Source organism: Pseudomonas sp. P1_C12 (genome assembly GCF_056406435.1).
The window spans coordinates 1-40979 of sequence record NZ_JBFUAE010000029.1 but is presented as its reverse complement, the minus strand read 5'-3'; the positions used below and the strand labels follow the sequence as shown (position 1 = coordinate 40979).

Here is a 40979-nt window from a genome sequence, read left to right as displayed (position 1 = left end):
GCATTCTACAGCAGCCTCATTTGCTGTCAAGTGGTATTTTTCAGAAGTTTTCCAAGTTTCCTTTTCAACTTCAACCACTTGCGCTTCAGATCTCTCGTCAGCGGGAGGCGAATTCTACAGCGTTACACGCTGCTGTCAACACCCCTTTTTCAACTTCCTTTTGGCTTCGATGACCTGAAGCAACCCGCTGCCGAAAACTGCATAACTCATTGTTTACCAAGGAGTTTTCCGTTTCGACTGCGCCGGAAGTGGGGCGAATTATAGGCCTCCAGAATCTGCCGTCAAGCACTGATTCTGGCTTTCTACCGATATGTACAAAAACACTGCATATATATAGACGCGCCTGCGGGGAATGCGCAGTATATTGCCCAACACAAAAAGAAATACCCTTGATTCCTATATTTCGGACGATGCCACGTAATGAATGATCAGCCTCGCAGCCTGGCCTCTACCCTGTTCTCGGTTGGGCTGCTGCTCATAGCCATGGCATCGATCCAGTCCGGAGCCTCCCTGGCCAAAAGCATGTTCTCCGTTGTTGGCCCTCAGGGGACGACAACATTACGACTGATTTTTGCCAGCGTGATCATGATGCTGATACTGCGTCCATGGCGGGCAAAACTCACCGCAAGATCCCTGCGCACCGTCATCGTCTACGGGATGGCGCTGGGCGGCATGAACTTCCTCTTCTATATGTCATTGCAAACCGTCCCGCTGGGCATCGCGGTGGCTCTTGAATTCACCGGCCCACTGGCCGTTGCGATCTACGCCTCGCGTCGCGCTATCGACTTTTTGTGGATCGCCCTGGCTGCCGTCGGCTTGCTGTTACTGATACCAACAGGAGAAGCGACAGCAGGAATCGATCTGGTAGGCGCCGGTTATGCCTTGGGTGCAGGGATCTGCTGGGCACTGTACATTCTGTTTGGCCAAAAGGCCGGGGCCGATAATGGCGTGCAAACCGCCGCACTGGGGGTAATGATCGCCGCGCTTTTTGTAGCCCCTATCGGTATTGTCCATGCCGGCTCCGCATTGCTGACCCCGTCACTGATCCCCGTGGCCCTTGGCGTCGCCGTCTTGTCCACTGCCCTCCCCTACACCCTGGAGATGGTCGCTCTGACCCGCATGCCGGCCAGAACCTTCGGCACATTGATGAGCATTGAGCCTGCCTTCGGTGCGTTATCGGGCTTGCTGTTCCTGCATGAATACCTCTCACTGTCGCAGTGGATGGCAATCCTGTGCATCATCCTGGCCTCCGTCGGCGCAACCATGACCATGAGCACTGCCGCCAGGCCAGCAGTAGCGGCAGATTGAGAGCGGAGATGACACGGGTCTGGTATTTACCGCTCAACTAGGCCATGTTTAGCCCCGCAACCCAAGGTCATGCCATGGACAAATCCAGATAGGGATATCGGTACGCGTCAAGCGAAAGCGAATGCAGCCAGACCCGGGCACAAGATCCGGGGACGCTAAAAGGACAGTAATGAAACGAATTTTGATACTGGTCGCCGTACTTGCAATTGCAGGCTGCGCAGCGACCTCGGAAACACAGATCAAGCACGGCAAGAAAGGGCTACACATCAACTGCTCCGGATTGTCTTCATCCTGGGACAAGTGCTACGCCAGCGCCGCCAACTCCTGCGCACCCAAGGGATACAAGGTCATTGCCAAGTCGGGAGATGCCGTGGAAGAGCCCGGCGACTATCCTTTTGGCCTCAATCCTGCGGGTTATACCAGCCGCAGCATGATCGTCATCTGCAAATAGGCAAGGTCGTCGCGTCAGATTCTCGGACTTGCGATCTGACGGCCGATTTCCTCGTAGCTGGACTTCAGCACTGTGCGCTGGATATCCGGGCTAGCGAGCATACGCGCCACGACCAGCGCGCCAATACATTGCGACAGAATCGCCCACGCCAGGCTGTCGCTTTGCAAAACACCTGCCCAACTTTCCTGAAGCCGACAAATCCAGTGCTCTGCCTGTTGGCGGACTGTCAGGTCGGAACGGGCAATTTCCGCCCCCAATGCCGGTAATGCACAACCGGTTTCCGGATTCTCGACGTGAGACATGCTCAGGTACTGTTTCAAGCAGCGCTCAAGCTTGTCACGTTCCTGCCCTTCCCCCAGTCGCGCCAGACTTTGACCCAACTCACGTTCAACAATGGTTGCGAACAACTCGTCTTTCGACGAGAAGTGGCTGTAGAAAGCACCGCCACTCAAGCCAATCGCCTTCATCAGGCCGTCCACGCCCACCGTTGAAAATCCCGACTTCTTGGCCGATACCGCGCTGCTTTCCAGCAGCCTTTGCCTGGTTTCCAGCTTGTGACTGGCCGAATAACGCATTGTCCTTCTCCCGAGGTTGATCACCTTGACGCTTGTCGAATCGTAGCATAACGTTCGTTTAGCTAACGATCGTTTACCAAAAGGGATCTACCCATGAATAACAAGAAGGTCGTACTGGTTGTCGGTGCAGGTGATGCCACGGGCGGCGCCATTGCCAAGCGTTTTGCCCAAGAGGGTCTTGTCGCCTGCGTCACCCGCCGCAGTGCGGACAAGCTCCAGCCACTGGTGGATGCCATCAAGGCCGATGGTGGCGAGGCCCACGGTTTTGCCTGCGATGCACGCAAGGAGGAAGACGTGATCGCGCTGGTCGAGCGGATCGAAAGCGAGATCGGCCCAATCGAGGCATTTGTCTTCAACATCGGCGCCAACGTGCCGTGCAGCATTCTCGAAGAAACCGCCCGCAAGTATTTCAAGATTTGGGAAATGGCCTGTTTTTCCGGCTTCCTCAACGCGCGTGAAGTGGCCAAGCGCATGGCCAGGCGCCAGCGGGGTACGATCCTGTTCACCGGCGCCACCGCAGGCATGCGTGGCGCTGCCGGGTTCGCCGCATTTGCGGGTGCCAAGCACGGCATTCGTGCACTGGCGCAAAGCATGGCCCGAGAGCTCGGCCCCATGAATATTCACGTTGCCCATGTCGTCGTCGACGGCGCCATCGATACCGACTTCATCCGTGAAAGCTTCCCGGAAAAATATGCCACCAAGGATCAGGATGGCATCCTGAATCCCGAGCATATCGCCGAAAATTACTGGTACCTGCACAGCCAGCCCCGCGATGCCTGGACCTTCGAGCTGGACCTTCGCCCCTGGAGCGAACGCTGGTAATTCCCCAAAAAAAACAACAAGACGAGCGCCTTGACCATGAGCAAAACCGTGGAGTTCTACTTCGACCTCGGCAGCCCCGCCACCTATCTGGCCTATACCCAGCTACCGAAAATTTGCGCACAGACTGATACCCGGTTGATCTACATTCCGTTCTTGCTGGGCGGAGTGTTCAAAGCCACCGGCAACGCCTCTCCGGCGACTGTCCCGGCCAAGGGCCGCTACATGTTTCAGGATCTGGACCGCTACGCCAAACGCTACGGCGTGCCCCTGAAATTCAATCCGCACTTCCCGATCAACACCTTGATGCTCATGCGCGCCGTGACAGGCATGCAGTTGCGCCACCCTGAACGCTTTGCCGCCTTCATCGACTGCCTGTTCAACGCCATTTGGGTCGACGGTCGCAGCCTGGATGAACCGGCAACCGTCGCGGCAGTATTGAGCGAAAACGGATTCGATCCACAAGAGGTGCTGGCCCTGACCGCCGATGAGGAAGTCAAAGCCCTGCTCAAGGACAACACCGAAAAAGCCGTGCAGCGAGGAGTGTTTGGTGCGCCGAGCATGTTTGTCGATAACCAGCTGTACTTCGGCCAGGATCGACTGGACTTCGTACTCGAGGCCCTGGGTTAAATCTCGACCACCAACCGCCCCTTTGCCGCTCCTGACAAGAGCAGTACATGGGCGTCTTCTGCGGATTCCAGCGTGAACGAGTGCGGGTCAAGCAATGGCGCGAGCTTGCCCGCCTCAATCAACTGCGCCGCCTCGTGCAGAATCTCGCCGTGATGCTCACGCCCCTTGCCGGTCAGGAGCGGCAGCAAAGTGAAGACACCGGAGTAAGTCGCCCCGCGAAAGGAAAGCGGTGCCAGGCTGTGCTGCCCCCACCCCAGGCAACTGAGCACATGACCGTGATACATCCGTGCCGCCTTGAATGACGCATCCAGCGTTTCCCCCCCCACTGTGTCATAGACAATGTCGAAGCCCTCACCGGCCGTATGCTCCGCCACATAGTCTTCAACCGAAGACTTGCGGTAATCGATAAACGTCGCGCCGAACCCTTCGATAATCGACTGCTGCCCGGCAGAGCCCGTAGCAAAAACTTCTGCGCCAAAAGCGCGGGCGATTTGCACCGCGACATGGCCAACACCACCGGCGCCACCATGGATCAATACCTTCTGCCCGAGCCGAACGCGAGCCCGGTCGACCAGACCTTCCCAAGCGGTGATCAGCACCAGCGGCAATCCGGCAGCCTCACGCATGCTCAAGTTGCGCGGTTTACGTGCCAACAGCCGTGCATCGACCGCCGCGTATTCGGCCAATGAACCTTGAATACCACCAATACCGGTGGCCATGGCGTACACCTCATCCCCCGGCAGCCAGCCACTGACGCCCTCCCCCAACGCCGCTACGGTCCCGGCCAGATCCATTCCCACTATTGCCGGCAATGGTTGCCCCGCATGGGTCGCCTGCCCGGAGCGGATTTTTCCATCCAGCGGATTCACACCGCTGGCCCGGATCCTGACCAATACCTGCCCCGCCTGCGGCACCGGCCGTGCAACGCAAACCAAACGTAATGGCGCATTGGCCGAGTCGACCATCAGAGCGCGCATATTCAGTGAGTCAGTCATTTCGCCATGTCCCATCAGAAGTGAATACAGGATCAATCTTGCCTCGCCCTATTCATGCCGATAAGACGCCATATCGCTATAGTGATCATGCCTATACAGCATCAATGAGGAATCCCGTGGACAAACTCAATGCAATGGCGATTTTCGTGCGGGTGGTCGAACGGGGCAGTTTTTCCGCCGTTGCCCGGGAGTTGCAGACCAGCCAGCCGACCATCAGCAAAGTATTGCAAGCACTGGAAACCCGATTGGGCGGAAAGCTGATTGCCCGCAGCACCCGCAAGCTATCCCTGACGGACGAAGGTCAGCGCTATTACAACGAATGCCGGACCATCCTCGCCGCCGTGGATGCGGCAGAACATAGCTTCCAGTCCGGTCGGGAAAGGGTCGCCGGACCTCTGAAAATCGGCTCGTCGGTGAGTTTCGGGCGCCTGCAGATCGCACCCCGGTTGCCGGACTTTCTCAAACACTACCCTGACGTACAGATAGACCTGCAACTGAGCGATCAAAACCTGGATCTGGTCGGCGAAGGGCTGGACGTCACATTCCGGATCGGTGCCCTGAACGACAGTGGCCTGATCGCTCGCCATGTCGGCAGTACCCAACGTGTGACCGTCGCATCACCTGACTACCTCAGGCAAAACGGCCAACCGCAAACACCGCAGGAACTGGGCAGGCACAACTGCCTGATGTTCAACCTGCTGAGCAGTCAAAACCTGTGGGTGTACACAAAAGACGCCCAACGCCACGAAGTGCGGATCAAGGGCAATGCGCAGAGCAACAATTCCGAGGCGATCCGCGAAATGGTGCTGGGGGGATTGGGGATTGCGCTGTCACCGGTGTGGCTATTCAGCGAAGACCTGAGCGCCGGCCGGGTGAGCGCGATTTTGCAGGACTACAGTACGTTGTCGCTGCCAATTTATGCCGTATCCCTGGCGAATCGTCGCCAATCCGCCAGGGTCAAAGCCTTTGTCGACTATATGGCTCAGGCGCTGGAAAAAGCGCCTGAGCTGCACATAAACAAATAGCTACACAGGAACCAGTAGCTGTACCCGATCAGATAGCCGTAGTGCGAGTGTTCAGCCACTCAAGTGCAACACCCTCGACCAACGGACTCAGACGCTCACGCACTTCGGCGTGGTAGGCGTTGAACCACTGTTTTTCCTCGTCCGACAGCAACGATGTTTCCAGGCAACGTGTGTCGATCGGGCACAGGGTCAGCGTTTCGAACTTCAGGAAATCGCCGAATTCGCTCTTGCCCGCCTCACGGTTCATCGCCAGGTTTTCGATCCGCACCCCCCAACGACCCGGACGATAGGTGCCCGGTTCAATGGACGTGATCATGCCGGGTTGCATCGCAGTTTGCGGTGCAGGCGCGGCCTGATAAGCGATGACTTGCGGACCTTCGTGGACGTTCAGGAAGTAACCGACGCCATGACCGGTGCCGTGACCGTAGTCGACACTTTCCGCCCAGATGGGCGCACGGGCGATGGCATCGAGCAGCGGCGACAGGATGCCTTTCGGGAACTGCGCGCGGGACAAGGCAATCACGCCCTTGAGCACGCGGGTGCAATCGCGCTTTTGCTCATCGGTCGGTGTGCCCACCGCAACCATCCGCGTGATGTCAGTGGTGCCGCCCAGGTACTGGCCGCCAGAGTCGATCAGCAGCAGGCCGTCCCCTTCGATCACCGCGTGTTCCTCTTCGGTGGCGTGGTAGTGCGGCATCGCGCCATTGGCGTTGAACGCGGCGATGGTGTTGAAACTCAGCGACACATAATCCGGACGGCGCTCACGGGCGGCGGTGAGTTTTTCGTCGATGGTCAGTTCGGTGATGCGCTCGCGCCCCAGCGCCAAGTCCAGCCAGGCAAAGAATTCGCACAGCGCTGCGCCGTCCTGTTCCATGGCCTGACGGATGTGTTCGGCATCGGCCAGGCTCTTTTGCGATTTGGCCAGGGTCGTCGGGTTCAGGCCTTCGATCAGCCTCACTCCGCTGTCGAGGTTGTCCAGCAACCCCGCCGTGACCCGCGCCGGGTCGACTTGCAGGCTCGCACCGCTCGGTACGGCACGCAGTGCGGCAGAGACTTCGCTGTAATCGCGCAAGGTCACGCCGTCCTGTTCGAGGATGGCGCGCAACTCGGCGCTGACTTTGCTCAAGGCAACGAACAGCGTGGCCTGTTGCTGATTGATCAAGGCGAATGAAACAAACACCGGGTTGAACGACACGTCGCCGCCACGCAGGTTGAACAGCCAGGCGATGTCATCCAGGGTGGCGATGAAATGCCAGTCGGCACCCCGCGCCTGAAGGGTTTCACGCAGTTTGGCGAGTTTTTCGCCACGGCTGACGGTCGCCTGTGGTGGCAAGTGCTGATAGATCGGTTCGTTCGGCAGGACTGGGCGGTCGTTCCAGACTCCGCTCAGCAGATCGATGTCGGTGCGCAGACGGGCGCCACGCTCTTCAAGCTTGCTGCCCAGGGTCCGTGCCGAAGCCACGGCCATGACCGCGCCATCGACCGCGACAACGCCCCCCTCGGGGGTTTGCTCGGTCAGCCATTCCAGTGGCCCGGGCTGACCCGGTTGCAGCTTGACCAGATCAATGCCGCTGCCCTTGAGCTCCTTGGTCGCCTGCTCCCAATAACGGCTGTCGGCCCAGACGCCGGCAAAATCCGGGGTCACGATCAGGGTGCCGACCGAACCATGGAAACCCGACAACCACTGACGCCCCTGCCAGTAGCCCGGCAGGTATTCGGACAAGTGCGGGTCGGCCGACGGCACCAGCAAGGCGTGAATGCCCTCCCGGCTCATCAATTCGCGGGTTTGCGCCAGGCGCTGAGGCACCGATCCATTGATCGAAAGCTGCGTATTCATCGTGTCTCCTGCTAACCACTTCATCATTATTGTTGGGTGCCGATCAGCGCCGGCGCTTCGTCGCCTTATTGCCAGAATGCCGGAGCACTGGCGCAGGCCGCCTTGATCAGTTGAACCGCCTGGTCGATGTCCTGCTCGGTGGTGAAACGCCCGAGGCTCAAACGAATGGTGCGACTGGCCGAACGGGCATCATGCCCCAGGGCCAGCAGTACATGGGATGGGGTATTGCTCGCGGAATTGCAGGCCGAGGTCGCGGAAAACGCGATCGAGGCCAGCAACGCCGCCGGGTTGAACTCGCCTTCGCTGAAGGTCAGGCTCAGGGTATGGGGAATGCGCCGGGTCGGGCTGCCGTTGAGCCGCACGCCGGGAACACTTTGCAATTGCTCGAGCAAGCGTTCACGCAAACGCACGATGGTGGCTTTCTCTTCATCGAACGCAGCCGCCGCCAGTGCAAAGGCCGCGCCCATGGCCACGATCTGATGGGTCGCCAGCGTGCCGGAACGCAAACCGCCCTCATGCCCGCCGCCATGGATCTGCGCCTGCAAACGCTGTTGTGCACGCGGACCGACGTACAACGCACCAATGCCTTTGGGGCCATAGAGCTTGTGCGCGGAAAACGACATCAGGTCCACCGGCCACTGCCCGAGATCGATCGCCACTTTGCCCACGCCCTGTGCGGCGTCGACATGGAACAACGCCCCGCGATCACGCACGACCTGACCGATGGCGGGAATGTCGTTGAGGGTGCCCAGTTCGTTGTTGACCAGCATCAGCGACACCAGGAAGGTGTCCTCGCGCATGGCTTCGCTGACCGCTTGCGCGGTGATCAGGCCCTCGGCGTCCGGCACCAGATAAGTCACCGCGACACCGGCCTCCTGCAGTTGCTTCGCAGTATCGAGAATGGCCTTGTGTTCGATCTGGCTGGTGATGATATGGCCGCCGCCAATGCCGCGGGCCTGAGCCACGCCTTTGAGCGCGAGGTTGTTGGATTCGGTGGCGCCGGAGGTCCAGACGATCTGCCCCGGCGTCGCGCCGACCAGTTCGGCGACCTGGCATCGCGCCTGTTCGACCGATTGCCGGGCCTGCTGGCCGAAGACGTGGGAGCTGGAGGCCGGGTTGCCGAAATTGCCGGTAAAGCCCAGACACTCGACCATCACCTTGATGACCCGCTCATCCACCGGCGTGGTGGCGGCGTAATCGAAATACAACGGACGTTTATTCATAAAAGACTCGCAGAGCGTGTTCCGGGATCAGGAAGCTCGTGACTGCAAACGGCAAAGCGCAGCCTTGTGAGCTGCGCGCTGTTTTCAGAACGCTACCAATACCTGATCGGATGCCGTTAAAGAAGAACTACTTCATTTAAAAGTGCGTAGGAACGCTCCTGAAAAGTCAGCTTAACAGGCATCGGGCAAGCGGTTGAAGCAATGCGTCAGCTAAAGCTTTCGAGCAACAGCGGATACAGCGAACCCACGAGCAGCGCGGCCATGCCCCAATTGAACAGGCGCAGCCAGCGGCGATCCTTCAGAACGTTGCGCAACAGCGTGCCGCAAGCGGCCCAGACACCGACACTCGGCAGGTTGATGATCGCAAAGACAGCCGCGATCACGATCACATTCGTGAAGTAACCCTGCATCGGCGTGTAGGTGCTGATGGCGCCAATGGCCATGATCCAGGCCTTGGGATTGACCCACTGGAACGCGGCGGCACCCAGATAGCTGATCGGTTTCGCCTCGCCCTGCTGACTCTCCGACATGGGCCCGGAATGGGCGATTTTCCACGCCAGATACAGCAAATACGCCGCCCCCGCATAACGCAGCACGGTGTAGAGCAAAGGGTAAGTCTGGAACACCGCGCCAAGGCCAAAACCGACCGCCACCACGAGTACAAAGAAGCCACAGGTGATGCCGAGCATGTGCGGAATCGTGCGGTTGAAGCCGAAGTTCACCCCGGATGCCAGCAACATGGTGTTGTTCGGGCCGGGTGTGATCGAGGTGACGAGGGCAAACAGGGCGAAGCCCAGCAGCAGGTCGAGAGAGAGCGTCATGGGTGGCAGTCCGTCAGGGGCGTTCAGGTGTTGACCCTATCGCACACCCTGGACAAAACCCATGGACAGTTACGCGAAACTTGGAGCAGTACAGTTTCGCCTCAGCTTGGACGACCGTGGAGCTGTACAGATCGCCCGGCGTTCATTTCACCCTGGTTGTCGAAGTTGAACGACTTTTGCGGCTGGCCGAGCAGTTCGGCTTTTTTCGCGTGGTATTCGTCAAAGGACAAACCGCGGCGGTTCAGCGCCTCCAGTGCCAGTTCCTTGCTTTCTTCAGCCGTGTAAGGGCGAAGCTCGGGGGAGACATGGCTGGCACATCCGGCGAGTACGGAGACGGCGAGCATCAGCATCGTAGCGATCATCGGTTTCATTTCTGGCGTCCTGGCGACTGGGTTCGAGGCAATGAACACAGGCTACCCGCGCCTCCCGGGCAGCAGAAATCAACGCTTTCAATAGTGGCTATCAAGAAATGGCGATCATTGTCGATGCGCTGGGAGAACGCGGGCCGGGGGCGCATTGGCTGGACCCGACTTGATGGCACTTGTATGGCGCTGCTGCTCGTCGGGCAATCGGTGAGGCGAAAGAGGCTGGCCTATATTTATTCGGTCGTACAACGGCACAGCCACTTTCCATTCACACTACAAGAACAGGGAGATCCATCATGAGCGTCAAACCCATTCCAGAGGGGTATCACAGCATCACCCCCTACCTGGGCATCGACAAAGCCGCCGAAGCCATCGCTTTCTACAAAAAAGCCTTCGGCGCCATTGAAGTCATGCGCCTGAACATGCCCGATGGCGGTGTCGGCCACGCCGAACTGCGCATCGGCGATTGCCCGATCATGCTGGGCACACCGTGCGATCAAGGGCCGCTGAGCAACCCGGACAATTCGCCGTCGGTGGGTCTGCATTTGTACGTGACGGATGTCGACAAGTCCTACAAACAGGCGATCGATGCCGGCGCAACCGTTGTATCCGAGGTCAAGGATCAGTTTTACGGCGACCGTTCAGGGACCTTGAAAGATCCCTACGGGCACCTGTGGTTCCTGGCCACGCACAAGGAAGACCTGACCCAGGAGCAGATCGAGCAACGGGCGAAGGAGATGTTTGCCCAGGGTTGAAATCCCTGGTGCTGGAGCGGGCCTCTTCGCGAGCAGGCTCGCTCCCACAGGGGCCCCGCCTTCAACAGCACCGCCGACTTGCTGATCACTTGCGCAAGCATGCCCGCCCCTGACCTGTCGGCAATGCGAAACATTTTCTTTCATTTCCCCTTTCGGGATTTCCCCTGCTCATCCGTCCTACCTAGATGCAGTCCTGTCGCGTAGGCAAAAACCACGACCGGACTTTCAGGGCGCTCATCCCTGCGAAGCCCGCAGCCGAGTAGCCTCTCATCCAGGCAAGACCTCCAACATGTCAAAGAAGTCCCGTTCAAAAATCTGGTTCCTGGTCCATAGCTGGCTGGCGCTGCCGATCTGGTTTTTCGTGCTGATCGTCTGTGTGACCGGAACCCTGGCCGTCATCAGCCAGGAAATCGTCTGGCTGGCCAACCCGCCAATGCGCGCCAGCCAGCCCTCGGACGATGCTCCGCTGCTCAGCTATCAGCAGGTCATCGAGGCCATCAACAGGGCCGAACCGCAGACCGTGGTGCAGAGCATCAGCCGCCCCGACGAATCGCACTTCGCCCTGGATGTCGAAGTCAGCTACCCCGACGGGCGCTCGGTGGTGATTTATGTCAATCCGTACAGCGGCGTGATCCAGGGTGTCGCGCCGCAATTCAACTTCCGCGCCTTCACCCGCGCCCTGCACGCTTGGTGGCTGGTGCCCTTTACCAATGGCTATAGCTGGGGCTGGTACCTGGTGTCGTCGCTCGGCTTGCCATTGCTGGCGTCGCTGATCACCGGGCTGGTGGTCTACAAACGCTTCTGGAAAAGCTTCTTCCGCCCGACCCTGCGCTTTCGCCACGGTGCGCGAATTTTCTGGGGCGACTTTCACCGCTTGAGCGGTATCTGGTCGATCTGGTTCATCGCGGTGATTTCCGTCACCGGCACCTGGTTCCTGATCCAGGCATTGCTGTCCGATAACCAGATTTCCATTTCCACGGAAAAAATCATCCCGGCGATGTCCCGCGAAGCGGTGCCGCTGTCAGCCGATGGCTCGCCCCCGTCGCGTATCGACCTTGATCGCGCGATTGAAATCGCCACCCAGGAAATCTCCGGGCTGGAGGCCAGTTTCGTCAGCCTGCCGGGCAATGCCTACAGCCACTTGGATGTCGGCGGACGTGGTTGGTATCCGTTGATGTTCCAGACCGTCACGATCAACCCGTACAACGGCGAAATCGCCGCCTCACGCCCGATCTCGGACCGTTCGGCCCTGGAGTTCGTCACCGAGTCCATGCGCCCGCTGCACACCGGCGATTTCGGCGGACTGTGGATCAAGCTGATCTGGGCATTCTTCGGCCTGCTGCTGAGCATGATGGTGCTCAGCGGCCTGCTGATCTGGACCAAGCGCACGGCGCTGGCCACGGCCAATGCCTTCAAACGCAGCAACAAGAAACAGCGCGACACCGCGGCGCAACCGACCACGAACAACGAAGTGTCGGAGGCCAACCTGTGAGCAAAGACATTGCAGCCCCGCAACCCTCGCGCCTGAGTGTGTTCTGGCACAAATGGCGCTTTCACCTGAACGTCCTGTTGCTGCTGATTCCACTCGGTTTCATGCCCAAGTACTTCGCCGACGAGGCATTGATGCGCGGCGACAGTGGCCTTGGCGAACGGGAAGTCGGCGAAGTCCGGGTCGGTCCCTGGAGCCTGCGCCTGGCGGAATTGCGCAATTCAGCCCCGATGCTCGAAGGCCCCGCCGGCTACATGAAGGGTTTCAACGTCGCGCTGTGCGAGGTCTGTATCGGCCAGGTCAAGGCCACTTACCTGCGCATCGGCAAGCCCCGCAGCCTGCGCGCCGCCGGGGTGATTTTCTTCGGCGCCCCGTACCGCATGGGCGCCTCACTGCCCGTCCCGGAAAAGACCACGGCCGACGCCGAACTGTGGATCACCATGGAAGGCTGGGACGGCGCCATGCATCAGGCATCCATTCCTTTGAGCCAGGCCTCCCCCGCCACCATCGCCTGGTTGAACAAACAAGGAGGCAAACCATGATCAACCCTCTTCGCTCGCTCAACGCCCTGTTGCTGTTGCTCTGCGCCGGTTTCAGCGCCAGCGCCCTGGCCCACAACCCGATGTGCGAATGCAAGGCCATCGACGCGGAGCAGATCAAGTGCACCGGCGGTTTTTCCGACGGCAGCGGCGCTCCGGGCGTGACTCTCGATGTGATCGGCTATGACGAAACCATTCTGGTGCCGGGCAAGCTCGGGCCTGATTCGACCCTGACCTTCAAGAAGCCCGGCGCCGAGTTCTATGTGCTGTTTGACGCCGGCCCCGGTCACGTCGTGGAAATCGACCAAGCGGACATCGAGGCACCATGAGCACTCCAACGACCCAAGTCGTGCGCCCGGCCGGGGCCGGTCACGAAACCCTCTACGTTCTGCTGCTGTGCCTGATGATTTTGGCGGTGGCCGGCTCGGTGGTGCTCTGGCGTGGTGAACCCCATGAGGTGAGCAACGTCGGCAGCCATCAACTGAATGCGCGCCGTGACCTCAGTGCATCCGAACAAGGTATCTACGCCGATTTGCGGGTGACGCTGGACGAGATCCACCTGCTGCGCCAGGAACAGCAAACGTCGCCGACTCCCGAGGCTCTCGCCGAGGAAGGTTTTGCGCCATTTGCCCAGATTCGTTGAATTGATAAAGCATCTCGGCGGGCGTCGCCGACTGCTCTTCGATAAGGCTGGTAGCGACTGACATCTCTCGACCCCTCAATACGCTGTGGATAGTGACCAGAACTGCACACCGGGCAGGTGCGCGTTCCGGTCACGGGGCGCACTTGCAGGTTTTCCTGTTCTGGAAACGTATCGGCGTCGAGAGGATTTAGACTTTCAATCCGCTTTCTTGGCGGTCACCGCAATACCCTGTAGGAGCGAAGGCGGTGTAACAGTCAACAATGATGTTGAATGTGACGGCCTCATCGCGGGCGAGCCCGCTCCTACAGTGGTTTGTGGTGTTTTTCAGATAGATTGCAGCGGCATCGTCAGCTCAACCCGCAAGCCGTCCGGCCGGCTATCGAAATGCAACGTGCAACCGCAACGCTGGACGATGGCCTGGACAATCGCCAGCCCCAGACCACAACCGGTGCTCTGGCCGTTGCGCCAGAAACGCTGGGTCAGGTGTTGCAGGTCTTCTTCGGCAATCCCCGGCCCATGGTCGCGCACCAAGAACTGCACACGATTGCCGGTGGTTTCCAGGCTCAACTCCACCGCTTTGTCGGCGGGGGTATGGCGCAGTGCGTTGTCGAGCAGGTTGCGCAGCGCGGCAATCGACAGCACGGCGGGCATTTGTACCGGCGCGGCGGAAACCTTGCCCGGCGCCTGAAACCTGATGCGCTGGCGATCGCCACTCGCTGCGTCCTGGATCGCCAGTTTCGCCACTTGCTCGGCGTTGCATTGCACACCGTCGTCAAACGACAGACTGCCCTCGACGCGCGCCAGCAACAGCAATTGTTCGAGGGTCCGGTGCATGCGGTCGGCACCCTCTTCGGCCCGGGCCAGGGACTGATCCCGGGCGCTGCCGTCAGTCATCCGCGCCACTTGCAGGTGAGTCTTGATCGCGGTCAGCGGGCTGCGCAGTTCATGGGCCGCGTCTCCGGTCAGGCGACGTTCGCGCTCGATGGTCTTGCCGATGCGCTGGAGCAACTGGTTCTGGGTTTCCAGCAAGGGTTGCAGCTCGCTGGGCAGCGGCTGGATCTGCAAGGGTTCGAGGGAGTCGGCACTGCGGCGCATCAAGGCGTCGCGCATGCGGTTGAGCGGCGCCAGCCCCTGGCCGATGCCCAGCCAGAGCAAACACAGGCAACCGAGTAGCGCCACGCCCACCGGCACCGAAGCGGCCAGCAGGATCGACATGTTCAACGCCTCGCGCTCGATCTGCCGGTCGGCGGTGGTGATGCGCAGATCGCCCCGGGCCAAGGTGAAGCTGCGCCATGGCGCGCCGTCGATCATCTGATCGTGAAAACCGAGTTTCTCGGCCTCCAGGGCCTGCTGCGGATCGGTGTGACTACGGGCGAGGATTTCACCGCGCAATGAGCTGACCTGGCACGCCATGCCACCCGGAATGTTCAGTTGTTCGGCGCTGAAATGGGTGCCCTCACCCTTGCTCGGCACAGGCGGCAGTTGCTCCATCAGGCCGGCGACCATGCGTGCCGACGCCACCAGGCGCTGGTCGAGGGAAAACATCATTTGATTGCGCAGATCACTGAGCATCCAGGCCGCGGCCAGGGCCCAGATCAAGGCAAATGCGGCGCCGAGCGTCAGGCTCAGGCGCAAACGCAGACTCATCACTTTGATTCTTCTCCGCCATCAGCCGGCCCCAGGCGATAGCCCAGGCCGCGCACGGTCTCGACAATGCCGTTGCCGAGTTTACGCCGCAGGTGATGGATATGGACGTTGAGGGCGTTGCTTTCCAGTTCGTCGTTGAAGCCATAGACGCTGTCCTTGAGTTGCTCGGTGGACAGCACCCGCCCACGGTTGTGCAACAAGGCTTGCAGCAGCGACTGTTCGCGGCGCGACAGGTCCACCGGCTGTCCCGCGAGCGTGGTTTCGCGGCTGCTCGGGTCGTAGGTCAGGGCTCCGTGTTCGATCAGGTTGACGCTGCGCCCCGCCACCCGCCGCAACAGCGTGTGCAAGCGTGCAGCGAGTTCACGCAAGTCGAACGGCTTGAGCAGATAGTCGTCCGCGCCGGCTTGCAGGCCATCGACGCGGTCGGTGACCGAGTCCCGGGCGGTGAGGATCAAAACCGGCAACTCCAGGCCTTGATGGCGCAACTGCTGCAGAAGCTTGAGGCCATCTTCGTCCGGCAACCCGAGATCGAGCACCATGACATCGAACTCCGCCACCTTGAGCATCGCCCGGGCGGCGGACGCCGTGGCGACGTGCTCCACGGTCAGACCCTGGGCGGTCAGACCGGCGACGATACCGCTGGCGATCAGTTCATCGTCTTCGCAAACCAGTACGTGCATGGGGAGCCTCGTAGAAATAAAGCCTATTAAGCCGTTGACCGATTAAGTCGACATTATGCCGCAAGCGCCACCGCCACAAGGCCGGGGCGGTTAATCATCGGTTAATCGCCACCCGCCACTGTGCACCTCATTAGCACAGGGCAAAGGCTTATCCATGCATCGTCTGTTTTTACTTTTTACCCTCTTGATCGCGGGCCTGGCCCAGGCGGGAACCAATCCGTTCGACACCAAACCTGAATTTCTCCCGGTTGATAAAGCATTCACGTTTACCTCCGAACGTCTGGAATCCGGTGAAACCCAGCTCTATTGGCAGATCACCGACGGCTATTACCTGTACCAGAAACGCTTGAAGTTCGACGGATTGCCTGTCGGGCAGCATCCCGCGTTGCCGGAAGGTGAAGCCCACAGCGACGAGTTTTTCGGTGAACAGCAAGTCTACCGTCAGGGCCTGGAACTGAAGATTCCGGCTGGCTCGAGCGGTCAGGTCAAGGTCATTTACCAGGGCTGCGCCGATGCCGGTTTATGTTATCCGCCGCAAACCAGAGTCGTGGACCTGGGCAATGCCAATGCGCAGAGTGCGGCCAATGAGGCACCGGACCAGGCGCTGGCCAGCAGCCTGCAACAACGGGCGCTGGGCTGGAGCCTTTTGCTGTTCTTCGGCCTGGGTCTGTTGCTGGCCTTCACGCCTTGTTCATTGCCGATGCTGCCGATTCTGGCCGGGTTGATCGTCGGCAGCGGCGCCACGCCCAAACGCGGATTCGCCCTGGCCAGCAGTTACGTGGTCAGCATGGCCCTGGTGTATGCGGCGATGGGTGTCCTGGCCGCCTCCCTCGGGGCGAACCTGCAAGCCTGGTTGCAGAACCCCTGGCTGCTGGGCAGTTTCGCGGCGATTTTCGTACTGCTGGCGCTGCCGATGTTCGGCTACTTCGAACTGCAACTGCCGGTGGCCGTACGCGATCGCCTGGAAAACGTTTCGCGCAATCAACGTGGCGGCAATCTGATCGGCGCCGGGGTGCTGGGGGCGCTGTCCGGCCTGCTGGTCGGCCCGTGCATGACCGCACCGCTGGCCGGTGCCCTGCTCTACATCGCGCAAAGCGGTAACGCGTTGCATGGCGGATTGATTCTGTTCGCCATGGGCATCGGTATCGGCGTGCCGCTGCTGTTGCTGGTGACCGTCGGTAATCGCTTCATGCCCAAACCCGGCGCCTGGATGAACCTGGTCAAAGGCATTTTCGGCTTTCTGTTCCTCGCCACCGCGTTGCTGATGCTGCGCCCGGTGCTGGACGAGTCCCTGTGGGTCGGCTTGTGCGGTGCGCTGCTGTTGATCGCGGCCTACAGCGCCTGGAAACAGTCGGAAGGTTTCGGTCGCATCGCGCACCTGTTTGGTGCCAGTTCGTTGTTGCTCGGTTTGTGGGGTGGCATGCTGGTGATCGGTGCGGCCGGTGGCAGTGACGATCCGTTCAAGCCGTTGCAAGTCTTCCGCTCCTCGAACCAGGCGGTGGCCGCGGTGCCGGTTGGCCACGATGCCTTCACCACCATCAAGGATCCGCAGGCACTGCAACGGGAACTCGACGCCGCGCAGGCTCAGGGCCAGTGGGTGCTGCTGGACTACTATGCCGACTGGTGCGTGTCGTGCAAGGTCATGGAAAAACAGGTGTTCGGCAAAGCCAATGTCATGGAAGCCCTGAGCGACGTGCGCTTGCTCCGACTGGACGTCACCGCCGACAATGCCGCCAGCCGCGAACTGCTCGGCCGTTACAAAGTGCCAGGGCCACCCAGCCTGCTGTGGATTGGCGCTGACGGTGAAGAGCGTCGCAGCCAGCGCATCACTGGCGAGGTCGATGCCGATACTTTCCTGCAACGCTGGACCAACACCCGAGACGCCCGTTAATGCTGACCTTCACCCTCGGCACCTTTGCCATTGCGCTTAATCATCTGCTGCTGATCAGTGCGCTGGCGCTGGCCACGTTTGTCGGCTGGCGGGTGGCCAAGCGTGGCGGTGACAACCCCGAGTCGGTACTGTTCAGCCTGTTTCTACTGGGCATGCTGGCGGCCCGGGTCAGCTTCGTGGCAGTCTATTGGGCCCACTATCGCAACGATCCGTGGCAGATCATCGACCTGCGCGATGGCGGTTTCCTCGCCTGGCCGGGAGTGACTGTGGTTTTGCTTGCCACGCTGTATCGCGGCTGGCGTCGCCCGGGTTTGCGCCGCCCATTGGGCTTTGGCGTGACCAGCGGCCTGGCGTTCTGGCTGTTGGCGACATTCTCCCTGTCGATTTATGAACAAGGCACACGCCTGCCGGAAATCGCCCTGCGCAACGCCGCCGGCGAAACCGTGCAACTGGCCGACTACAAGGGCGGCCCGTTGGTGATCAATCTCTGGGCCACCTGGTGCCCGCCGTGCCGCCGGGAAATGCCGGTACTGGAAAACGCCCAGCAACACCGGCCAGACCTGACCTTCCTGTTCGTCAATCAGGCGGAAAGCATGCAAAGCGTCGCGACCTTTCTGGAAACCCAGGGCCTGAGCCTGTCCAACGTGCTGTTCGACGGTGGCGGGCGCCTGAGCCAGGCCGTCGGCTCCATGGCATTGCCGACTACGCTGTTCTACGGCTCCGAAGGTCGCCTGCTGGGCAGCCATCTGGGCGAGTTGTCGGAAGCCAGCCTGGCCCGCGCGCTGGAAAACTTCGACACCGTACCCGCCACCTCTTCAAGGAAATTGCCATGCCCCGCCTCCGCCACCTGCTGACCCTGAGCCTCGGTGCTGCCCTGTTGCACCTGCCATCGGTGCAGGCCGAAGAGTTGCCCGATGCCATCAAGAAAATCGAGGCCAAGGGCGCGAAAATCGTCGGCCAGTTCGACGCCCCCGACGGCTTGCGCGGTTATGCCGCGCAATACCAGAGCCGCGGCATGGCGCTGTACCTGACCCCGGACGGCAAACACGTGTTGCTGGGCAACCTGTATGACGCCGAGGGCAATGACCTGAGCAGCGCACCCTTGCAGAAACTGGTGTATGCCCCGATGGCCAAGGAAGTCTGGGCCAAGTTCGAAACCAGCAACTGGATCGGCGACGGCAAGAAGGATGCGCCGCGCGTGGTGTACCTGTTCAGTGACCCGAACTGCCCGTACTGCAACATGTTCTGGGAACAGGCCCGGCCGTGGGTCAAGGCTGGCAAGGTGCAGTTGCGCCACATCATGGTGGGCATCATCCGCGAGGACAGCCCGGGGAAATCCGCCGCACTGCTCGCGGCCAAAGACCCGGAAAAAGCCCTGCAGGATCACGAAGCCGCTGGCAAGGGCAGCTCGCTCAAGGCCTTGAAGGAAGTGCCGCCGGCGATCCAGGCAAAATTCGCGGCCAACATGCAATTGATGGAAGAGCTGGAGTTGCAGGCGACGCCGGCGATTTTCTACATGGACGACAAGGGTAATCTGCAACAGCAGCAAGGCGCGCCGTCGCCGGACAAACTGGCAAAGATTCTCGGGCCGAAGTAAGCAAGATCAAAAGATCGCCCGAGCGCGGACCGAGCCTTCGGACGATCTTTTTCGCAAACCCTACGCCGGATTGCGCTCAGCTAAAAATTCCAGCAGCGCTTGGGTGACAAACTCAGGGTTCTCCAGCAACTCAGGGTCACGAATCAGCCGCAGGGTGAGCATCGGCTGCCCCTCCAGCCTGAGGCTCAGACGGCTTTGCGTTTCATCAGCGGCAAGACGACTGCCTGTCGGCAGACACAGGGCAGTCAGGTCATTCAGGTTGGACATGGGTCGGGCTCACGATAGTCGTCGACAGTTCAATAAAGTGACGTGAGCCATGGCAGGAAATTTAGGAAAAGACCGTCAATTGGCGACTTGTGGCGCCGGTTCGTTGTGCGGGATCGGCACCAACGCAATCTTGTACGGATCGAAAATCCTCAGCATCTGGCCGTTGTCCCGCAAGCCTTGCAACAACTTGCCGAAGGCCTCACCAGTGATGGGCGCGGTCGGACGGAGAATGGCGTAGTGATGATAGATCTGGTCAACGCGCTGGGACACCAGCAACTCGTCAGCGACTTTTTTATTGCGTAACAAGTAGTCGAACAGATAAGAGCGCGTGACCAGGGCAATGTCGGCCCGGTCGCGTAACACCATCAGCAGATTGCTGTCGTGGGAATAGGTCAGCGTGGCGTTGTAGTTTTGCGCGAGGTACTGAGGTTCGGCATTGAAGTTGGCGAACTCGTAGTGATAGCCGCTGAACAGAGCCAGGCGCTTGCCGTTCAGGTCGGCAAAATAGCTTTGCTGTCGATCGGGCAGGCGTTGCGCGACAAAAATCTCGGCGTCTTCCAGCCCCATGTCGACGGCAGTATGGGGAATGTCTTGCCACCCCCAGGCCGGATTTTCGAAGATAGCCATGTCGACCCGACCCTGTTTGAAGTCACCGAAGCGCCGGGCAATGGACGTGGGCACCAGGACAAACTGGTAGTCACTTTGCGACGCATTCAGAGCCTCGACCAGTTGCGGCAGCAACCCGGTATCGGCCCCGGATTCCGGGCGCACGGTATAGGGCGGAAAGTGCGCGGCACCAATGCGCACCAGCTGCGCAGCCTGGGACGGCATCACCGTTGACGCTGCAAGCATCGCCAGCAAAAGCTGCGAGGCTGTCCGAATCGGCGAATCCATCAAAACAACCCCACTCCCCAATAAAACAGCATCAATGCATTCAAGCTAGGCGGTTTTGTCCAGTTAGCCAGTTTAATGCTGGCCATTACAACTTTATTGCCGGTCTTCCAGCACCAGAATCAACGCTTCATCAGCCAACTGATCGAGGCTCATGTTGCCGTCGGCGCGAAACCAGGTGGTGGTCCAGGACAATGCGCCGGTCAGGAACCGTCGGGTGATAAACACATCGCCGCGGATAAAACCGGCGGTCTTGGCTTCGCCCAGTACTTGCATCCAGATGTCTTCGTAGATATCCCGCAGCGCCAGGACCTTGGCCTGGCCGTCTTCGGACAGCGAGCGCCATTCGTAGACCAGCACGGCCATGGCCTCGCCGCTGCCGCCCATGATCGACTGCAATTCACACCGGATCAAGGCCAGCACCCGCTCGCGCACATTGCCGGCCTCGGCGATGGCCGCACGCATCAACGCGGTGTTGTAGCGTATGGTTTCCTCCATCACGGCGCGCAGGATTTCGTCCTTGCTTTTGAAGTGATGGAAAATACTCCCGGACTGAATACCCACGGCGCCAGCCAGATCGCGCACGGTCGTGCGTTCATAGCCTTTATTGCGGAACAGGTGGGCCGCCACTTGCAGCAGCTTGCCACGGGCGCTGTCCGGGTCGGTCAATTGGCCGTCGTCGACCAACTCACGCATGACCCTCAGGGCTTTTTGCTCGTCCACCCATTCTCTCCTACAGTCGATCAATCAATAACGCCGATCCCCCGAAAACACCGGAGTTGCGCGGGCAATTTAAGCGCATGGATGCAACCAAGCAAGCGCTTGGGCAGAAGATAATCAAGTCATTTACAAACCAAGCGCTTGCTTGGTAATGTCGACGCACTTCGGTTGGAGGTGGCTATGGAATGGACTGCGCCTAAAACAATTCGCATCGGTTGTGCCAGCGCCTTCTGGGGCGATACCTCGACCGCTGCCGCGCAACTCGTGGAATACGGGCATCTGGACTATCTGGTCTTCGACTACCTGGCCGAGATCACTCTGTCGATCATGGCCGGCGCGCGGATGAAAGATCCCCAGGCCGGCTATGCGGGCGACTTCATCGAAGTCCTCGTGCCCTTGCTGCCGCAACTCGCGGCGCACAACATCCGGGTCATCAGCAATGCCGGCGGGGTCAATCCCCAAGCCTGCGCCGCCGCCCTGCAAGCAGCCTGCGACAAGGCCGGGGTGGCCCTGAAGATTGCCGTGCTGCTGGGTGACGATCTGCAGCCGCAATTCAAACAGCTAGGCAACCTGGGCATTCATGAAATGTTCAGCGGCGCACCTTTGCCATCGATGTGTGTCTCGACCAATGCCTACCTCGGTGCACCCGGCATCGTCGAAGCCCTGCGTCTGGGGGCGGACATCGTGATCACCGGGCGCGTGGTCGACAGTGCGGTGGTCAGCGCCGCGCTGGTGCATGAGTTCGGCTGGTCGTGGCACGACTACGACAAGCTCGCCCAGGCAGCATTGGCCGGGCACATCATCGAATGCGGTGCCCAGTGCACGGGCGGCAACTTCACGGATTGGCGCGACGTCCCCGACTACGAACACATCGGCTTTCCCATCGTCGAAGTCAGCGCCGACAGCCAGTTCATCGTCAGCAAACCCGAAGGGACCGGCGGGCTGGTCACACCACTGACGGTGGGCGAACAGATGCTGTACGAAATCGGTGATCCCCGCGCGTATCTGCTGCCCGACGTGGTGTGCGATTTCACTCAGGTCAAACTGCTGCAACAAGGCAGGAACGCGGTGCAGGTGCACGGCGCCAAAGGCCTGCCGCCGACCGCTCAATACAAGGTCAGCGCCACCTACCCCGATGGTTTTCGCTGCACTGCCAGTTGCCTGATTGCCGGCATCGACGCCGTCGACAAGGCGCGGCGAGTCAGCGCGGCGATCATCAACAAGACCTCGGAAATGTTCCGCCAGCGCGGCTGGGCAACCTACAGCGACGTGAATATCGAGTTGCTGGGCAGCGAGGCCACCTACGGCCCCCACGGCCAGCGTCAGGACAGCCGCGAAGTGGTGATCAAACTCGCGGTGCGCCATCCGGACAAGCAGGCATTGATCGTGTTCTCCCGGGAAATCGCCCAGGCCGCCACCGGCATGGCGCCGGGGCTGACAGGCATTGTCGGTGGCCGGCCGACGGTGTATCCGCTGATCCGGCTGTTCTCGTTCCTGATCGACAAAACCGCCTGCACGCTGGACATTGATTGCATGGGCCAGCGCCACCGGTGTGCCCTGCCCGCCCTCGATGTGCTCGACCCGCTGGACCTGCCAGCCCCGCTCGCGCCACCGAAACCGACGGGCCTGGCCGACGCCAGCGTGGCCCTGGTCAAACTGGCGGTCGCTCGCTCTGGCGACAAGGGCAACCACAGCAACATCGGCGTCATGGCCCGCGAGCCCGAGTTCCTGCCATGGATCGCCGAAGCCTTGACCCCGGAAGTGATCGTCGACTGGATGGGCCACGTCCTCGATCCCATCCACGGGCGAGTCGAACGCTGGTACTTGCCCGCCAGTCACAGCCTGAATTTCCTGCTGGAAAACGCCCTCGGCGGCGGTGGTGTCGCCAGCTTGCGCATCGATCCGCAAGGCAAAGCCTTCGCCCAGCAACTGCTGGAAATCCAGATTCCGGTGCCGCAGCGCATCGCCGACCAGTTCAACTAGAGGATTGCCGCCATGGCCTACGATTCGATTTTCAAAGCCGATTTGTTTGCCGGCCAAAACATCATCGTCACCGGTGGTGGCAGTGGCATCGGCCGCTGCACCGCCCACGAACTGGCGGCCCTCGGCGCCCATGTGCTGCTGGTCGGGCGCAAGGCCGACAAGCTGAAAACCGTTGCGGCAGAGATTGTCGAAGACGGCGGCAAGGCCGATTGGGCGGTTTGCGACATCCGCGAGGAAGAACCGGTGCAGCACCTGGTCAGCGAATTGATTCGCAAGCATGGCCCCATTCATGGCCTGGTCAATAATGCGGGCGGGCAGTACCCGTCGCCCCTGGCCTCGATCAATCAGAAGGGTTTCGAAACCGTGATGCGCACCAATCTGGTGGGCGGTTTCCTGATGGCCCGGGAAGTGTTCAACCAGTCCATGAGCAAGCACGGCGGCGCCATCGTCAACATGCTCGCCGACATGTGGGGCGGCATGCCCGGTATGGGCCACTCCGGCGCGGCACGTTCGGGCATGGACAATCTGACCAAGACCGCCGCGTACGAATGGGGGCATGCCGGGGTGCGGGTCAACGCCGTGGCGCCGGGCTGGATTGCCTCCAGTGGCATGGACACCTACGAAGGCGCCTTCAAGGCTGCGATTCCGACGTTGCGCGAACACGTGCCGCTCAAGCGCATCGGCACCGAATCGGAAGTCAGCGCGGCGATTGTTTTCCTGCTCAGCCCGGCAGCGGCGTTCGTCAGCGGCAGCACCTTGCGCATCGACGGCGCCGCCAGCCTCGGCGGGCGCGCCTGGCCGATTCATAAGGCGACCAACAGCGAGTCGTACAACGGTTTCCACCGTGCCTACATACCAGACGTATTGAAGGACAAGGAATAACCCATGCCGGTGATTCAGTCGTTACTCGATCCCCACAGCGAGCCGTTCGCCCAGAACCGTGAAGCGATGCTGAGCGCCATCGAGCAGGTTCGCGTGCTCGAACAGAACCTGCTGAACAAGGCTGCCGAAGCCAAGCCGAAGTTCGAAAAACGCGGCCAATTGCTGCCCCGGGAACGCCTCAATCTGCTGCTGGACCCCGGCGCGCCGTTTCTCGAACTGGCGAGCCTGGCCGGCTACAAGCTGCACGACGACAAGGATGGCAGCTGCGCCGGTGGCGGCTTGATCGCCGGCATCGGCTACGTGTCCGGCGTGCGCGTGCTGGTGGTGGCGAACAACAGCGCAATCAAGGGCGGGACCATTTCCCCCAGCGGTTTGAAAAAATCCCTGCGCCTGCAACAGATCGCCATGGAAAACAAACTGCCGGTGATCACCCTCGCCGAAAGCGGCGGTGCCAACCTCAATTACGCGGCGGAGATTTTCGTCGAAGGTGCGCGCAGCTTTGCCAATCAGGCGCGGATGTCGGCCATGGGGTTGCCGCAGGTCACTGTGGTGCACGGCTCGGCCACGGCGGGCGGTGCCTATCAGCCGGGGCTGTCGGATTACGTGGTGGTGGTGCGCGGCAAGGCCAAGCTGTTTCTCGCCGGCCCGCCATTGCTCAAGGCCGCCACCGGCGAAGTCGCGACCGATGAAGAACTGGGCGGCGCCGAGATGCACGCACAAACCGCCGGCACCGCCGAATACCTGGCTGAAAACGACGCCGACGGTGTGCGTCAGGTACGCGAGATTGTCAGCCTGCTGCCGTGGAACGAGCAGTTGCCCCGCCAGCCCGAACGGCATTGGGAAGAACCGCTTTACCCCATCGACGAACTGCTGGGCCTGATCCCGGATGACCCGAAAAAACCCTACGACGTACGCGAGATCATCGCCCGGATTGCCGACGCTTCGAACTTTCTTGAATTCAAGGGCGAGTTCGATCAGCAGACCGTCTGCGGTCACCTGAAAATTCAGGGGCGCGCCTGTGGTTTCATCGGCAACAACGGCCCGATCACGCCAAAAGGTGCAAGCAAGGCCGCGCAGTTCATCCAGCTGTGCGACCAGAGCCGCACGCCGCTGCTGTTTTTCCACAACACCACCGGGTTCATGGTCGGCACCGAGTCGGAACAACAAGGCGTGATCAAACACGGCGCGAAGATGATCCAGGCGGTGGCCAACGCCCGGGTGCCGAAGCTGAGCATCGTCGTCGGCGGTTCCTACGGCGCCGGCAACTATGCGATGTGCGGACGCGGCCTCGACCCGTGTTTCATCTTCGCCTGGCCCAACAGCCGCACCGCCGTGATGGGCGGTGCGCAAGCGGGCAAAGTGCTGCGCATCGTCACCGAGGCCAAACAGGCCAAGGACGGCCTGGTGCCCGACCCGAAAATCCTCGACATGCTCGAACAGGTCACCGCGCAGAAACTCGACAGCCAGTCCACGGCGCTCTATGGCAGCGCCAACCTGTGGGACGACGGTTTGATCGACCCGCGCGATACCCGGACCTTGCTCGGTTACTTGCTGGATATCTGTCATGAGGCCGAAGTGCGGCCACTGCAAGCCAACAGTTTTGGTGTAGCCCGCTTCTAAGGGCGATCAGAGGAGAACAATAAAAATGATCTTCACCCAGGAACACGAAGCACTGCGCCGCACCGTGCGCCAATTCGTCGAGCACGAGATCAACCCGCACGTCGAGGAATGGGAAAAGGCCGGGCGCTTCCCCATCCACGATATCTTCCGCAAGGCTGGCGACCTCGGCCTCCTGGGGATTTCCAAGCCGGAAAAATTCGGCGGCATGGGCCTCGACTACAGCTATTCGATCGTCGCGGCCGAAGAGTTCGGCACCATTCACTGCGGCGGCATACCGATGTCCATCGGCGTACAGACCGATATGTGTACGCCTGCGCTGGCACGGTTCGGCTCCGATGAGTTGCGCGACGAATTCCTGCGCCCGGCCATCAGCGGCGAGCAGGTCGGCTGCATCGGTGTCTCCGAAGTCGGCGCCGGCTCTGACGTTGCCGGCTTGAAAACCACAGCGCGCAAGGACGGCGATGATTATGTGATCAACGGAAGCAAGATGTGGATCACCAACTCGCCGAGCGCCGACTTCATCTGCCTGCTGGTCAACACCTCGGACGACAAACCGCACATCAACAAGTCGCTGATCATGGTGCCGATGAACACGCAGGGCATCAGCTTGAGCTCACACCTGGACAAGCTCGGCATGCGCAGCTCGGAAACCGCCCAGGTGTTTTTCGACAACGTGCGCGTACCGCAACGCAACCGCATCGGCCATGAAGGCGCGGGGTTCATGATGCAGATGTTGCAGTTCCAGGAGGAACGCCTGTTCGGCGCGGCCAACATGATCAAGGGCCTGGAGTATTGCGTCGACAGCACCATCGAATACTGCAAGGAGCGCAAAACCTTCGGTAACGCGCTGATCGACAATCAGGTGATCCACTTCCGCCTGGCTGAACTGCAAACCGAAATCGAATGCCTGCGGGCGCTGGTCTATCAGGCCACCGAGCAATACGTCAAAGGCCAGGACGTTACGCGCCTGGCCTCCATGGCCAAGCTCAAGGCCGGGCGGCTGGGTCGCGAAGTCAGCGACAGTTGCCTGCAATATTGGGGCGGCATGGGCTTCATGTGGGACAACCCGGTGGCCCGCGCCTACCGTGACGTGAGGCTGGTATCGATTGGCGGCGGCGCCGACGAAATCATGCTGGGGATCATCTGCAAACTGATGGGCATCCTGCCGGGGAAAAAGAGATGAGCAGCCTGCCGGTTTGCCAGACCTTGCTGCTGGAACTGCACAGCGGCGTATTGCACATCACCCTCAATCGCCCGGACAGCCGCAATGCGATGAGCTTGCAGATGGTCACCGAGTTGCGTTCGGTGCTGGCAGCCGTGCGCGATGACCGGGGGGTTCGCGCGCTGGTGATCGGCGGTGCCGGAGGCCACTTCTGCGCCGGCGGCGATCTCAAGGACATGGCCAGTGCCCGTGCTCAGGGTTCCAGCGCTCACTGTGATTTGAACCGGGTGTTCGGTGCGCTGCTGCAAGAGGTGCAACACGCGCCACAAGTGGTGATCACGGTGTTGCAAGGCGCGGTGCTTGGCGGTGGTTTCGGCCTGGCCTGTGTCAGCGATATCGCCCTGGCCGATCACCAGGCGCAATTCGGCCTGCCGGAAACCAGCCTCGGCCTGCTGCCGGCGCAGATCGCGCCATTCGTGGTGCAGCGCATCGGTTTGACCCAGGCCCGAAGACTGGCCCTGACCGCGGCCCGCTTTGATGGCCACCAGGCGCGCCGCATGGGGCTGGTGCATTTTGTCGAGCATGATCCGCAGGCCCTGGCCGAGCGTCTCGATGAGGTGTTGGCCCATGTGTTGTGTTGTGCGCCCGAGGCGAATGCGATGACCAAGAAACTCTTGCTGGCGAGTGCCGGACAACCGACCGATGCCCTGCTGGATCAAGCTGCCGAATGGTTCAGCGAAGCGGTGACCGGGGCAGAAGGCGTCGAGGGAACGATGGCCTTCGTGCAAAAACGCAAGCCGGGGTGGGCCTCTTAAAAGCTTCGCTGGCAAGCCAGCTCCTACAGTGGATTTATGCACACACAATCCCTGTAGGAGCTGGCCTGCCAGCGAAGAGGCCCGAACAGACACCGCACAACTTGAGAGACGCCCCCATGCCCGGACTCAAAAAAATCCTCATCGCCAACCGCGGTGAAATCGCCTGCCGCATCCAGCGCACGGCCCAGGCACTGGGCTATCGCACGGTCGCCGTGTTCAGCGATACCGACGCCGATGCCCTGCACGTGCAGATGGCTGACGAGGCGGTCAACATCGGTCCGGCCCCCGTGCACCAGTCTTACCTGAACGTCCAGACCATCCTCGACGCGGCCCGGCGCACGGGCGCGGATGCGATCCATCCGGGCTACGGCTTCCTCTCGGAAAACGCCGGGTTTGCCCTCGCCTGCCAGGACGCCGGCATCACCTTCATCGGCCCCAGCCCCGAGGCCATCGAACTGATGGGCAGCAAGCGCCTGTCGAAGCTCGCCATGCTCGAAGCCGGTGTGCCTTGCATCGACGGTTATCAAGGCGACGGGCAGGACGACGCGACCCTGAGCCGCGAAGCCGGACGCATCGGCTATCCGTTGATGATCAAGGCCAGTGCGGGCGGCGGTGGACGCGGCATGCGCCTGGTGCACAACGCCAGCGACTTGCTGGAACAGATTCGCACCGCGCGCTCCGAAGCCCTGAACGGTTTTGGCAGCGGCGAACTGATTCTCGAACAGGCATTGGTCGAACCCCGTCACGTCGAGGTCCAGCTGTTCGGTGACCGCCATGGCAACCTGATTTACCTCGGCGAGCGCGACTGTTCGGTGCAGCGCCGGCATCAGAAAGTCATCGAGGAAGCACCCTGCCCGGTGATGACGCCTGAGCTGCGGCAGGCCATGGGCGAAGCAGCGCTCAAGGCCGGCCGGGCAGTGCAGTACGTCGGTGCGGGCACCGTGGAGTTTTTGCTGGATGCACGCGGGCAGTTTTACTTCCTGGAGATGAACACCCGGCTACAAGTGGAGCACCCGGTGACCGAACTGATCACCGGCCTGGACCTGGTGGCCTGGCAGTTGAATATCGCCGAAGGGCAGCCGCTGCCCTTGCGCCAGGAGCAGGTGCAACTCCACGGGCACGCCATGGAAGTACGCCTGTATGCCGAAGATCCGGCTCAGGGTTTTCTGCCGCAAACCGGGCGCGTCGTGGCCTGGGAACCGGGATTGCAGGACGGCGTGCGGATCGACCACGGCCTGATCGAAGGCCAGATCATCAGCCCCTTCTACGACCCGATGCTCGGCAAGTTCATCGCCCACGGCGCCACCCGCGAGGAAGCCCGACGCAAATTGCTGCGGGCGGTACAAGACAGCGTGCTGCTGGGCGTGCAAAGCAATCAGCGCTTGCTCGCCAGCCTGCTGGAACACCCGCAGTTCGCCTGCGGGGACTTCAGCACCGGGTTCATCGCGCAGCATTTTTCCGAGCATGCCTGCCTGCAGTCCCATGCCCCGGGCGCGCATCACCTGGCCATCGCCACCGCCCTCTTCTATCAGGCCTCAGCGCAGGCTCATCCGGCCGCGCTTTGCGGTTGGCGCAACAACGCCAGCGTGCCACTGCACTATCGCATTGGCCTGGGGGATCAGGATTGGCCGGTAGCGTTGCAGGCTATCCCGGGCGAGCCATTGCGCATTCAGGTCGCCGAGCGCAGCCTCGCACTGAAGATCATCCACAACGATGGACGCTGGGCCACCCTTGAGATTGATGGCATCCGCCAGCGCCACGCTTATCGCCTGGAGGCCGGGCAGCTCTGGCTGTTTACCCGCCCGGGCAGCCTGCAATTTGAGGATCGCACCCAGGCGCAGGTGACCAGCCAGGCCGGTGCCAGCTCCGGCACCCTCAAGGCACCGATGGACGGGGCGATTGTCGACGTCCTGGTCAATGAAGGCAGCCCGGTGAGCAAGGGCCAGTTGCTGGTAGTACTGGAGGCGATGAAAATGGAGCACCCGTTGAAATCGGGCATCGACGGTGTGCTCAAACGCCTGCAAGTCAAAGTCGGGGATCAGGTAAAAAACCGGCAGATTCTGTTGGAGGTCGAATAAGCCGCTAGGCGGAACCGCCGGGTTTGGCTACGCTCAAACCCTACAGGACGCGGATACCAGGAAACCTGCAATGCCTCACTGGCTGGTCATTGATCTGGAGGCCACCACCGATGAAGGTGGTTGGCCCGTAACGGATATGGAAATCATTGAAATCGGCGCCACCCTGGTGGACCGCAAGGGACGCGAACTGGACCAGTTCCAGCGTTTCGTCCGGCCTTTGCGGCGGCCGTTGCTGACGCCGTTTTGCCGCGAGCTGACGCACATCACCCAAGCCAACATCGACGCCGCACAACCGCTGGGCGAAGTCTGGCCCGCGTTTGAACGCTGGCTCGGCCAACACCACGTGCGACTTGAAGGCTGGGCCAGCTGGGGCGATTACGATCGTAAACAACTGCTTCAGGATTGGCAGCAGCTGGGACTCGCCAGCATGCTGGCCAACGTGCCGCACATGAACCTCAAACAGCGCTTTGCCAAGGCCCGACGCCTGGAACGCCCGCTAGGACTCAACGGCGCTCTGCAACTGGCCGGCCTGCAGTTCACCGGCCAGCAACACCGGGCGCTGGAAGATGCGCGCAATACCGCACGCCTGCTGCCGCTGGTTCTGCCGCTTTAGACAGGTGACGACGCCAAGGGCCTTGTGCATACTGGCCGGCCCTTTTTAGCCCTTTTCGAGGAATCGCCCATGTTTAAAGTCAACGAGTACTTCGACGGCACCGTCAAGTCGATAGCCTTTGGCACCGCAGAAGGTCCAGCGACCATCGGCGTCATGGCTCCGGGCGAGTACGAATTCGGCACCAGCCAGCGTGAAATCATGCACGTGGTCAGCGGTGCACTGACCGTCAAGCTGCCGGACAGCAGCGACTGGGAAACCTTCGCTGCCGGCAGCCAGTTCAACGTGCCGGCCAACAGCAAGTTCCAGCTGAAAGTGGCCGTCGACACTGCCTACCTGTGCGAATACCGCGGCTAAACCCGCGGGATTTCACCGAAAAAAGTCACTGCGAAAAAAATGCCCGTGTCTCAGGACACGGGCATTTTTCGTTGTGCGGGCGGTGAGTCGAGAGTTTCTACTCCAGGATCTCCACCGGCATGCCGACTTCAAGTCGACCGTTGCCGTCGTTGACCAGGTTCTGGCCGAACATGGCGCCGTCCGCCTGGGCACGGTATTTCTGCAAGGTGGCCAAGGGTTCGCGGTCGTCGCTGCGCTCCCCGGTCTGCGGGTCGATGGTGGTCAGGATGCAGCGTGAACAGGACTTGACCACTCGGAACTCGACCTCGCCGATACGGATACGCTTCCAGCCGTCCTCGGCGAACGCTGCACTGCCTTCGATCACCAGGTTCGGCCGGAAACGCAGCATCTCCAACGGACGCCCGACCCGTTGCGACAAGTCCTCGAGAGAGGCCTGGCCGATCAGCAACAGCGGATAGCCATCGGCGAACGCCACCTGATCGTCATCCTTGCCGTAGCCAGTCTCCGTCATCCGCGCCCGATCGAGCGGCACTTGCACCAGGCGTGTCGGTTTGCCGATGAACTGGCTGACCCAGGCCCCTGCTTCATCGCCTGCATCGGGCACTCGCAAGGTATCGCGCCAGATCGTCACGCCTCGCAGTTGTGCATCGCTATCGGGCAAGGCGATATCGATCGGCGCAAAGCCTGGGGCACTGAGAGCCAAGCCACCCTCGGCATTCCACAACGCCGACAGCTGGCTCATCTGCGCCACTGCACGCTGGGTCAGGAAGCGACCGCTGGCTTCATCCACCAGCATCCAGCGCCGATCGCCGTCCAGCCCCAACTTGTCGAGACCGATTGCTTGCAAGGCCTCGCCTTTGGCGGATTTCAACGGATAACGATACAGCGCGCTCAGACGCAACATGGCCAGCTCCCTGGTAGGCAAAACGCCACCCTATACGAGCTTGATCACCGAATCAAAGGCCAAAAAAACTGCCCGTGGCCTGATCAGGCCGGTACTTCGTCAAGCATCAGGCGCTGGCGCACCACGTCGACGAGTTTGTCCGGCTGGAATTTGGAGAGGAAATTGTCGCAGCCGACCTTTTTGACCATCGAATCGTTGAAGCTGCCGGACAAAGAGGTGTGCAGCACCACGTACAAGCCGCGCAGGCGTGGATCGTTGCGAATTTCGGTGGTCAGGCGATAGCCATCCATTTCCGGCATTTCCGCATCGGTGAAGACCATCAGCAGTTTGTCGGTCATGTCCACGCCGGTATCGGCCCAGGCCTTGAGCATGTTCAAGGCCTTCAACCCGTCGCTGGCGATGTGCATCTTCACGCCGAGCTGTCCCAGGGTATCGCGCAATTGCGCCAGGGCTACGTTCGAGTCATCCACCAGCAGCACCTCACGGCCACGGGCACGTTCCAGTACCGGATCTTCGAGCTTGTCGCGGGAGACTTTGGCGTTGTACGGGACGATTTCGGCCAGGACCTTTTCGACGTCAATGATTTCCACCAGTTGATCATCGACTTTGCTGATGGCCGTCAGGTAGTGCTGGCGGCCGGCACTGCTCGGTGGCGGCAGGATGGCTTCCCAGTTCATGTTGACGATCCGGTCCACGCCTCCGACCAGGAAGGCCTGCACCGAACGGTTGTATTCGGTGACGATAATCGTGCTGCCAGGCCCCGGCACCAACGGGCGCATGCCGATGGCCTGGGACAGGTCGATCACCGGCAGGGTCTGGCCACGCAGGTTGACCACGCCGCACACAAAAGGATGGCGCTGTGGCATCAGCGTCAACTTTGGCAGCTGCAAGACTTCCTGTACTTTAAAGACGTTGATCGCGAACAATTGCCGTCCGGCGAGCCGGAACATGAGAATTTCCAGGCGATTCTCACCCACCAGTTGCGTGCGTTGGTCTACCGTGTCGAGAATGCCGGCCATCAATGACTCCTGGTCTTGTTCGGATGAATTCACTTAAAGAATGTTATCGGCTGTTTTTGCCGAAGCTTGACCCACTCTAAAATGCCACGCCCAAGCATTGATGTCACATTAACATCATGCTTTACTGGCGCTGCGATTACATCTGCCGCACTTCTGCGTCACACGACCACAACTCACGCGATAGGTTCCGCTGTGTAAGGGATTCCCCTATCAACAATCAGGTGCAACCTGATATTCGCAATATCCAATAGCCATTAATGTGACGCCATTCTCATTGCATGAACGGAGTCAGGCTTTTGTGTGCGATCGCAAGTCAGTGGCCAACCACCCTCTCGTGTTCCCCTGCCTGCCTGCGGGCCAGCCGAAGCTCGTTCACCCGACGACTCGGCAATGCCGGGGTCCCGAGCGCCCTCGTCGACACACTCGATATCCCCCTCATTTGACATGACGTTGTGGAGATAAGTATGCCGAACGACCGTAAAGAGTGGACCCAGCGGCTCACGGAGTTCCTCGTCGAGGCGCAAACACTCCTGGCTAAAACCGAGGAATGCCTGAGTCATCTGCAGCTGATCAGCAATGACAAGGACGCCATCGACTGCATGCTCAGCACACTGCTCAAGCTGGCCAACAAGGCCGATGCCCTGGCGTTGGCGGCCGTATCTGAATTCTCTCTGCATATTCATGGCCTGCTGAACCACGCCCAGAACACCATGAGCCTGCACGACGAGGCGCTGAGTGCCTTGAAAGACTGCCTGACCCTGATTGCCTGGCAACTTGAACTCATCGACCAGACCACCGGACAGCTCAGTCTCGACGACAGTGAGCAAGTGACCCTTATTGAAGCCTTTGCCTTTCAGGTCGGGCAAAGCCGATTTCAACCACCGATCAATTCCAGGCCGCTCACCCTCGTTTCCTATTCGCAGCGACAGGCCTGAACTTGCCGAACCATGTCGTATGGCGTGTTTTGGTTATCAATACCGCGCTGTAACTTGAGTGCACACATGTCGCAATTGATTTTTTCATAGCTATAAACGACCTCTTTTAACAAACACATCAACCAACTTGTTTCTTTATGGAAGCAGCGTCCAACGACTGGACTCCTGACTTTTCGGACATATATACGGACGCGACCAGCGGTATCTTAAGTGCTACTATGCCGCCTGTTAGTTGACGCCAATTAGTGGCAGTGTGGTTGCAGCCGGACAGTTTGGGGCTGATTTCTCCAAAAAAGTACACCCCGTTGAAGTCGACGCTCCAGATTAAAAAACAGGGGCCTGTCAGCCAGCATGACCGGTCTGCCCGCAGCGAAAATCCATTGGCTCCATCCGCTATGCACGCCAGCCTCAAGTCAATCGCCACGTGGCCACCTTCCCGAGAAAATGCACGCACATTCACGCTGTTGTTATGCACCTGCTCGACGCTCGGCAGTCTGTTGGCCTATGGCTTGTCCATCCCGTTGCCCCTGTCATTGCTGGTGCTCAACGTTGCGGCGCTGACCAGTGCAGCCGTGCAGTACTGCCTCTCGCGCAAATCCATCAAATTCCAGCCCCAGGAACTGGCCGACCGGCTGTTGCAGGTTCAGGAAAACGAGCGTCACCGGCTGAGCCGGGAACTGCATGACGACATCGGTCAATTGCTGACCGCCGCAAAACTGCAAAGTGACTGGCTCAAACGCCGGATGCCTGAAGAACTCCAGGAGCAATGCTCGGTCCTCTGCGACACGCTGGAAGAAACCCTGACCAAAGTTCGTGACGTATCCGCCATTCTCAATCCCCGGCAGTTGACCAGCCTCGGGCTGGAAGCCAGTCTGCGCGCGCACCTGCTCAAGAGCCTGGCCAACACCCCGCTGCACTGGAGCCTGGAATGCCAGCAACGCCTGACCGGCATACCGGAGGAAATGGCCGTGGCCGCTTTCCGTATTACCCAGGAAGCGGTCACCAACATCCTTCGACATGCCCAGGCCAAGAACCTGCTGGTATGCCTGCAGCGTCTGCCACAAGGCCTGAAGTTGCAGATCAGCGATGATGGTCAAGGCTTCGCGCCTGCAACCGACCCCGGTCGTGAAGGACAACGCGGTATGGCCGGGATGTCGGAACGGATCGATCAACTGGGTGGCACGCTGACCGTGACCAGCGAGCCGGGCAAAGGCACCCAAATCGAAGCTCTTTTTCCCTGGGCGCCCCGTGCGCTCGAACGGGCCAGTTCGAATAAGGTTATGCATTGACTTGCAATTTACTACTGGTGGATGACCACTCGCTGATCAGGGCTGGCGTGCGCGCCCTGGTAATGGACCTGCCCGGCTACGCCGTCATCGGTGAGGCCAGTGACGGCTCGCAGTTGCTCGAGATGGTCGCGCACCTGTCCCCGGATATTGTCCTGCTGGACATTTCGATGCGCCAGACCGGTGGGCTCGAAGCCTTGCAGCAACTCAAGCGGGTGCGCCCGCAGAGCAAGGTCCTGATCCTCTCGATGCACACCGACCCGGCCCTGATCATGCAGGCGCTGGAATCCGGAGCCCATGGCTACCTGCTCAAGGACACCACGGCGACCGAGCTCGAGCACGCGCTGGAGGCCTTGCGCAACAACGAGCGCTATCTGAGCCCGGCCATTGCCCACACGGTGATCAACCAGGCGTTGACCCGAAACCAGAAGCACCCACCCGAACCTGCCGACTCGCACAACCTGACGGCACGTCAGCTGGAAATCTTGCGGTTGATCGTTCGCGGAAAATCCACTCGAGAGATCGCAAATGGCCTGGGGCTGAGCGTCAAGACCGTAGAAACCCACCGTTCGCAGATCATGAAGCGTCTGCAGATCTACGATGTGGCCGGCCTGGTGCTGTTTGCCGTGCGCGAACAGATCATCAGCCTTGACGACTAGACTGGCTCGTAACAGCGGCGAATCGTCAGGCAGATGCACGAGTAACGCCGCTGGCCGCACCGAGAACCGCAGGTTGTTCCCTTCCAGGGCAGGCGCGCACGAATAAACATGCTGTCGACGCCAGAAGCCCCCCCGTTAAAAGTCGAAAGAAAACGAATTATTTCCAGTCGGAAGGATTTGATCCCTACACGGCAGGATTTTTCTTACAAAACGTGAGGAATCGGCTCAATTGACCACAAATCTGAATTGGTAGACCTTGGGTTGCAGGACATCACAAGGACGTGCCATGCAATGCCAAAACCTCGCATCACCGGCCATTTCGGTCTTGCCGCTCACAGATAATAAAACTGCAGGCCATCGAGCTGAATACCGCAACAGCACAAAAGCCACGGGAGAAGTTGATATGGAACCTCGCGTCACCGAGCTGGAAACACACCTCAAGAGCTTACGCAGGGACATGGACGAAGTCCTGGATGACGTCAAATCCATCAAGCACAGGCTTGCCTATTCCGCCTGCGGAACAGCCGTGATCCTCGGCCTCCTTGGCTGGATCGCCAATAGCCGTTTCGAGCAGGTTATTTCATTGCTTCTGGCGCATTGAGTGGCCTTGAACACAAAACCCGGTTCAATCAACCGGGTTTTGTGTGACCAAGCTGCTGAAACTATCAGCTCAGAACTTCACTCAGCGGAATGAAGAAAACGCTATCGCCCTGAACCAGCGTGCGGCCTTCCAGGACTTCTACCAATCCATCAGCCCAGGCAGCGCTACGCAGTACGCCAGAACTCTGGTTTTTGTAGATCGTCGCCCTGCCGTTTTCCAGCCGTCCGCGCAAATACTCACGCCGATTGCCAGGTTGGAGCCAGTCAAACCCTGCCGGCACCTGCACCTTCAGCGGCTCGACTTCTTTTACACCCTGACGGCGCAGGAGATAGGGCCTGGTCAACAATGCAAAAGTCACGAGGGTCGATGCCGGATTGCCCGGCAAGCCAATCACCGGTACACCGCGAAAATGTCCGAAGGTCAACGGTTTACCGGGCTTGATGGCGAGTTTCCACAGCGTCAATTCGCCCTCTTCGCGCAAGGCGATACCCAGAAAATCGGCTTCCCCTACCGATACGCCACCGGTCGAGAGGATCAGGTCGACATCCTTCAATTCACCCAATCGGGAACGAGTGGTTTGCAGATTGTCCGCAAGAATGCCCGCGTCGACGACCTCACACCCCAAACGCTGCAACCAGCTGCACAACAACACCCGGTTGCTGTTGTAGATCTGTCCCGGCCCCAGCGTCTGCCCAGGCTCAATCAATTCGTCGCCGGTGGACAGCACCGCCACACGCACCTTGCGAACCACCTCCAGCTCAGCGCACCCCAATGAGGCAGCCAATCCTTGCTCGATCGGCCCCAACCGCGTACCTGCTGGCAGAATCAGCTCGCCGACGGTGGTTTCCTGGCCTTGCGGACGGATGTTCTGACCTTGGGTCAAGGCTTCAGTGAAACGTACTCGCTCATCCGCCTGAACCTCGGCGTTTTCCTGCATCTCGACGCAATCGGCACCGGCGGGAACAGGCGCCCCGGTGAAAATGCGCGCACAGGTTCCTGGCTGCAACGGATCGGGGGCCTGGCCAGCAAACACCTTCTGACTGACCACCAACGGCTCTCCCGTCCAGTCCGCCATGCGCAAGGCAAAACCATCCATGGCACTGTTGGGCCAGGGTGGCAGGTCAAGGGTCGACACCAGGTCTTCAGCCAGTACACGCCCCTGTACCTGTGCCAACGGCAAGCGTTCGCGCTCGACAATCCTTGAGGCCTCGGCCATTTCCAGCAAGCGTGCCAACGCCTGCTCGACGGGCATCAGGCTGCCAGTCTTGCCAGGCTTACCCACGGGATTCACAAGGCGCTGCCTGTTTCAAGTGAGGCACGAAATTGCACGGCCGATGCCGCGAATCCAGTTGCTCGGCCAGTATGCCGTCCCAACCGGTGCGCACGGCATTGGTGGAGCCCGGCAAGCAGCAAACCAGCGTGCCATTGGCCAGACCGGCCAACGCCCGGGACTGAACGGTCGAAGTGCCGATATCGGCAACCGAGATCTGGCGGAACAGTTCACCAAATCCATCAACCTGTTTGTCCAGCAGGCAGCCGACGGCTTCGGGTGTGCTGTCACGCCCGGTAAAACCGGTGCCGCCGGTGATCAGCACAACCTGTACGACATCGTCGGCAATCCAGTTGGCGACTTGCGCGCGAATTTTGTAGAGGTCATCTTTGAGCAACACCCGGGCTGCCAGGTAATGACCGGCGGCGGTCAAGCCGTCGACAAAGACCTGACCTGAGGTGTCGGTTTCCAGTGTGCGGGTATCGCTGACAGTCAGCACTGCAATATTCAGCGGTGCGAAAGGTACATCAGCCTTGGCTTTCATAGGCTCGTCCAGTTGTAGGAGAAACAGCCCGGTGTTATATCACAGCGCTCCGTTTTTTCGCCGCTCCCATGGAGACCTGCCATGACCTCGAATTCACAATTGCCACCCTGCTCCATTCTGCTCCTGGCGGGCGGTCGCGGCCAACGTATGGGTGGTCGGGACAAAGGGTTGCTGGACTGGCAGGGCGAACCCCTGATTGCACATCTGCATCGCAAGACCCGCCCGCTGAGCGATGACCTGATCATCTCCTGCAATCGCAACCTTGAGAAGTACGCGCCCTACGCCGACCAGTTGGTCCACGATGATGACGGTGACTTCCCCGGGCCGCTGGCCGGTATTCGCGCTGGCCTGAAAGCTGCTCGCCATAGCCATCTGCTGGTCTTGCCCTGTGACGTTCCGGGCATCGATGCGGCGCTGATCGACAATATGCGCGAGACCGCCAACCTGCATCCGGACAAGCCGCTGATGGTGCGGCATGATGACCACTGGGAACCGTTGTTGTGCGTGATTCCTGTGCTACACAGGGCAGCATTTGAAAACGCCTGGAACGAAGGTGAGCGCAGCCCTGGCCGGTTGATGCGCAAGCTCGGTGCGACCGCACTGCAATGCCCCGACAAGGACCCTCGGCTGGCCAACCTCAACACGCCGGAACTGTTAAGCGGTCACGACACTGTGTCAGACTGAGATTAATCAGGAACTTGCGCGAATGGTGCACGTCTCAAGTTCGGTAACCAAAGATTTCTTATTCGGAGAAACACACTCATGACTCAACGGACCCTCGCCACTTTCATGCTTGCACTCGGCCTCGCCACCCTCGCCGGTTGCGCATCGCCTACGGTGATCACCTTGAATGACGGTCGCGAAATCCAGGCCGTCGACACGCCACAGTTCGACAAGGATTCCGGTTTCTACGAATTCGAACAGCTCGACGGCAAACAGACCCGCATCAACAAAGACCAGATTCGTACCGTTAAAGAGCTGTAATCCGGGCACTGCCGGATACAGAAAAGCCCGCTTGATGCGGGCTTTTTCATGCCTGAAGGACAGCGCTTCAGAGTTGCTTATTAATCACCATTGCAGGGTGATTTCACTCTCGAACTCTCGCGCCTGGCCTGTGACCGGATCGAGAAACTTCAGACCCTGAGCCAGCAGTTTCAAAGGATTGGCGTAGTCATCCTGCGCATCCTTGAGCACCTCTGGGTAAAACGGGTCGTTGCAGATACCGGCACCCAACGCTGCCATATGTACTCGCAGCTGATGTTTCTTGCCCGTCACCGGGTAAAGACCATAACGCCAGAGATCCCCCTGTTTCTCCCTGACTTCGACCGCCGTCTCGGTGTTGCTGGCCCCTGGCCCCTCCTGCATGCGGAAGAACGGTTCGCCATCGACCAGTCGGCTTTTATGAACCAACGGGAAAGCAAGGTCAGGCAACGCCGCAGCGATGGCCTCGTAGCGCTTTTCGATTTGCCGGGTTGGAAACAACGACTGATAAGCCGAACGACTCTGCGGATTGGCGGAAAACAGCACCAGCCCTGCGGTATGTCGGTCGATGCGATGCAATGGCACCAGGTGCGGATTGCCCAGGCGCCGGATCAAGCGCCTGAGTAGCGTCTGTTCGACATATTCGCCAGCCGGCGTTACGGGCAGAAAGTGCGGTTTGTCGGCCACCACCAGATGCTCGTCCGCGTACAGGATCGACTCGATCACCGGGATCGGCTTTTCATCCGGCACTTCGCGAAAATAATGAATCCGCAAACCTTCCTTGTAGGCCAGATCGAGGGCTATCGGCATGCCCTGCCCATCGAGGACCCGGCCACGGGCAATTCTGTCCAGCCATTGTTCACGACCGATGGCGCTGAAATGCTCACACAGGCAATCGACTACGGTCTGCCACGGGCCAGGTGGCAAGTAGAGCGTACTGGCCTGGCTGTGTGCCGCGGAAAAAGATGAAGTGGACATACGAAAGCTCTAACCCTCAGTGCAGGGCGGCATTATCCAACAGCAGGGGGGAAGGAACCTAGAGAAGATTCCTCAAGCCGGGATCTGTGTGCGCGCCGCCGCTTCGGTGTACTCCTTGAGCCAGCGCAGTACATCGACCGCCTCCCAGCGAGCGGGGTCGTACAGGGCGTACAACAATCCCTGATAACCCACGACATCGAGTTGCCGGTGATAACCCGCGCGCTGAAACAAGGCTTCGATTTCTGCGAAACAGGTATTGAAATGCATTTTGTTGAAGGGCGTTTTCCCCTCGGTCACCAGACCATCCAGACGCAACTCAAGGACAGCCTCGCGCACGACGTCTGCGGACATCCGGTTCACGCTGCTCTTCAACTGTTCGACATTGACCACGATTCATCCCTCTCACGCCCGGGCTTGCCTGCTCACTCCCGAAAATCAGGAACGGCATGGCAGGCACCGCGAATAACTGTATACGCATACAGTATCCGATCAACACCGAATAAGCCAAGGGGATCAATCGCAAAGTTCGACAGACGGGACATACCGCCAGCACAAGAACCGCTCAACGCAGGAATGCCACCACCTGATCGGCGCTGAACGGCCAGCCCAGTTCAGCACCGGTATCGACTCGTCGCAGCACTGGAATTCGCAGGCTGTAGGCTGCGAACCACGCTTCATCGTCGGCGATATCCACCAGTTCCACCAGCAGGCCGCGCTCGACAAACTCCATCAACATGGCTTCGGCTACTTCACAGAGATGGCATCCAAGGGTGCCGAACAGCTGACATTCGGGAAGCATGAGCGCTCAACCAGATAATGAATTGACCATTCTAGGCCTGCCCCGAAAAACCGTCGAGCCATTGAGCCCCAGGGGGCGTTCTCAATTAGTTTCCCTACCGCGTTGTCGCCTTAAAGCTGGCCAGGCAAGGCGTAGGCCGCTGGGAATGGTTGTTCCCTTTCCAAGGCCTGCAACGCAGCATGGCCAGCTTTAAGGCACAACCCGAAGGGCCGGGCCTGCTGTTGTGCAGGGCTGTGTTGCTCGAAGCTGATTTGGAATGACCAAACTGCGCTTCTCGCGCCTTGCCCTGCACAACAGCAGACCCGGCGCGGTAGGGAAACTAATTGAG

43 protein-coding genes and 2 pseudogenes are annotated in these 40979 nt (G+C 60.2%); 27 read left to right on the top strand and 18 right to left on the bottom strand.

Annotated elements, in window-relative coordinates; genetic code table 11:
- Window positions 1-420 precede the first annotated feature (420 nt).
- Together rhtA and AC1D19_RS29300 are read left to right on the top strand one after the other, a co-directional pair.
- A complete protein-coding gene (rhtA, locus tag AC1D19_RS29305; protein WP_008020439.1) occupies window positions 421-1308 on the top strand; it encodes a threonine/homoserine exporter RhtA in 888 nt (295 codons plus the stop codon).
- Window positions 1309-1477: 169 nt separating this feature from the next.
- Window positions 1478-1759: a hypothetical protein gene (locus AC1D19_RS29300; protein ID WP_477756613.1), complete on the top strand. Its 282-nt coding sequence runs from the start codon at window positions 1478-1480 to the stop codon at window positions 1757-1759.
- Window positions 1760-1773: 14 nt separating this feature from the next.
- Here the strand turns inward: AC1D19_RS29300 and AC1D19_RS29295 are convergent, their stop codons facing one another.
- Window positions 1774-2334 carry a TetR/AcrR family transcriptional regulator gene (locus tag AC1D19_RS29295; RefSeq protein WP_477765437.1) on the bottom strand — a complete coding sequence of 187 codons (561 nt, stop codon included), beginning with the start codon at window positions 2332-2334 and terminating at the stop codon, window positions 1774-1776.
- Window positions 2335-2427: 93 nt separating this feature from the next.
- On the opposite strand from AC1D19_RS29295, the gene AC1D19_RS29290 reads away from it, so the two are divergent.
- Together AC1D19_RS29290 and AC1D19_RS29285 are read left to right on the top strand one after the other, a co-directional pair.
- The gene (locus tag AC1D19_RS29290) at window positions 2428-3156 is read left to right on the top strand and encodes an SDR family oxidoreductase (protein WP_477756615.1); all 729 of its coding nucleotides are present in this window, start codon (window positions 2428-2430) and stop codon (window positions 3154-3156) included.
- Window positions 3157-3192: 36 nt separating this feature from the next.
- Entirely contained in the window at window positions 3193-3783 is a 591-nt protein-coding gene (locus AC1D19_RS29285) for a 2-hydroxychromene-2-carboxylate isomerase (protein WP_477756616.1), read from the top strand.
- Here AC1D19_RS29285 and AC1D19_RS29280 read toward each other — a convergent pair.
- A complete protein-coding gene (locus tag AC1D19_RS29280; RefSeq protein ID WP_477760583.1) occupies window positions 3780-4778 on the bottom strand; it encodes a zinc-dependent alcohol dehydrogenase family protein in 999 nt (332 codons plus the stop codon). The genes AC1D19_RS29285 and AC1D19_RS29280 overlap by 4 nt on opposite strands.
- A 104-nt stretch (window positions 4779-4882) precedes the next feature.
- Between AC1D19_RS29280 and AC1D19_RS29275 the strand changes: the two genes are divergently transcribed.
- Window positions 4883-5803 carry a LysR family transcriptional regulator gene (locus AC1D19_RS29275; RefSeq protein WP_477765436.1) on the top strand — a complete coding sequence of 307 codons (921 nt, stop codon included), beginning with the start codon at window positions 4883-4885 and terminating at the stop codon, window positions 5801-5803.
- Between the two features lie 28 nt (window positions 5804-5831).
- Here the strand turns inward: AC1D19_RS29275 and AC1D19_RS29270 are convergent, their stop codons facing one another.
- The 4 genes from AC1D19_RS29270 to AC1D19_RS29255 form a co-directional block, all read right to left on the bottom strand.
- Window positions 5832-7640 (bottom strand): M24 family metallopeptidase, encoded by a 1809-nt coding sequence (locus AC1D19_RS29270; RefSeq protein ID WP_477765435.1) that lies wholly within the window; start codon window positions 7638-7640, stop codon window positions 5832-5834.
- A gap of 65 nt (window positions 7641-7705) precedes the next feature.
- Window positions 7706-8863 carry a cysteine desulfurase family protein gene (locus tag AC1D19_RS29265; RefSeq protein ID WP_477765434.1) on the bottom strand — a complete coding sequence of 386 codons (1158 nt, stop codon included), beginning with the start codon at window positions 8861-8863 and terminating at the stop codon, window positions 7706-7708.
- Between the two features lie 206 nt (window positions 8864-9069).
- Window positions 9070-9684, bottom strand: a complete 615-nt coding sequence (locus AC1D19_RS29260; RefSeq protein ID WP_008054246.1) for a LysE family translocator — start codon at window positions 9682-9684, stop codon at window positions 9070-9072.
- 101 nt (window positions 9685-9785) lie between these two features.
- Complete coding sequence (locus AC1D19_RS29255) at window positions 9786-10055, bottom strand: hypothetical protein (RefSeq protein WP_477756046.1); 270 nt, start codon at window positions 10053-10055, stop codon at window positions 9786-9788.
- Between the two features lie 290 nt (window positions 10056-10345).
- On the opposite strand from AC1D19_RS29255, the gene AC1D19_RS29250 reads away from it, so the two are divergent.
- The 5 genes and pseudogenes from AC1D19_RS29250 to AC1D19_RS29230 all read left to right on the top strand — a co-directional run.
- Window positions 10346-10804, top strand: coding sequence for a VOC family protein (locus tag AC1D19_RS29250; protein ID WP_477765433.1), 459 nt, complete (start codon window positions 10346-10348; stop codon window positions 10802-10804).
- A 289-nt stretch (window positions 10805-11093) separates the two neighbouring features.
- The gene (locus tag AC1D19_RS29245) at window positions 11094-12296 is read left to right on the top strand and encodes a PepSY-associated TM helix domain-containing protein (RefSeq protein ID WP_477765432.1); all 1203 of its coding nucleotides are present in this window, start codon (window positions 11094-11096) and stop codon (window positions 12294-12296) included.
- Window positions 12293-12835 carry a thiamine pyrophosphate-binding protein gene (locus AC1D19_RS29240; protein WP_477765431.1) on the top strand — a complete coding sequence of 181 codons (543 nt, stop codon included), beginning with the start codon at window positions 12293-12295 and terminating at the stop codon, window positions 12833-12835. The genes AC1D19_RS29245 and AC1D19_RS29240 overlap by 4 nt, the downstream gene beginning before the upstream one ends.
- Complete coding sequence (locus AC1D19_RS29235) at window positions 12832-13161, top strand: hypothetical protein (RefSeq protein WP_477765430.1); 330 nt, start codon at window positions 12832-12834, stop codon at window positions 13159-13161. Before AC1D19_RS29240 ends, AC1D19_RS29235 begins: the two co-directional genes overlap by 4 nt.
- Window positions 13158-13466, top strand: a pseudogene (locus tag AC1D19_RS29230) (DUF6162 family protein); the annotation flags it as partial. The gene AC1D19_RS29235 and the pseudogene AC1D19_RS29230, both read left to right, overlap by 4 nt.
- 333 nt (window positions 13467-13799) lie before the next feature.
- On the opposite strand, the gene AC1D19_RS29225 reads toward AC1D19_RS29230, so the two are convergent.
- Together AC1D19_RS29225 and AC1D19_RS29220 are read right to left on the bottom strand one after the other, a co-directional pair.
- Complete coding sequence (locus AC1D19_RS29225; protein WP_477765429.1) at window positions 13800-15125, bottom strand: ATP-binding protein; 1326 nt, start codon at window positions 15123-15125, stop codon at window positions 13800-13802.
- Complete coding sequence (locus tag AC1D19_RS29220) at window positions 15122-15802, bottom strand: response regulator (RefSeq protein WP_008020398.1); 681 nt, start codon at window positions 15800-15802, stop codon at window positions 15122-15124. The genes AC1D19_RS29225 and AC1D19_RS29220 overlap by 4 nt, the downstream gene beginning before the upstream one ends.
- Before the next feature lie 154 nt (window positions 15803-15956).
- On the opposite strand from AC1D19_RS29220, the gene dsbD reads away from it, so the two are divergent.
- From dsbD to dsbG, 3 genes are read left to right on the top strand one after another with little or no spacing between them, the layout of a single operon-like run.
- Complete coding sequence (gene dsbD, locus AC1D19_RS29215; protein WP_477765428.1) at window positions 15957-17693, top strand: protein-disulfide reductase DsbD; 1737 nt, start codon at window positions 15957-15959, stop codon at window positions 17691-17693.
- Window positions 17693-18547 carry a TlpA family protein disulfide reductase gene (locus AC1D19_RS29210; protein WP_477765427.1) on the top strand — a complete coding sequence of 285 codons (855 nt, stop codon included), beginning with the start codon at window positions 17693-17695 and terminating at the stop codon, window positions 18545-18547. Before dsbD ends, AC1D19_RS29210 begins: the two co-directional genes overlap by 1 nt.
- Window positions 18523-19290 carry a thiol:disulfide interchange protein DsbG gene (gene dsbG, locus AC1D19_RS29205; RefSeq protein WP_477765426.1) on the top strand — a complete coding sequence of 256 codons (768 nt, stop codon included), beginning with the start codon at window positions 18523-18525 and terminating at the stop codon, window positions 19288-19290. Before AC1D19_RS29210 ends, dsbG begins: the two co-directional genes overlap by 25 nt.
- 126 nt (window positions 19291-19416) lie before the next feature.
- Here the strand turns inward: dsbG and AC1D19_RS29200 are convergent.
- The 3 genes and pseudogenes from AC1D19_RS29200 to AC1D19_RS29190 all read right to left on the bottom strand — a co-directional run.
- Window positions 19417-19557 (bottom strand): annotated as a pseudogene (locus AC1D19_RS29200) (GNAT family N-acetyltransferase); the annotation flags it as partial.
- 75 nt (window positions 19558-19632) lie between these two features.
- Complete coding sequence (locus AC1D19_RS29195; protein ID WP_477760588.1) at window positions 19633-20451, bottom strand: substrate-binding periplasmic protein; 819 nt, start codon at window positions 20449-20451, stop codon at window positions 19633-19635.
- A 93-nt stretch (window positions 20452-20544) separates the two neighbouring features.
- Window positions 20545-21171, bottom strand: coding sequence for a TetR/AcrR family transcriptional regulator (locus AC1D19_RS29190; protein ID WP_477760589.1), 627 nt, complete (start codon window positions 21169-21171; stop codon window positions 20545-20547).
- A 177-nt stretch (window positions 21172-21348) separates the two neighbouring features.
- Between AC1D19_RS29190 and AC1D19_RS29185 the strand changes: the two genes are divergently transcribed.
- The 8 genes from AC1D19_RS29185 (at window position 21349) to ppnP (ending at window position 30675) form a co-directional block, all read left to right on the top strand.
- A complete protein-coding gene (locus AC1D19_RS29185) occupies window positions 21349-23151 on the top strand; it encodes an acyclic terpene utilization AtuA family protein (RefSeq protein WP_477765425.1) in 1803 nt (600 codons plus the stop codon).
- 12 nt (window positions 23152-23163) lie between these two features.
- Entirely contained in the window at window positions 23164-24033 is an 870-nt protein-coding gene (locus AC1D19_RS29180; RefSeq protein ID WP_477765424.1) for an SDR family oxidoreductase, read from the top strand.
- Between the two features lie 3 nt (window positions 24034-24036).
- Window positions 24037-25653, top strand: coding sequence for a geranyl-CoA carboxylase subunit beta (gene atuC / locus AC1D19_RS29175; protein WP_477765423.1), 1617 nt, complete (start codon window positions 24037-24039; stop codon window positions 25651-25653).
- Window positions 25654-25678: 25 nt separating this feature from the next.
- On the top strand, window positions 25679-26836 hold the full coding sequence (gene atuD / locus AC1D19_RS29170; RefSeq protein WP_477765422.1) for a citronellyl-CoA dehydrogenase: 1158 nt from the start codon (window positions 25679-25681) through the stop codon (window positions 26834-26836).
- Window positions 26833-27630: an enoyl-CoA hydratase/isomerase family protein gene (locus AC1D19_RS29165; RefSeq protein WP_477765421.1), complete on the top strand. Its 798-nt coding sequence runs from the start codon at window positions 26833-26835 to the stop codon at window positions 27628-27630. Before atuD ends, AC1D19_RS29165 begins: the two co-directional genes overlap by 4 nt.
- A gap of 116 nt (window positions 27631-27746) precedes the next feature.
- Window positions 27747-29708 (top strand): acetyl/propionyl/methylcrotonyl-CoA carboxylase subunit alpha, encoded by a 1962-nt coding sequence (locus AC1D19_RS29160; protein WP_477765420.1) that lies wholly within the window; start codon window positions 27747-27749, stop codon window positions 29706-29708.
- 70 nt (window positions 29709-29778) lie between these two features.
- A complete protein-coding gene (locus tag AC1D19_RS29155; protein WP_477754961.1) occupies window positions 29779-30321 on the top strand; it encodes a 3'-5' exonuclease in 543 nt (180 codons plus the stop codon).
- 69 nt (window positions 30322-30390) lie between these two features.
- Window positions 30391-30675, top strand: coding sequence for a pyrimidine/purine nucleoside phosphorylase (gene ppnP / locus AC1D19_RS29150; protein WP_007940055.1), 285 nt, complete (start codon window positions 30391-30393; stop codon window positions 30673-30675).
- Between the two features lie 97 nt (window positions 30676-30772).
- On the opposite strand, the gene AC1D19_RS29145 is transcribed toward ppnP, so the two are convergent.
- Together AC1D19_RS29145 and AC1D19_RS29140 are read right to left on the bottom strand one after the other, a co-directional pair.
- A complete protein-coding gene (locus AC1D19_RS29145; RefSeq protein ID WP_477765419.1) occupies window positions 30773-31579 on the bottom strand; it encodes an MOSC domain-containing protein in 807 nt (268 codons plus the stop codon).
- A gap of 83 nt (window positions 31580-31662) precedes the next feature.
- Window positions 31663-32598 carry a chemotaxis protein CheV gene (locus AC1D19_RS29140; RefSeq protein ID WP_218427764.1) on the bottom strand — a complete coding sequence of 312 codons (936 nt, stop codon included), beginning with the start codon at window positions 32596-32598 and terminating at the stop codon, window positions 31663-31665.
- A gap of 464 nt (window positions 32599-33062) precedes the next feature.
- On the opposite strand from AC1D19_RS29140, the gene AC1D19_RS29135 reads away from it, so the two are divergent.
- From AC1D19_RS29135 to AC1D19_RS29120, 4 genes are all read left to right on the top strand, one after another.
- Window positions 33063-33533, top strand: coding sequence for a hypothetical protein (locus tag AC1D19_RS29135; RefSeq protein ID WP_477754958.1), 471 nt, complete (start codon window positions 33063-33065; stop codon window positions 33531-33533).
- A 395-nt stretch (window positions 33534-33928) separates the two neighbouring features.
- Window positions 33929-34822, top strand: coding sequence for a sensor histidine kinase (locus tag AC1D19_RS29130; RefSeq protein WP_477765438.1), 894 nt, complete (start codon window positions 33929-33931; stop codon window positions 34820-34822).
- Complete coding sequence (locus AC1D19_RS29125; protein WP_477760592.1) at window positions 34819-35478, top strand: response regulator; 660 nt, start codon at window positions 34819-34821, stop codon at window positions 35476-35478. Before AC1D19_RS29130 ends, AC1D19_RS29125 begins: the two co-directional genes overlap by 4 nt.
- 286 nt (window positions 35479-35764) lie before the next feature.
- On the top strand, window positions 35765-36079 hold the full coding sequence (locus AC1D19_RS29120; RefSeq protein ID WP_477765418.1) for a hypothetical protein: 315 nt from the start codon (window positions 35765-35767) through the stop codon (window positions 36077-36079).
- A 64-nt stretch (window positions 36080-36143) separates the two neighbouring features.
- Here the strand turns inward: AC1D19_RS29120 and AC1D19_RS29115 are convergent, their stop codons facing one another.
- Together AC1D19_RS29115 and moaB are read right to left on the bottom strand one after the other, a co-directional pair.
- A complete protein-coding gene (locus AC1D19_RS29115; protein WP_477765417.1) occupies window positions 36144-37370 on the bottom strand; it encodes a molybdopterin molybdotransferase MoeA in 1227 nt (408 codons plus the stop codon).
- Entirely contained in the window at window positions 37354-37893 is a 540-nt protein-coding gene (moaB, locus tag AC1D19_RS29110; protein ID WP_223456911.1) for a molybdenum cofactor biosynthesis protein B, read from the bottom strand. Before moaB ends, AC1D19_RS29115 begins: the two co-directional genes overlap by 17 nt.
- 81 nt (window positions 37894-37974) lie before the next feature.
- Here moaB and mobA point away from each other — a divergent pair, with 81 nt between their 5' ends.
- Together mobA and AC1D19_RS29100 are read left to right on the top strand one after the other, a co-directional pair.
- A complete protein-coding gene (gene mobA, locus AC1D19_RS29105; protein ID WP_477765416.1) occupies window positions 37975-38577 on the top strand; it encodes a molybdenum cofactor guanylyltransferase MobA in 603 nt (200 codons plus the stop codon).
- A 78-nt stretch (window positions 38578-38655) separates the two neighbouring features.
- Entirely contained in the window at window positions 38656-38877 is a 222-nt protein-coding gene (locus AC1D19_RS29100; RefSeq protein WP_090457042.1) for a YgdI/YgdR family lipoprotein, read from the top strand.
- An 84-nt stretch (window positions 38878-38961) separates the two neighbouring features.
- On the opposite strand, the gene AC1D19_RS29095 is transcribed toward AC1D19_RS29100, so the two are convergent.
- From AC1D19_RS29095 to AC1D19_RS29085, 3 genes are all read right to left on the bottom strand, one after another.
- On the bottom strand, window positions 38962-39852 hold the full coding sequence (locus tag AC1D19_RS29095; protein ID WP_477765415.1) for a pseudouridine synthase: 891 nt from the start codon (window positions 39850-39852) through the stop codon (window positions 38962-38964).
- 72 nt (window positions 39853-39924) lie between these two features.
- Entirely contained in the window at window positions 39925-40242 is a 318-nt protein-coding gene (locus AC1D19_RS29090; RefSeq protein ID WP_477756108.1) for a transcriptional regulator, read from the bottom strand.
- Window positions 40243-40414: 172 nt separating this feature from the next.
- The gene (locus AC1D19_RS29085) at window positions 40415-40651 is read right to left on the bottom strand and encodes a glutaredoxin family protein (protein WP_477756109.1); all 237 of its coding nucleotides are present in this window, start codon (window positions 40649-40651) and stop codon (window positions 40415-40417) included.
- Window positions 40652-40979 lie beyond the last annotated feature (328 nt).

Bases quoted from the DNA above. Each gene is read 5' to 3' on its own strand.
- mobA (WP_477765416.1), top strand. From the start codon at position 37,975: ATGACCTCGAATTCACAATTGCCACCCTGCTCCATTCTGCTCCTGGCG.
- AC1D19_RS29180 (WP_477765424.1), top strand. From the start codon at position 23,164: ATGGCCTACGATTCGATTTTCAAAGCCGATTTGTTTGCCGGCCAAAAC.
- AC1D19_RS29160 (WP_477765420.1), top strand. From the start codon at position 27,747: ATGCCCGGACTCAAAAAAATCCTCATCGCCAACCGCGGTGAAATCGCC.
- AC1D19_RS29085 (WP_477756109.1), bottom strand. From the start codon at position 40,651: ATGCTTCCCGAATGTCAGCTGTTCGGCACCCTTGGATGCCATCTCTGT.
- AC1D19_RS29255 (WP_477756046.1), bottom strand. From the start codon at position 10,055: ATGAAACCGATGATCGCTACGATGCTGATGCTCGCCGTCTCCGTACTC.
- moaB (WP_223456911.1), bottom strand. From the start codon at position 37,893: ATGAAAGCCAAGGCTGATGTACCTTTCGCACCGCTGAATATTGCAGTG.
- AC1D19_RS29235 (WP_477765430.1), top strand. From the start codon at position 12,832: ATGATCAACCCTCTTCGCTCGCTCAACGCCCTGTTGCTGTTGCTCTGC.
- AC1D19_RS29100 (WP_090457042.1), top strand. From the start codon at position 38,656: ATGACTCAACGGACCCTCGCCACTTTCATGCTTGCACTCGGCCTCGCC.
- AC1D19_RS29290 (WP_477756615.1), top strand. From the start codon at position 2,428: ATGAATAACAAGAAGGTCGTACTGGTTGTCGGTGCAGGTGATGCCACG.
- AC1D19_RS29300 (WP_477756613.1), top strand. From the start codon at position 1,478: ATGAAACGAATTTTGATACTGGTCGCCGTACTTGCAATTGCAGGCTGC.
- AC1D19_RS29145 (WP_477765419.1), bottom strand. From the start codon at position 31,579: ATGTTGCGTCTGAGCGCGCTGTATCGTTATCCGTTGAAATCCGCCAAA.
- dsbG (WP_477765426.1), top strand. From the start codon at position 18,523: ATGCCCCGCCTCCGCCACCTGCTGACCCTGAGCCTCGGTGCTGCCCTG.
- atuD (WP_477765422.1), top strand. From the start codon at position 25,679: ATGATCTTCACCCAGGAACACGAAGCACTGCGCCGCACCGTGCGCCAA.
- rhtA (WP_008020439.1), top strand. From the start codon at position 421: ATGAATGATCAGCCTCGCAGCCTGGCCTCTACCCTGTTCTCGGTTGGG.
- AC1D19_RS29155 (WP_477754961.1), top strand. From the start codon at position 29,779: ATGCCTCACTGGCTGGTCATTGATCTGGAGGCCACCACCGATGAAGGT.
- AC1D19_RS29270 (WP_477765435.1), bottom strand. From the start codon at position 7,640: ATGAATACGCAGCTTTCGATCAATGGATCGGTGCCTCAGCGCCTGGCG.
- AC1D19_RS29265 (WP_477765434.1), bottom strand. From the start codon at position 8,863: ATGAATAAACGTCCGTTGTATTTCGATTACGCCGCCACCACGCCGGTG.
- atuC (WP_477765423.1), top strand. From the start codon at position 24,037: ATGCCGGTGATTCAGTCGTTACTCGATCCCCACAGCGAGCCGTTCGCC.
- AC1D19_RS29250 (WP_477765433.1), top strand. From the start codon at position 10,346: ATGAGCGTCAAACCCATTCCAGAGGGGTATCACAGCATCACCCCCTAC.
- AC1D19_RS29185 (WP_477765425.1), top strand. From the start codon at position 21,349: ATGGAATGGACTGCGCCTAAAACAATTCGCATCGGTTGTGCCAGCGCC.
- AC1D19_RS29130 (WP_477765438.1), top strand. From the start codon at position 33,929: ATGCACGCCAGCCTCAAGTCAATCGCCACGTGGCCACCTTCCCGAGAA.
- AC1D19_RS29260 (WP_008054246.1), bottom strand. From the start codon at position 9,684: ATGACGCTCTCTCTCGACCTGCTGCTGGGCTTCGCCCTGTTTGCCCTC.
- AC1D19_RS29245 (WP_477765432.1), top strand. From the start codon at position 11,094: ATGTCAAAGAAGTCCCGTTCAAAAATCTGGTTCCTGGTCCATAGCTGG.
- AC1D19_RS29195 (WP_477760588.1), bottom strand. From the start codon at position 20,451: ATGGATTCGCCGATTCGGACAGCCTCGCAGCTTTTGCTGGCGATGCTT.
- AC1D19_RS29140 (WP_218427764.1), bottom strand. From the start codon at position 32,598: ATGGCCGGCATTCTCGACACGGTAGACCAACGCACGCAACTGGTGGGT.
- AC1D19_RS29295 (WP_477765437.1), bottom strand. From the start codon at position 2,334: ATGCGTTATTCGGCCAGTCACAAGCTGGAAACCAGGCAAAGGCTGCTG.
- AC1D19_RS29120 (WP_477765418.1), top strand. From the start codon at position 35,765: ATGCAATGCCAAAACCTCGCATCACCGGCCATTTCGGTCTTGCCGCTC.
- AC1D19_RS29275 (WP_477765436.1), top strand. From the start codon at position 4,883: ATGAGGAATCCCGTGGACAAACTCAATGCAATGGCGATTTTCGTGCGG.
- AC1D19_RS29285 (WP_477756616.1), top strand. From the start codon at position 3,193: ATGAGCAAAACCGTGGAGTTCTACTTCGACCTCGGCAGCCCCGCCACC.
- AC1D19_RS29210 (WP_477765427.1), top strand. From the start codon at position 17,693: ATGCTGACCTTCACCCTCGGCACCTTTGCCATTGCGCTTAATCATCTG.
- AC1D19_RS29135 (WP_477754958.1), top strand. From the start codon at position 33,063: ATGCCGAACGACCGTAAAGAGTGGACCCAGCGGCTCACGGAGTTCCTC.
- dsbD (WP_477765428.1), top strand. From the start codon at position 15,957: ATGCATCGTCTGTTTTTACTTTTTACCCTCTTGATCGCGGGCCTGGCC.
- AC1D19_RS29280 (WP_477760583.1), bottom strand. From the start codon at position 4,778: ATGACTGACTCACTGAATATGCGCGCTCTGATGGTCGACTCGGCCAAT.
- AC1D19_RS29095 (WP_477765415.1), bottom strand. From the start codon at position 39,852: ATGTCCACTTCATCTTTTTCCGCGGCACACAGCCAGGCCAGTACGCTC.
- AC1D19_RS29220 (WP_008020398.1), bottom strand. From the start codon at position 15,802: ATGCACGTACTGGTTTGCGAAGACGATGAACTGATCGCCAGCGGTATC.
- AC1D19_RS29165 (WP_477765421.1), top strand. From the start codon at position 26,833: ATGAGCAGCCTGCCGGTTTGCCAGACCTTGCTGCTGGAACTGCACAGC.
- ppnP (WP_007940055.1), top strand. From the start codon at position 30,391: ATGTTTAAAGTCAACGAGTACTTCGACGGCACCGTCAAGTCGATAGCC.